Origin of the sequence: Nocardia sp. NPDC050408, from assembly GCF_044458905.1 — a bacterium.
Classification (GTDB): Bacteria; Actinomycetota; Actinomycetes; order Mycobacteriales; family Mycobacteriaceae; genus Nocardia.
Map to the genome: position 1 here is coordinate 53,973 of NZ_JBITIL010000017.1, position 57,509 is coordinate 111,481.

Annotated in this window: 52 protein-coding genes and 1 tRNA gene (1 of these 53 only partly in view); 31 read left to right on the plus strand and 22 right to left on the minus strand. The window is 65.3% G+C overall.

Features of this window, described 5'->3' with window-relative positions; all coding sequences use genetic code 11:
- From ACIBJI_RS33540 to nudC, 3 genes are all read left to right on the plus strand, one after another.
- Nucleotides 1-1,056: PD-(D/E)XK nuclease family protein (locus ACIBJI_RS33540; RefSeq protein WP_397087276.1), on the plus strand; the 1,056-nt coding region annotated here is incomplete at its 5' end.
- A gap of 136 nt (nt 1,057-1,192) precedes the next feature.
- Nucleotides 1,193-2,248, plus strand: coding sequence for a potassium channel family protein (locus tag ACIBJI_RS33545; RefSeq protein ID WP_364356786.1), 1,056 nt, complete (start codon nt 1,193-1,195; stop codon nt 2,246-2,248).
- Nucleotides 2,249-2,271: 23 nt separating this feature from the next.
- Complete coding sequence (gene nudC / locus ACIBJI_RS33550; RefSeq protein ID WP_396958730.1) at nt 2,272-3,174, plus strand: NAD(+) diphosphatase; 903 nt, start codon at nt 2,272-2,274, stop codon at nt 3,172-3,174.
- Nucleotides 3,175-3,235: 61 nt separating this feature from the next.
- On the opposite strand, the gene ACIBJI_RS33555 is transcribed toward nudC, so the two are convergent.
- Complete coding sequence (locus tag ACIBJI_RS33555) at nt 3,236-3,466, minus strand: mycoredoxin (RefSeq protein ID WP_364356912.1); 231 nt, start codon at nt 3,464-3,466, stop codon at nt 3,236-3,238.
- Nucleotides 3,467-3,583: 117 nt separating this feature from the next.
- Between ACIBJI_RS33555 and ACIBJI_RS33560 the strand changes: the two genes are divergently transcribed.
- The 5 genes from ACIBJI_RS33560 (at nt 3,584) to ACIBJI_RS33580 (ending at nt 8,074) form a co-directional block, all read left to right on the plus strand.
- The gene (locus ACIBJI_RS33560) at nt 3,584-4,006 is read left to right on the plus strand and encodes a hypothetical protein (RefSeq protein ID WP_364356780.1); all 423 of its coding nucleotides are present in this window, start codon (nt 3,584-3,586) and stop codon (nt 4,004-4,006) included.
- Nucleotides 4,003-4,449 (plus strand): EVE domain-containing protein, encoded by a 447-nt coding sequence (locus tag ACIBJI_RS33565; RefSeq protein WP_364356777.1) that lies wholly within the window; start codon nt 4,003-4,005, stop codon nt 4,447-4,449. Before ACIBJI_RS33560 ends, ACIBJI_RS33565 begins: the two co-directional genes overlap by 4 nt.
- Nucleotides 4,442-4,900: a MarR family transcriptional regulator gene (locus tag ACIBJI_RS33570; RefSeq protein WP_364356774.1), complete on the plus strand. Its 459-nt coding sequence runs from the start codon at nt 4,442-4,444 to the stop codon at nt 4,898-4,900. The genes ACIBJI_RS33565 and ACIBJI_RS33570 overlap by 8 nt, the downstream gene beginning before the upstream one ends.
- A gap of 83 nt (nt 4,901-4,983) precedes the next feature.
- Nucleotides 4,984-7,158, plus strand: a complete 2,175-nt coding sequence (locus ACIBJI_RS33575; RefSeq protein WP_364356771.1) for an ATP-dependent DNA helicase UvrD2 — start codon at nt 4,984-4,986, stop codon at nt 7,156-7,158.
- A 595-nt stretch (nt 7,159-7,753) separates the two neighbouring features.
- Nucleotides 7,754-8,074, plus strand: coding sequence for a WhiB family transcriptional regulator (locus tag ACIBJI_RS33580; RefSeq protein WP_396958728.1), 321 nt, complete (start codon nt 7,754-7,756; stop codon nt 8,072-8,074).
- Between the two features lie 140 nt (nt 8,075-8,214).
- Here ACIBJI_RS33580 and ACIBJI_RS33585 read toward each other — a convergent pair whose 3' ends face one another.
- The 3 genes from ACIBJI_RS33585 to ACIBJI_RS33595 form a co-directional block, all read right to left on the minus strand.
- Nucleotides 8,215-9,567, minus strand: a complete 1,353-nt coding sequence (locus ACIBJI_RS33585; protein ID WP_396958727.1) for an ABC1 kinase family protein — start codon at nt 9,565-9,567, stop codon at nt 8,215-8,217.
- Nucleotides 9,568-9,642: 75 nt separating this feature from the next.
- On the minus strand, nt 9,643-10,506 hold the full coding sequence (locus ACIBJI_RS33590) for a hypothetical protein (protein WP_396958726.1): 864 nt from the start codon (nt 10,504-10,506) through the stop codon (nt 9,643-9,645).
- Between the two features lie 88 nt (nt 10,507-10,594).
- Nucleotides 10,595-12,004 carry a zinc-dependent metalloprotease gene (locus tag ACIBJI_RS33595; protein WP_397087278.1) on the minus strand — a complete coding sequence of 470 codons (1,410 nt, stop codon included), beginning with the start codon at nt 12,002-12,004 and terminating at the stop codon, nt 10,595-10,597.
- Between the two features lie 127 nt (nt 12,005-12,131).
- Here ACIBJI_RS33595 and ACIBJI_RS33600 point away from each other — a divergent pair, with 127 nt between their 5' ends.
- Nucleotides 12,132-13,157, plus strand: a complete 1,026-nt coding sequence (locus ACIBJI_RS33600) for a PDZ domain-containing protein (RefSeq protein WP_396958724.1) — start codon at nt 12,132-12,134, stop codon at nt 13,155-13,157.
- Here the strand turns inward: ACIBJI_RS33600 and ACIBJI_RS33605 are convergent, their stop codons facing one another.
- Nucleotides 13,158-13,739 (minus strand): PPA1309 family protein, encoded by a 582-nt coding sequence (locus ACIBJI_RS33605; protein ID WP_364356756.1) that lies wholly within the window; start codon nt 13,737-13,739, stop codon nt 13,158-13,160.
- A 201-nt stretch (nt 13,740-13,940) separates the two neighbouring features.
- On the opposite strand from ACIBJI_RS33605, the gene ACIBJI_RS33610 reads away from it, so the two are divergent.
- On the plus strand, nt 13,941-16,943 hold the full coding sequence (locus ACIBJI_RS33610; protein WP_364356753.1) for a UPF0182 family protein: 3,003 nt from the start codon (nt 13,941-13,943) through the stop codon (nt 16,941-16,943).
- Nucleotides 16,944-17,054: 111 nt separating this feature from the next.
- On the opposite strand, the gene ACIBJI_RS33615 is transcribed toward ACIBJI_RS33610, so the two are convergent.
- Complete coding sequence (locus ACIBJI_RS33615; protein ID WP_364356750.1) at nt 17,055-17,606, minus strand: transglycosylase family protein; 552 nt, start codon at nt 17,604-17,606, stop codon at nt 17,055-17,057.
- 568 nt (nt 17,607-18,174) lie between these two features.
- On the opposite strand from ACIBJI_RS33615, the gene ACIBJI_RS33620 reads away from it, so the two are divergent.
- Nucleotides 18,175-18,248 (plus strand) — tRNA-Met (locus ACIBJI_RS33620).
- Here the strand turns inward: ACIBJI_RS33620 and ACIBJI_RS33625 are convergent.
- The 3 genes from ACIBJI_RS33625 to ACIBJI_RS33635 all read right to left on the minus strand — a co-directional run bounded on the left by ACIBJI_RS33625 (nt 18,249) and on the right by ACIBJI_RS33635 (nt 20,868).
- Entirely contained in the window at nt 18,249-19,580 is a 1,332-nt protein-coding gene (locus ACIBJI_RS33625) for an MAB_1171c family putative transporter (RefSeq protein ID WP_397087281.1), read from the minus strand.
- Nucleotide 19,581: 1 nt separating this feature from the next.
- Nucleotides 19,582-20,091, minus strand: coding sequence for a hypothetical protein (locus ACIBJI_RS33630; RefSeq protein ID WP_396958722.1), 510 nt, complete (start codon nt 20,089-20,091; stop codon nt 19,582-19,584).
- A 204-nt stretch (nt 20,092-20,295) separates the two neighbouring features.
- On the minus strand, nt 20,296-20,868 hold the full coding sequence (locus tag ACIBJI_RS33635; protein WP_364359345.1) for a TetR/AcrR family transcriptional regulator: 573 nt from the start codon (nt 20,866-20,868) through the stop codon (nt 20,296-20,298).
- A gap of 199 nt (nt 20,869-21,067) precedes the next feature.
- On the opposite strand from ACIBJI_RS33635, the gene ACIBJI_RS33640 reads away from it, so the two are divergent.
- From ACIBJI_RS33640 to ACIBJI_RS33675, 8 genes are all read left to right on the plus strand, one after another.
- Nucleotides 21,068-22,060, plus strand: a complete 993-nt coding sequence (locus ACIBJI_RS33640) for a Rieske 2Fe-2S domain-containing protein (protein WP_364359270.1) — start codon at nt 21,068-21,070, stop codon at nt 22,058-22,060.
- Nucleotides 22,060-23,151 (plus strand): dihydrodipicolinate reductase, encoded by a 1,092-nt coding sequence (locus tag ACIBJI_RS33645; protein ID WP_364359273.1) that lies wholly within the window; start codon nt 22,060-22,062, stop codon nt 23,149-23,151. Before ACIBJI_RS33640 ends, ACIBJI_RS33645 begins: the two co-directional genes overlap by 1 nt.
- Nucleotides 23,152-23,263: 112 nt before the next feature.
- Nucleotides 23,264-24,844: an FAD-dependent monooxygenase gene (locus ACIBJI_RS33650; RefSeq protein WP_364359276.1), complete on the plus strand. Its 1,581-nt coding sequence runs from the start codon at nt 23,264-23,266 to the stop codon at nt 24,842-24,844.
- Nucleotides 24,845-25,263: 419 nt separating this feature from the next.
- Entirely contained in the window at nt 25,264-27,417 is a 2,154-nt protein-coding gene (locus tag ACIBJI_RS33655; protein WP_397087284.1) for a hypothetical protein, read from the plus strand.
- A gap of 209 nt (nt 27,418-27,626) precedes the next feature.
- On the plus strand, nt 27,627-28,496 hold the full coding sequence (locus ACIBJI_RS33660) for a MurR/RpiR family transcriptional regulator (RefSeq protein WP_364359282.1): 870 nt from the start codon (nt 27,627-27,629) through the stop codon (nt 28,494-28,496).
- Nucleotides 28,497-28,537: 41 nt separating this feature from the next.
- Entirely contained in the window at nt 28,538-29,302 is a 765-nt protein-coding gene (locus ACIBJI_RS33665) for a beta-phosphoglucomutase family hydrolase (protein WP_364359285.1), read from the plus strand.
- Nucleotides 29,299-31,644 (plus strand): glycoside hydrolase family 65 protein, encoded by a 2,346-nt coding sequence (locus ACIBJI_RS33670; protein ID WP_396958716.1) that lies wholly within the window; start codon nt 29,299-29,301, stop codon nt 31,642-31,644. The genes ACIBJI_RS33665 and ACIBJI_RS33670 overlap by 4 nt, the downstream gene beginning before the upstream one ends.
- Before the next feature lie 18 nt (nt 31,645-31,662).
- The gene (locus ACIBJI_RS33675; RefSeq protein WP_364359291.1) at nt 31,663-33,090 is read left to right on the plus strand and encodes a lipase maturation factor family protein; all 1,428 of its coding nucleotides are present in this window, start codon (nt 31,663-31,665) and stop codon (nt 33,088-33,090) included.
- Here the strand turns inward: ACIBJI_RS33675 and ACIBJI_RS33680 are convergent.
- Nucleotides 33,084-33,485 carry a nuclear transport factor 2 family protein gene (locus tag ACIBJI_RS33680; protein ID WP_364359294.1) on the minus strand — a complete coding sequence of 134 codons (402 nt, stop codon included), beginning with the start codon at nt 33,483-33,485 and terminating at the stop codon, nt 33,084-33,086. The two genes, ACIBJI_RS33675 and ACIBJI_RS33680, sit on opposite strands and share 7 nt — an antisense overlap.
- Before the next feature lie 87 nt (nt 33,486-33,572).
- On the opposite strand from ACIBJI_RS33680, the gene ACIBJI_RS33685 reads away from it, so the two are divergent.
- Nucleotides 33,573-34,127, plus strand: coding sequence for a PadR family transcriptional regulator (locus ACIBJI_RS33685; RefSeq protein ID WP_397087287.1), 555 nt, complete (start codon nt 33,573-33,575; stop codon nt 34,125-34,127).
- Here ACIBJI_RS33685 and ACIBJI_RS33690 read toward each other — a convergent pair whose 3' ends face one another.
- Together ACIBJI_RS33690 and ACIBJI_RS33695 are read right to left on the minus strand one after the other, a co-directional pair.
- Nucleotides 34,128-34,781, minus strand: coding sequence for a VC0807 family protein (locus ACIBJI_RS33690; RefSeq protein ID WP_396958713.1), 654 nt, complete (start codon nt 34,779-34,781; stop codon nt 34,128-34,130).
- Nucleotides 34,782-34,904: 123 nt separating this feature from the next.
- Nucleotides 34,905-36,227: a lipase family protein gene (locus ACIBJI_RS33695; RefSeq protein ID WP_397087289.1), complete on the minus strand. Its 1,323-nt coding sequence runs from the start codon at nt 36,225-36,227 to the stop codon at nt 34,905-34,907.
- 324 nt (nt 36,228-36,551) lie between these two features.
- Between ACIBJI_RS33695 and ACIBJI_RS33700 the strand changes: the two genes are divergently transcribed.
- The 3 genes from ACIBJI_RS33700 (at nt 36,552) to ACIBJI_RS33710 (ending at nt 39,401) form a co-directional block, all read left to right on the plus strand.
- Nucleotides 36,552-37,805, plus strand: coding sequence for a helix-turn-helix domain-containing protein (locus ACIBJI_RS33700; protein ID WP_364359306.1), 1,254 nt, complete (start codon nt 36,552-36,554; stop codon nt 37,803-37,805).
- A gap of 82 nt (nt 37,806-37,887) precedes the next feature.
- Nucleotides 37,888-38,349, plus strand: a complete 462-nt coding sequence (locus ACIBJI_RS33705; RefSeq protein ID WP_396958712.1) for a DUF2231 domain-containing protein — start codon at nt 37,888-37,890, stop codon at nt 38,347-38,349.
- Between the two features lie 245 nt (nt 38,350-38,594).
- Nucleotides 38,595-39,401, plus strand: coding sequence for a nuclear transport factor 2 family protein (locus tag ACIBJI_RS33710; RefSeq protein ID WP_364359312.1), 807 nt, complete (start codon nt 38,595-38,597; stop codon nt 39,399-39,401).
- Nucleotides 39,402-39,440: 39 nt separating this feature from the next.
- Here ACIBJI_RS33710 and ACIBJI_RS33715 read toward each other — a convergent pair whose 3' ends face one another.
- Complete coding sequence (locus tag ACIBJI_RS33715) at nt 39,441-40,343, minus strand: sterol desaturase family protein (protein ID WP_396958711.1); 903 nt, start codon at nt 40,341-40,343, stop codon at nt 39,441-39,443.
- Nucleotides 40,344-40,558: 215 nt separating this feature from the next.
- Between ACIBJI_RS33715 and ACIBJI_RS33720 the strand changes: the two genes are divergently transcribed.
- The 3 genes from ACIBJI_RS33720 (at nt 40,559) to ACIBJI_RS33730 (ending at nt 42,931) form a co-directional block, all read left to right on the plus strand.
- Nucleotides 40,559-41,722 (plus strand): histidine kinase, encoded by a 1,164-nt coding sequence (locus ACIBJI_RS33720; RefSeq protein ID WP_364359318.1) that lies wholly within the window; start codon nt 40,559-40,561, stop codon nt 41,720-41,722.
- Nucleotides 41,719-42,381, plus strand: a complete 663-nt coding sequence (locus ACIBJI_RS33725) for a response regulator transcription factor (protein WP_364359321.1) — start codon at nt 41,719-41,721, stop codon at nt 42,379-42,381. Before ACIBJI_RS33720 ends, ACIBJI_RS33725 begins: the two co-directional genes overlap by 4 nt.
- A 166-nt stretch (nt 42,382-42,547) precedes the next feature.
- Nucleotides 42,548-42,931: a hypothetical protein gene (locus ACIBJI_RS33730; RefSeq protein ID WP_364359324.1), complete on the plus strand. Its 384-nt coding sequence runs from the start codon at nt 42,548-42,550 to the stop codon at nt 42,929-42,931.
- Here the strand turns inward: ACIBJI_RS33730 and ACIBJI_RS33735 are convergent.
- Nucleotides 42,921-43,628 carry an endonuclease/exonuclease/phosphatase family protein gene (locus ACIBJI_RS33735; protein ID WP_364359327.1) on the minus strand — a complete coding sequence of 236 codons (708 nt, stop codon included), beginning with the start codon at nt 43,626-43,628 and terminating at the stop codon, nt 42,921-42,923. The genes ACIBJI_RS33730 and ACIBJI_RS33735 overlap by 11 nt on opposite strands.
- Before the next feature lie 66 nt (nt 43,629-43,694).
- Between ACIBJI_RS33735 and ACIBJI_RS33740 the strand changes: the two genes are divergently transcribed.
- Nucleotides 43,695-43,841 carry a hypothetical protein gene (locus tag ACIBJI_RS33740; RefSeq protein ID WP_364359330.1) on the plus strand — a complete coding sequence of 49 codons (147 nt, stop codon included), beginning with the start codon at nt 43,695-43,697 and terminating at the stop codon, nt 43,839-43,841.
- Here the strand turns inward: ACIBJI_RS33740 and ACIBJI_RS33745 are convergent.
- Nucleotides 43,838-44,038: a hypothetical protein gene (locus ACIBJI_RS33745; protein WP_364359333.1), complete on the minus strand. Its 201-nt coding sequence runs from the start codon at nt 44,036-44,038 to the stop codon at nt 43,838-43,840. The genes ACIBJI_RS33740 and ACIBJI_RS33745 overlap by 4 nt on opposite strands.
- 269 nt (nt 44,039-44,307) lie before the next feature.
- On the opposite strand from ACIBJI_RS33745, the gene ACIBJI_RS33750 reads away from it, so the two are divergent.
- Entirely contained in the window at nt 44,308-45,456 is a 1,149-nt protein-coding gene (locus ACIBJI_RS33750) for an alpha-hydroxy-acid oxidizing protein (protein WP_364359336.1), read from the plus strand.
- Between the two features lies 1 nt (nt 45,457).
- Here ACIBJI_RS33750 and ACIBJI_RS33755 read toward each other — a convergent pair whose 3' ends face one another.
- A complete protein-coding gene (locus ACIBJI_RS33755; RefSeq protein ID WP_364359339.1) occupies nt 45,458-46,081 on the minus strand; it encodes a TetR/AcrR family transcriptional regulator in 624 nt (207 codons plus the stop codon).
- A 98-nt stretch (nt 46,082-46,179) separates the two neighbouring features.
- On the opposite strand from ACIBJI_RS33755, the gene ACIBJI_RS33760 reads away from it, so the two are divergent.
- A complete protein-coding gene (locus tag ACIBJI_RS33760; protein ID WP_364359342.1) occupies nt 46,180-47,481 on the plus strand; it encodes a glycosyltransferase 87 family protein in 1,302 nt (433 codons plus the stop codon).
- Here the strand turns inward: ACIBJI_RS33760 and ctaD are convergent, their stop codons facing one another.
- Nucleotides 47,482-49,221 carry a cytochrome c oxidase subunit I gene (gene ctaD / locus ACIBJI_RS33765; RefSeq protein WP_397087291.1) on the minus strand — a complete coding sequence of 580 codons (1,740 nt, stop codon included), beginning with the start codon at nt 49,219-49,221 and terminating at the stop codon, nt 47,482-47,484.
- 389 nt (nt 49,222-49,610) lie between these two features.
- Between ctaD and ACIBJI_RS33770 the strand changes: the two genes are divergently transcribed.
- Nucleotides 49,611-51,548 carry a cytochrome c oxidase assembly protein gene (locus tag ACIBJI_RS33770; RefSeq protein ID WP_397087293.1) on the plus strand — a complete coding sequence of 646 codons (1,938 nt, stop codon included), beginning with the start codon at nt 49,611-49,613 and terminating at the stop codon, nt 51,546-51,548.
- 1 nt (nt 51,549) lies between these two features.
- On the opposite strand, the gene ACIBJI_RS33775 is transcribed toward ACIBJI_RS33770, so the two are convergent.
- Together ACIBJI_RS33775 and ACIBJI_RS33780 are read right to left on the minus strand one after the other, a co-directional pair.
- Entirely contained in the window at nt 51,550-53,856 is a 2,307-nt protein-coding gene (locus ACIBJI_RS33775; RefSeq protein ID WP_396958707.1) for a heavy metal translocating P-type ATPase, read from the minus strand.
- A 14-nt stretch (nt 53,857-53,870) separates the two neighbouring features.
- Complete coding sequence (locus ACIBJI_RS33780) at nt 53,871-54,671, minus strand: zf-HC2 domain-containing protein (RefSeq protein WP_396958706.1); 801 nt, start codon at nt 54,669-54,671, stop codon at nt 53,871-53,873.
- Between ACIBJI_RS33780 and sigC the strand changes: the two genes are divergently transcribed.
- On the plus strand, nt 54,670-55,236 hold the full coding sequence (gene sigC / locus ACIBJI_RS33785; RefSeq protein ID WP_397087295.1) for an RNA polymerase sigma factor SigC: 567 nt from the start codon (nt 54,670-54,672) through the stop codon (nt 55,234-55,236). The genes ACIBJI_RS33780 and sigC overlap by 2 nt on opposite strands.
- 249 nt (nt 55,237-55,485) lie before the next feature.
- On the opposite strand, the gene ACIBJI_RS33790 is transcribed toward sigC, so the two are convergent.
- The 3 genes in view from ACIBJI_RS33790 to ACIBJI_RS33800 are tightly spaced (each overlapping or abutting the next) and all read right to left on the minus strand, a layout consistent with a single transcriptional unit that may run on beyond the window.
- The gene (locus ACIBJI_RS33790) at nt 55,486-56,319 is read right to left on the minus strand and encodes an ABC transporter ATP-binding protein (protein WP_396958705.1); all 834 of its coding nucleotides are present in this window, start codon (nt 56,317-56,319) and stop codon (nt 55,486-55,488) included.
- Nucleotides 56,316-57,365, minus strand: coding sequence for an iron ABC transporter permease (locus tag ACIBJI_RS33795; RefSeq protein ID WP_364345186.1), 1,050 nt, complete (start codon nt 57,363-57,365; stop codon nt 56,316-56,318). The genes ACIBJI_RS33790 and ACIBJI_RS33795 overlap by 4 nt, the downstream gene beginning before the upstream one ends.
- A protein-coding gene (locus ACIBJI_RS33800; RefSeq protein ID WP_397087297.1) for an ABC transporter substrate-binding protein crosses the window boundary here: on the minus strand, nt 57,362-57,509 show its final stretch. It continues 896 nt past the right edge of the window; the window shows 148 of its 1,044 coding nt (coding positions 897-1,044); its start codon lies beyond the right edge, outside the window — the gene reads right to left on this strand; it ends in the stop codon at nt 57,362-57,364. The genes ACIBJI_RS33795 and ACIBJI_RS33800 overlap by 4 nt, the downstream gene beginning before the upstream one ends.

Genomic DNA, 57,509 nt, shown 5'->3' on the forward strand with positions numbered 1-57,509 from the left:
CCGCCGTCAGACGGCTTCGCGCGGACGCTCGACGACTTCGAGCCGCCGTCAGACGGCTTCGCGCGGACGCTCGACGACTTCGAGCCGCCGTCAGACGGCTTCGCGCGGACGCTCGACGACTTCGAGCCGCCGTCAGACAGCTTTGCACCGCCCTTCGACGACTTCGAGCCGCCGTCAGACAGCTTTGCACCGCCCTTCGACGACTTCGAGCCGCCGTCAGACGGCTTCGCGCCGCCGTTCGACAACTTCGAGCCCCCCCCGGACGAGTTCGGCTCGCCGACCTCCGAACCCGCACCGCCGCACGACCATTCCGCCGACCACGCGCCCGATCCCGCCGATCCCGACGGCTGGTCCGCCGACGTCGACGCCCTCCTCGCCGAATTCGAAGCCGACCAAGCCATCGCCCAGGAAGTCGAACTCCCCGGCCAGATCGCCGCAACCGCCCTCGTCGAAATGCGCGCCGACCCAACCCAACTCGCCGCTCGCCTGCGCCGCCCACTGCCCTTCCCGCCGAATCCACTGGCCCGCCGCGGCACCGCATTCCACGCCTGGGTGCAGCGCTGGTTCGCCGCCGACCGGCTGCTCGGCTTCGATGAACTTCCCGGCGCGGCCGACAACACTGCCGCCGACGCGGGCCTGGACACCGAGCTGGTCACCATGCAGGAGTCCTTCCTCAACTCGCCATGGGCCCATCGCAGCCCGCTCGAAGTGGAGATCCCCTTCGAAACCTCGATCGCTGGCACGGTCATCCGGGGCCGGATGGACGCGGTCTTCGCCGAACCCGGCGGCGGCTGGATCGTGGTCGACTGGAAAACCGGTGCCGAACCCGCAACCGCCGACGAGCCGGCGGTCGCCATGCAGCTGGCCGTCTACCGACTGGCCTGGGCCAGGCTTATGGCGGCGCGCGACCACGGCACCGAAGCGGAAATGCTCCAACGGATCGGCGCCGCATTCCATTACGTGCGCACCGGACGCACCATCGCGCCCGCCGAACTTCCCGGCCCGGACGAACTGGCCGAGCTGATCCGGAATGCGGCGCCGACGCCCCCGGAATGATCGGAGAGATTCACCAACCGTTCGCGTCGGGGTCAGGCGTGGCTGCCGGGACCCGGTAGGCTGCCGTGCGTGCCGGAGGGACAAGCAACGCCGGAGACGGCCGAGGCCGTGGCGAGTACAGGGGCGGGTGCCTGCGGTGTTCGGTGATCGCGCACGCAGTGTCGGACTGTCGAGTCGTCCGGATTTCGCGCTGGTCGGGGTGCTGCGTATTCCCGAAATCCAGAACAGCCCATGGGCTTCGCTGGTGCGCCGGGTGCTCTTCGCTATCGGCTTGCTGTTCGCCGCGGCGCTGGTGGTGTATTTCGGTCGCGCTGGGTACCACGACAATTCCGGTGACGAGCTGTCGTTCCTCGACGCCTTCTACTACGCGACGGTATCGCTGTCGACCACTGGTTACGGCGATATCGCGCCGGTGACCGCCGAGGCCAGGCTGGCCAATATCGTCATCATCACGCCGCTACGCGTGCTCTTCCTCATCGTGCTCGTCGGTACCACTATCGGCGTGCTCACCGAGCGCTCCCGGCAGGCATTCAAGATCCAGCGTTGGAGGCGCAGCGTGCGTAATCACACCGTGGTCGTCGGATACGGGACGAAGGGCCGCACCGCGATCGACGCCATGCTCGGCGACGGCGTACAGCCCGCCGATATCGTCGTGGTCGATACCGATGCGGTCGCGCTGGAGGGCGCGGCGAATGCGGGTCTGGTGACGGTGCACGGTTCGGCCACCCAATCCGATGTGCTCCGGTTGGCCGGTGTGCAGCGGGCCGCCTCGGTCGTGGTCGCCGCCAACCGGGACGACACCGCCGTCCTGGTGAGTCTCACGGCGCGCGAACTCAATAGGAGCGCCAAGATCGTGGTCGCCATCCGGGAGGCCGAGAACACCCACTTGCTGCGCCAGTCCGGTGCGGATTCGGTGGTCGTCTCCTCCGAGACCGCGGGCCGGTTGCTCGGCATCGCCACCACCACCCCGACCGTGGTGGAGATGATCGAGGATCTGCTGACCCCCGAACAGGGCTTCGCGGTCGCCGAACGCGATGTGGAACCGTCGGAGGTCGGCGGCTCCCCGCGCCATCTCGGCGATATCGTGCTCGGCGTGGTGCGCGGCGGTGAGTTGATCCGGGTCGGCGAGGCCGAGGTGGACGCGCTGGAAGCGACCGACAAGCTGCTCTACATCCGGCACGCAGGCCGGTAATACCGGCGCGATAGTCTCGGACCGTGGCCTCTGGATTTCAGCTCAATGGTGTTCCACTGCTTTCGCGTTCAGTGCTCGACCGGGCCGAGGAGATCCGGGCCGACGAACAGACGCTGAAGGAGGGCTGGGCCGAGGCCGAGTTGCTCCGTATCAACAAGCGCGGGCAGTTCCGCTTCGACGACGGTGCGCTGGTACTGGAACCGGCGATCGAACTGTCTGCCGAGCCGAATCCGGCCGCGGTGTTCCTCGGCATCCACGGCGGCAAACACGTGTGGGCCGTGCGTGATGCCGAACTGCAGGGCACGCTGACCGATCTGCGTGCCATGGCGGGCGGTCTCGACGATCTCACCGCCGACTTGCTCACCTCTGCCATGGCCCTGCTGAACTGGCATGACAAGGCCGGATTCAATGCCGCCGACGGCACGGCATCCACTGCGACCAAGGGCGGTTGGTCGCGGGTCACCGAGAACGGCCATGAGGAGTTCCCTCGGATCGATCCGGCCGTCATCTGCCTGATCCACGACGGCGGCGAGCGGGTTCTGCTGGCCCGCCAGCACACCTGGCCGAAGACGCTGTTCTCGCTGCTCGCCGGATTCGTGGAGGCAGGGGAGTCGTTGGAGCGATGCGTCGAGCGCGAGATGCGCGAGGAAGTCGGACTCGACGTGCGCGATATCACCTACCTGGGCAGTCAGCCGTGGCCGTTCCCGCGCTCGCTCATGCTTGGCTTCGCCGCCATCGCCGATCCCGATCAGCCGCTGATTTTTTCGGATGGCGAGATCGCCGAGGCCTACTGGTTCACTCGGGCCGAGGTGCGCGAGGCGCTGGCCGTCGGTGACTGGTCCGCCCAGAACCAGGGCGCACGGTTACTGCTGCCGGGCTCGATTTCCATCGCACGCACGATCGTGGAGTCCTGGGCCGCGCTCTGATCGAAGACATACGAAAGCTCCGTGCGGGCTACACGGTCCGCACGGAACGATCGCAGCCTGATCAGGCCAGCGCGGCCAATGCCTGTTTGACCGCGGCCAGCGACGGATTCGTCGCCGTTGACCCATCCGCGAACTTCACCGTCGGCACCACATGGTTGCCGCCGTTCACACTGCCGACGAATTCGGCCGATGCGGGATCGTCTTCGATATCGATCTCGACATAGCTGATGCCGGACTCGTCCAACTGCTTCTTCAGCCGTCGGCAGTAGCCGCACCAGGTGGTCGAGTACATCGTCAGAGCGGGAGTCACGTCAGTCACGGACGGTTCAACATTTGACGGCCTGATCCTGTTCCACCGGACTCAGAAACCGGGCTTGCACAGGGTTTAGTAAGCGCGCATACTAAATTCATGACAACGATCGCCACCGCACAGGCCACGTCGACCGCGGCGCCCGCCGCCTTCTTCGCCAAGTGGGCGGATATGGCCACCTGGCCGGAATGGAACAACGACACCGAATGGGTCCGTCTGGACGGGCCGTTCGCGCAGGGTGCCACCGGCGCTTTGAAGCCGAAGGGCGGTCCCAAGGTGCCGTTCATCGTCGAGCGGCTTTCCGAGAGCGAGTTCGTCGATGTCTCCAAGCTCATCGGCGCCCGCCTGATCTTCGACCACCAGGTCGCCACCGGCCCCGCGCGAACAACGGTGACGGTGACCGTCTCGATCGAGGGACCGCTGAGCTGGTTCTGGACCAAGGTGATGGGCGCGGACATCGCCGAATCGGTGGAGCCCGATCTGCGTGCGCTCGTCGCCGCAGCGGAGGCGGTGCTCGTATGAAGTACTGGCTGGGGGTGGTCTCCCGGGAACATGTGCGCCGCGGTGTCGAACTCGGCATCGCCCAGGTCAACCATGGCAAGCGGACGCCGCTCGAACGCATGCGTCCCGGCGATGGGTTCCTCTATTACTCGCCGCGCGAGGGTATGCGCAGCGGTGCGCAGATCCGATCCTTCACCGCTATCGGCACCATCGACGACCGGCCGGTCTGGCAGGCGGATCCGCAGGATGGTGGCTGCTTCCAGCCGTGGCGGCGCGCGGTGCACTATCGGACCGATGCTCGCGAGGCTCCCATCGACGAACTGCGCGGTGAACTGGATCTCACGAGTGCGCCGAATTGGGGAATGGTGCTGCGCCGTGGACTGGTCGAACTGACCGCGCACGATTTCGCCGTGATCGCACAGGCGATGATCGACGAACCAGTGGTCAAGGAGGCAGATGAGTGAGGACCGAGGCCTGCGCAGCCGATTCGCCGAGGCGGACGAAAGTCCCGGCCTCTTGCTCTGGCAGGTGACCAACCGGTGGCAGGCCGCTCAGCGCGCGGCCCTCGCTTCCTACGACCTCACCCACGTGCAGTTCGTCCTACTGGCCGCGCTGACCTACCTCGCCGCGGGACGCGACGAACCGGTCATGCAACGCGATCTGGCCGCCCACGCCGCCACCGACCCGATGATGACCTCCCAGGTGTTGCGCGCACTCGAGCAGAAGGGGCTGCTCGAGCGACGTGACCATCCGCACGACCGCAGGGCCAAGGCCCTCGTACCCACCGAAGCCGGTGTGGCACTGGCGAATCGGGCGATAATCGCGGTCGAGAACTGTGACCACGAATTCTTCGCCCCGCTCGACGGCGATACGAGCGCGTTCGCCAGTGCACTGCGTCGCCTACGCGATCGCTAGCCGCGCGACCGAGCCCGCGAAACGGCGGAGTCCGATCCGGACCGGATCCCTTGCGCGACCACTTGTCGGCGGGCACTGCCATGATGTGTGTCGTGTCGGCAACCAGTACGAGCGAGCCCACCCGCCCGGAGTTGGACTCGCTGGACCCCGAACAAGCCGCGGCCGTCCGCGCGCCCCGGGGCCCGGTCTGTGTGCTCGCCGGTGCCGGTACCGGCAAAACCAGAACCATCACCCACCGCATCGCGCATCTGGTTTCCGCCGGACACGTCAAGGCCGACCAGGTGCTCGCGGTGACATTCACCGCGCGCGCGGCGGGGGAGATGCGCAACCGTCTGCGTGCGCTCGGTCTCGGCGGCGAGGCCAATCAGGTGCAGGCGCGCACCTTTCACGCGGCCGCGCTACGCCAGCTCAAATACTTCTGGCCGCAGATCGTCGGCGATGTGCCGTGGCAGTTGCTCGATCGCAAATTTCCGGTCGTTGCACAGGCCGCGCATCAGGCCGGATTGTCCTCGCACACCGAAGCCGTGCGCGATCTGCTCACCGAAATCGAATGGGCGAAGGCCACTCTCATCGCACCGGAAGACTATCCGGCGGCCGTGGCCAAACACCGCCGCGAGCCGCCGTATGACCCGATGCGGGTCGCGGCCGCCTACAGCGGCTACGAGAAGTTGAAGGCAACACCGGACGGACTACTGCTCGACTTCGACGATCTGCTGCTGCACACCGCCGCCGCGCTGGAGGACTACGCGTCGGTGGCCGACGAATTCCGCGGGCGCTACCGCAGTTTCGTGGTCGACGAGTATCAGGACGTCACGCCATTGCAGCAGCGGGTGCTCGACGCCTGGCTCGGCGACCGCGACGATTTGACCGTGGTCGGCGACGCGAATCAGACGATCTACTCCTTCACCGGTGCTACCCCGAGTTATCTGCTCGACTTCTCCCGCCGCTTTCCCGAGGCGACGGTGGTCCGGCTGGAACGCGACTATCGCTCGACGCCGCAGGTGGTCTCACTGGCCAACCGGGTGATCGGCGCCGCGCGCGGTCGCATCGCGGGCACCCGGCTGCAACTGGTCGGCCAGCGCGACGACGGCCCGGAACCGGTATTCGCCGAATTCGACGACGGTCCGGCCGAGGCTCATGCGGTCGCGCGGTCTATCAAGAAACTGGTCGCCGCGGGCACGCCCCCTGCCGAGATCGCGGTGCTCTATCGGATCAACGCGCAGTCCGAGGCCTATGAACAGGCGCTGACCGAACTCGGCATTCCCTACCAGGTCCGCGGTGGCGAGGGGTTTTTCGCCCGAAATGAGGTCAGGCAAGCCATATCCGCACTGCGCCAGGTAGCCGCTCGCGAGGATCTACCCGACCAGTCCCGCAGTGGTAAGGCCTTGGTTACCTTGGTGCGCGCCGCACTCGCGCCCGTCGGACTTACCGCAACCGAACCCGCGGGAGCCCAGGCGCGTGAGCGTTGGGAATCGTTGATGGCGCTGGTGCGCCTGACCGAAGAGTTGGTCGACCACGAGGACGCACTCGACCTGATCGGCTTGCTGCGCGAGTTGGCAGCACGCGCCGAGGCCAGGCACCCGCCCACCGTCCAGGGCGTAACCCTCGCATCGTTGCATGCGGCGAAGGGCTTGGAGTGGGATGCGGTATTCCTGGTCGGCGTCGCCGACGGCACGCTGCCGATCGCGCATGTGCTCGGCGACGACGGCTCGGTTGCCGATCAGGCGGCGCTCGAAGAGGAACGGCGACTGCTCTACGTGGGCGTGACCAGGGCACGCGAGTATCTGCAATTGTCCTGGGCGCTCTCGCGCGGCGGGGGCAGTAGGCGCACGCGCCGGCGCTCGCGATTCCTCAACGGCCTGGTGCCCGACGACTCGCCGGCCTCGCGAATCGCCGCACCTGTTGCCGACAGTGCCTCGAATGGTGCGCGCCCGACCTGTCGGGTATGTGCCAAACCGTTGATCGGCACCTACGCCACTATGCTCGGCCGCTGCCGCCGTTGCCCGGCCGAACTGGACGCCGAGCTACTCGCGGCGCTACAGGCGTGGCGCGAGGAGAAAGCGCAGGATCTGCGGGTGCGCGAGTTCGTGATCTTCACCGACACGACACTCACCGCGATCGCCGAGCAACTGCCCGCCGATGACAACGCACTCGCCGCCATACCCGGAATCGGGGCGAAGAAGCTCGAGCAGTACGGGGCCGAGGTGTTGTCGATAGTGGCATCACGGCTGCGGTCAAGCCCACAAAACCGCAGGTAGAAAATAGGTTGTCGCAATGAGCGGCAACACATATGGTGGGATTCACGCACCGGGAGGTCATCTCGGCGCGCAGAGTTACCGACACGAGTACAGGAGGGAGGCAGACCGATGAATGGCAATACGAACTTCAGCGCCACTGGCGTTGCGGTGAATGCTGCGCCCGTCATGTCGGCCTCCCGGGGGATCCTCGCTGCTTTGCAGGGGATCGGTCTGTCCGGTGTCGGCGTATTCGGGGATCAAGGCAAAGCCATGAGCATGCATTCCCCGAGTCGCGTCGTCATTCAGGACAAGCCCAGCGCGGGCTGGCACCCGGCCTCTGCCATTACGGCAGAAGCTGGCGTCTTCGCAGCTGAGGCCGGATATGCACCGGCAGATCTGCGGGCAGCACGCCTCCGCCGCACCGCACACCCAGCGACCGTGATCAGGATTCGACAGAGATGTCGAACTAGGTAGGGAACACCCCCCGACCTCCTGGCCACGGATCGCCCGAAGCGAAACCGTGGCCAGTATTTTTTACCGGCCCTTCAGCCACCACCGGCCTCGGTTTCGCGGAACGAACGAACGTACCGCTGCAAACGAGCTGAAGGAGAACGACGTGTTCACCGCAGAGAGGCCACAAGCCACTACTGACGTGACATGCCGAACCGTGGCACGGCCCACCCGCCCCCGGGAGGTCACAAAGGTCCTGCCTTGTCGAGCCGGAGACCCCGATCTCTGGTTCGCCGAGAGCCCGGTCCAGTTGGAGCAGGCCAAGGCGCTGTGTGCGTCCTGCCCGATCCGAAAGGGCTGCCTGACCGCAGCCATGGATCGGGGCGAGCCGTGGGGTGTCTGGGGCGGTGAGATCTTCGACCAGGGTGTCGTGATCGCCCGCAAGCGCCCGCGTGGACGTCCACGCAAGGTCGCGATCTCGGCATGAGATCTGTGATTCCCCTCCCTCCGGTCGCTGAGGCCTATCCGGTTACGGGCAGGGCCCAGGAACGAGAAAGCAAACAAGCCGCTCACCGTAAGATCCGGTGGGCGGCTCGTTTGCGTTCTCGGCCAATCTCTTTCGAGTTTTCAGCTAGCGGAGCGCTCCTCGCGGAAGCCCGGCATCCAGGCCCGCACCAGTTGCATGAACGGCAGTTCCGCATCGAGCTGGGCCAGGATGCCGACCGAACCGCCGAGCACACGGAAGATCATCACGTACTGCGCGGGCAACTGCAGTGCCCGCGCGGTTTTCATATCCGGACTGCCGATCTCGGAGGCCTTACCTGCCACCCGCTGCATCCACTTGCGGGTGAAGTGGAACGAATCGGTCTGGATCGGGTCGGTGAACGGCCGCAGGTAGTCGGCGATTTCCTTATCGGTAACGGTCCGCCCCGGAATCACCCACCCGCTGTCGTACATGAGCTCGACCAATTCATCGAAGCGTTCGTCCAGTTCGAGGGCCAGCATCCGGCCGAGGACCTCCGGGAACCCGTCCGGCATGGGCGCGCAGGCGCCGAAATCGATGACGGCCAGTTTGCCGTCGGGCAGCATCATGAAGTTGCCGGGATGCGGATCGGCGTGCAGCAGACCGACGGTCTCCGGCGAGGAGAAGTGGAATTTGCCCATCAGTCCGGCGACCCGGTTGCGCAGCGCACGCGTGCCCTCCGGATCTTCGACCCCCTGCTTGATGATCTGTGAGACCGGGATGCCGTTCAGCCATTCGGTCACGATCACCTTCGGCGCGCTGGCCACCACCTTCGGCACCACGATCTCCGGATGTCCGTCGAAGGCCTTGGCGAAGGCGCGCTGATTGGCGGCCTCGTTGCGGTAGTCGAGTTCCTCCTCGGTGCGATCGGTGATCTCGGCCAGCAGCGGCTTCACATCCGCGCCCGGGATCACCGAGGCGATCAGACCGGTCATCCGCGACAGTGTCTTGAGGTCGGCGCGCAGCGCCTCGTCGGCGCCCGGATACTGCACCTTCACCGCGACGGCCCGGCCGTCCGACCACACCGCCTTGTGCACCTGGCCGATGCTCGCCGATGCGGCCGGGGTGTCGTCGAAGGATTTGAATCGCTGCCGCCACTGGGTGCCGAGCTGCTGGTCCAGGACCCGGTGTACGGTCTCGGCGGGCATCGGCGGCGCGGCGGCCTGCAGTTTGGTGAGTGCCTCGCGGTAGTGTTCGCCGAATTCCTCGGGTACCGCGGCCTCCATGACGCTCAGCGCCTGACCGAACTTCATCGCGCCACCCTTGAGCTCACCGAGCACGGTGAACAACTGCTCGGCGGCCTTCTGGTTCAACTGGGCGTTGATCTCCCCCTTATCGCCACCGGCCAGCTTCTTACCGAACCCGACGGCGGCTCGTCCGGCGATACCCAGCGGAATCTTGGCTAACTTGGCATTGCGGGACGAGCGACGGCGCACGATCTCAGACACGTAACCCATCATGGCGGACAGACCCGTGCGATCGCCACGACAATCTTGATGTCTTTGCTTGGCGGCCTGTAAGAATTGACACTCTCATCCGGCGGGAGCAGCGAAAATACGGCGGCATCCGCAGCCGTCGTGCTGCGGCCATTCCCGGCGCGAGATCCGGTGCGTATCGAGTTCGAGTTCGATCGTGGCGTTCATCGTGTCGAGCTGACGCTCGGGAGAACAGAGCATGATCGCCTCGAGTTCGCCGAGCAGCAATGCCGCCGTCGCCAGGATTCCGGCCGGTGAGGCGTGCCCGACCCGGCCGAGCAATTGGCTCGCCAACTGCGGCCACTCCGGGTCGTACTCGCAGCGGGTCAGATCGAGACAGCGCAGGCAGCTCGTCAGACCGGGAAACACCAGCGGCCCGACCACGCCCTTGCCGTCGCGAATGCGCACCTGCAGATGTGGAATCCCGTGCAGCACCAGCTCATTGGCCAGGCGCGGTTCGATGACGAGCGCATCGGCCAGCACCACGAGCTCACCGTGCCAATCCAGCACCGAATCGTCGGGGCGGTAACCGCGCGAGCGGATCGGCCGCAGCCCGAGCCGCCGTAACCCGGCCGCGACCGCATCCGATAGCGGCCCGAGCCCGTGCACCCGCACCGAACGCACCCGCCCCAACCGCGGATCCGGATGCAGCAGCAGGCCCGCGTCATCGATGCGATTCAGCAGCTCCGTTGCGTCCGCGGGTTCGATCCCACATTCCTCGGCCCGCCAGATGACCTGCGGGCGACTGTGCATACCGTCCAGCAGCCGCAGGAATGCCAGCACGGTGTCGGTATCCAATGCGGTCCGATCCAGTAGCAGCGCACGCTCTGGATCCCACCCCAATTGCACGACCCCGGACGACCGAACCAATACGGTCACCCGCGGCGCCAGCATCGGCCCGCCCATCCGCCTCGTCGTCATGGCAGCAGTATGCGGATGGGGCTATCGACGATTCAGCGCGAATCCTGCGGTAGTCCACAGGAATTCGCGTTTATCAACAGGACACCTCTCAGGACGCGTCGGTGTCCTTGCCGAGGTCCGGCCCGGATTCGCCGTCACCCTTGGCGGCCTCGCGTTCGGCCTTTTCGCGTGCCTCGGTTTCGGCCAACTGGGCCAGTGGATCGTCGAAGGCGTCCACGCCGCCGCCGATCACCGAATCGATGAAGCCCGCGGGGGAGTCCAGATCATCGGAGTTCGGCAGCAGATCCGGATGCGCCCAGACGGCGTCCCTGGCGTCGATCCCCGCATCGGCGGTGAGCCGCCGCCACAGCGCCGCCGCCTCGCGCAGCTTGCGGGGCCGCAGCTCGAGTCCGACCAGCGTCGCGAAGGTCTGCTCGGCCGGACCACCGGTGGCGCGGCGGCGGATCAGCGTTTCGGCGAGTGCACCGGCACCCGGTAGGCGGTCACCGATCGCCTCGGTGACCACGACCTGCACCCAGCCCTCGATCAGGGCGAGCAGCGTTTCCAGCCGCTCCAGGGCCTGCTTCTGTTCCGGGGTGGTCTGCGGTTCGAACGTGCCCTGGGACAGGATCTCCTCGAGTTTCGAGGGATCGGTCAGCGACATCGGGTCGATATTCTGGGCCGCCGACTCCAGTGCGGAGAAGTCCATCTTGATGCCGCGCGCATAGTCCTCGACCGCGCCGAGCACCTGCTGACGCAGCCACGGCACATGTCCGAACAGGCGCTGGTGGGCGGCTTCGCGGGCCGCGAGAAAGACCAGGATCTCGCTTTCGGGCTGCTCGAGTCCGGCGCTGAACTCCGAGATTGCCGCTGGCAGCAGCGCGGCGGTGCCGGTCGGGCCGAGCGGCAGCCCGATATCGGTGGAGGTCAGCACCTCCTTGGCGAGTTGGCCGAGCGCCTGCCCGAGCTGCGAGCCGAAGGCGAGCCCGCCCATCTGCCCGAGCATGCCGACCATCGGACCGGCGAATTCGCGTGCCTCCTCCGGCAACTGCGCGGTCCACATGCCGGAGATCTGTTCGGCCACCGGATCGCACAACCGCTTCCAGGTCGGCAGCGTTTCCTCGATCCAGTCGTTGGCGGTCCAGGCCGCGGTTCTGCTGGCGCCCGCGGGCAGCGTGGTAGCGCCGTCGAGCCACAGTTCGGCCAGATGCGCGGCATCGGCAACGGCCTTGACCGTGCTATCGGAGACCGGCGTCATACTCGCCCCGAGCTGCTGACGGGCCAACCGCTTGGCGACGTCGTAGTTGACCGGGCCGGATTGCGCCGAACTGGGCTGGCCCATCCCGCTGAGCATCTGGCCGAGTGACGTGAGCATCTGGCCGAGCTGGGCCGGATCGAAACCGCCCGCGCCCGCCCCGCCGAGGCCGAACGGATCGTTCGCCCCGGCACCGCTCGGCTCGTCGCCGCGCCTGCGGTCGTCGTCATCGCGGTTCGAGAATCCGAAGGGGAGGTCACTCATACTGCAAACCTTACGCGCGCGGTGTAGGGGGTCGATGTTCGCGCGGCGCGAAATCTCCGGCACGCGTACGCCGGTAAATACGCGCCTCGCACGACCGGGCGCGGCGGCGATCATTACTGTGGTCCAGGTGAATCGTCGGATCCTGACCCTGGTGGCCGCCCTGATCCCGGTGCTCGTCCTCGGCGTGGTGGGCAGCCTGCTCACTGTGCCCTTCGTCGCACTCGGGCCGGGACCCACGTTCAATACCCTCGGCTCGGTCGATGGCAAGCAGGTTGTCGACGTCCGCGGCGCCGAAGTAGACCCGGTGACCGGTCATCTGAATATGACAACGGTCTCGGTCCGCGACGGACTCAATATCTTCGAGGCGTTCGGATTCTGGGTCAGTGGTGAGCACGGACTGGTCCCGCGCGCCGAGGTATATCCGCCCGGTGTGCCGCGCGAGGAGATCGATAAGTCCAACCAGGAGGACTTCAAGGATTCCGAGGGCAATGCCGAGGTGGCGGCGCTGCACTTGCTGAACCTGCCGACGGTGGTGCTGGTGCGAAAGGTCTCCGACGACGGCCCGGCCAAAGAGACGCTTAAGGCGGGCGACGAACTGGTCAGCGTCAACGGCGCACCGATCGCCACGCCCAAGGATGTCGTCACCGCGGTGTCCTCGCAGGCGCCGGGCAGTCAGATCACCGTGACCTACCGTCGGGAGAACACCGAACAAACCGCGACCATCACCCTGGCCGCCCGCCCCGACGACGCGAACAAGGGCTACCTCGGCCTGACCCCGACCGAGGGCGCGCGCCCGCCCATGCGGGTCTCGTTCAACCTCGCCGATATCGGTGGACCGTCGGCCGGTCTCATGTTCAGCCTCGCGCTGATCGACAAGCTCACGCCCGGTGAACTCGACGGTGGCAAGTTCGTCGCCGGTACCGGAACCATTGATCAGGACGGCAAGGTCGGTCCGATCGGCGGCATCCAGTACAAGATGATGGCCGCGCGCGATGCGGGTGCGCAGACCTTCCTGGTCCCGGCGGCCAACTGCAATGAGGCAAAACAGCGTACGCCCGACGGACTGCGCCTGGTGAAGGTCGAAAACCTCAGCGGCGCAGTGCAATCACTCAACGACATCAACGCTGGTCGGGAGACCGTCTCCTGCGGCTGATCACTCCATCGTGTGGTGCAGTGCCTCGACCAGGTTGGGCGCCAGATTCGGATAGGTGCGCAGGTCGAGATCGCCGAAGTCGTCGGCATCGTCCTCGGGCTTGACCTGCAGCAGGCACAGCTCCGCGCCGGTGCGCAGTACCGCGGCGAACAGCCGGGCCGTGCGTCGCCCCGGATGGGTCTCGGCCGCGGCGCGCGCGGCGGCGTCGGCGGCCTCGTGATCGGCGAGTAGCGGGGTGAGCGCATCGTCGAGAGTGCTCTCGGCATCCGGCGGCAGCACGACGATCTCCTGGACGAGCACACAGCCGCTCACGCCATCGGGCCAGCTGGTGGTGGCGAGGAATTCGTCGAGCGCCATCGATCCGCCGGTGATGTCCGCCGGGAACGACTCCTGCGCAATGGGAGTGAGCTCGCTGCCCTGATCCAGCTGATCGAGCAATCCGGGCTCGGCCGCGACCAGATCGACGGTCGGCACCAGCGCGAACATCTGCGGCGGTCTGCCCCAGCCCTCGGCATCGACGAATTCCGCCACTTCACGGACGGAACGGGCGAGGACGAGTTCGGCGTGCAGGTCTGCGGTCACATCGATATCCAATCAAACACTCGGAATCGATAGCTCGGTGCGTGCGTAATCGCAGACCAATTGCAACCCACCGGTCTGTACCCTCTCAGATTCCGTAGAGTGGGCCGAAACGGTCCGCTTTGGACCACCTGCAACATCGGACTGCGGTGTCACGGCCGAGAACATCGGTGCGCGCGCCGCCGGACCTTGGAGAGTGGCATCGTGGGCATGCGGCCCCCCACCGGCTTACCTTCGTTGTCCCGACGCAGCCGAGTGCTGCTGGTGGCGGCCATCATTCTGGCGGCGCTGCTGCTGCTGGGACCGCGGCTGACCGACACCTATACGAACTGGTTGTGGTTCGGCGAGGTCGGTTTCCGCAACGTCTATCTCACCGTGCTGCGCACGCGGATCCTGTTGTTCATCGTCGTCGCGTTGTTCGTCGGTCTTGTCGTGTGGTTGGCGCTGCTGCTGGCGTACCGGACCAGGCCGGTATTCATACCGGTGGCGGGTCCGAACGATCCGATCGCGCGCTACCGCACCACCGTGATGAGCCGGCTCAAGTTGTTCGGGATCGGCATTCCGCTGGTGCTCGGCGTGCTCTCCGGTTTGGTGGCGCAGTCGAATTGGGTCACCGTGCAGTTGTTCCTCAATGGCGATTCGTTCGGCCAGAAGGATCCGCAGTTCGGCCTGGATGTCGGGTTCTACGCCTTCGACCTGCCGTTCTACCGGATGGTGCTGAACTGGTTGTTCGTCGCGGTGGTGATCGCATTCTTCGCCAGCCTGGTGACGCACTACGTCTTCGGCGGCCTGCGTCTGACCGGGCGCGAGGGCACGCTGACCAGGCCCGCGCGCATCCAGCTCGCGGTGATCGCCGGAATCTTCGTGCTGCTCAAGGCGATTGCCTACTGGTTCGACCGCTACGAGCTGCTGTCGAGCAGTCGTAAGGAGCCGACCTTCACCGGTGGCTCCTACACCGATATCAACGCGGTACTGCCCGCGAAGCTGATCCTGCTGTCCATCGCGGTGATCTGCGCGATCGCCTTCTTCGCCGGTATCGTGCTGCGCGATCTGCGGGTGCCCGCGATGGCGGCCGCGCTGCTCGTGCTCTCCTCGGTCCTGGTGGGCGCGGTGTGGCCGCTGGTGGTCGAGCAGTTCTCGGTGCGCCCGAACGCCGCCGACAAAGAGAGTGAATACATCGAACGCAATATCGCCGCGACCAGGCAGGCGTTCGGCATCACCTCGGACAAGATCGAGTACAAGGACTACAAGGGCGACAGTTCGAAGAGTCCGCTGGAAGTTCCGGTGGATGCGGCGACGATCGGCAATGCCCGCCTGCTCGACCCGAATATCCTGTCGCCCACGTTCACTCAGCTCAAGCAGCTGAAGAACTTCTATGGCTTCCCGGAGTCGCTGGACATCGACCGCTACAACCTCAACGGCGATATCCAGGACTACATTGTGGCCGCCCGTGAACTGCACCCGTCGGCGCTGAGCGGTAACCAGACCGACTGGATCAACAAGCACACCGTCTACACCCACGGCAACGGCTTCGTCGCGGCGCCCGCCAACCGGGTCAACCGGCCGCAGTACGAGGACCCCAATGCCAACACCGGCGGCAGTAGCGACAGCGGATATCCCATCTTCCTGGTCAGCGACCTGTTCAACTCGACCGACCAGCAGCAGATCAAGGTCGACCAGCCGCGCATCTACTACGGCGAGCTGATCTCGCAGTCCAATCCGGACTACGCGATCGTAGGCGCCTCCAACGGTCAGCACCCGCGCGAATACGATTCCGACACAGCGCAATTCACCTACAGCGGCAAGGGTGGCGTCTCGATCGGGAACTGGTTCAACCGGTTGGCCTTCGCGGCCAAGTACACCGAGCGCAATCTGCTGTTCTCCTCGGCCATCGGCGACGACTCCAAGATCATCTTCAACCGCAGCCCGCGCGAGCGGGTGCAGAAGGTGGCGCCCTGGCTGACCACCGACGGCAATGCCTATCCGGCGGTCGTCAACGGCCGGATCCAGTGGATCGTCGACGCGTACACCACGCTGGACAACTACCCGTACGCGCAGACCACCTCGCTGGAGGGGGCTGTCGAGGACAGCATCGATAAGAAGACCGGAAGGCTCTTGCCGCGCAAGGAGGTCAGCTACATCCGCAACTCGGTGAAGGCCACCGTCGACGCCTACGACGGCACGGTGACCCTCTACGAGGTGGACCCGACCGACCCGGTGCTCAAGGCCTGGCGCGGTGTGTTCCCTGGCGCGGTCAAGCCGGAGAGCGAGATCTCACCGGAACTGCGCGCGCACTTCCGCTATCCCGAGGATCTGTTCAAGGTGCAGCGCGAAATGCTGACCAAGTACCACGTGGACAATCCGCGAGAGTTCTTCACCAACAACGCTTTCTGGTCGGTGCCGAGCGATCCGACCACCGAGGGTGGCACCTTCAATCAGCCGCCGTACTACGTGCTGCTGGGTGATGCGTCGGCGAACAATAAGCCGGTATTCAATCTGACCAGCGCCATGGTCGGCTACAACCGGCAGTTCCTGTCCGCCTATATTTCGGTGCGCTCGGATCCGGACGGCTACGGCAAATTCACGATCTTGCAATTGCCGACCGATACGCAAACACAGGGTCCGCAACAAACGCAGAACAGTATGACGACGGCACCGGAAGTCTCCAGTCAGAAAACACTGCTGTCGAACTCGAACAAGATCAGATATGGCAATCTGCTGACATTGCCGATCGCGGACGGCGGAATCCTTTATGTGGAGCCGTTTTACAACGAGCGAAATACCGGCGCGGGCAGCTCCACCTTCCCGCAGCTGCTGCGGGTGCTGGTGAGTTATCGCGATGTGGCGGGCAGTGTCAAGGTCGGCTTCGCCTCCACCCTGGCCGATGCGCTGAACCAGGTGCTGCCGGGGACAGGTTCGCTGGCCACGCCGTTCGGCGGTGATCCCGCGAGCAGGCCGAAACCGGGTACCGCGCCACCGACGGATCACGGCGCCACGCCGCCGACGCAGGGCGCGACACCGCCGTCACAGGGCACCACGCCGCCGCCCGCGACTGGTTCCGGCGCCAAGGATGCCGCGGCCGCGGAGCTGAGTAAGAAGATCGAGAATGTGCGAAATGCCATGAAGTCCGGGAGCTTCCAGGACTTCGGCAAGGCACTGGAGGAACTGGACGCCGCGGTGAAGGCGTATCAGGACGCCGGTCGCTGATCCGACGAGAACGGCCCCGTCACCCGGAAATCCGGGTGACGGGGCCGTTCTCATTGACGTCGAACCGACGTCCACCTCGGCGCCGTTGCCGAGTGACGTCGGATTCCTACGTCAGCGACCGAACGAGTCGATCAGTGCACCGTTCTGGTCCAGCAGCTGCTGGTACTGGCCTTCGAGGCCGTTCTGCTTGGCCAGCTGGTAGCCCGCGGACCGGGCCTGCTCGATGGCGGACTTGACGCTGGAGACGGGGGCAGGGGCAGCCTCGGGAGCGGCGGGCTCCGGCTCGACGACAGCCGGTGCCGGGCTCGGCGCTGATTCTCCGGTGCGCAGGTACTGACCGCAGACCGGCCAGGCGCCCGCACCCTGGGTGGCGAGCACATTCTCGGCCACCCGGATCTGCTCGTCCTTGCTGGCGCTATTGGCGGAACCGTGGCCACCGTTGGCCGCCCAGGTGCTCTGCGAGAACTGCAGACCGCCGTAGTAGCCATTTCCGGTGTTGATACCCCAGTTGCCACCGCTTTCACACTGCGCGACGCCATCCCAATTGTGGGTCGGGGCGGCCGCTGCGGTGCCGGTGGAAAGACCGAACGGGACGGCAACGATTGCGCCGGTGACAGCGGCATAGCCGAGGGCGCGGGTGCTGAGCTTTCGGTGCTTCGACATGTTGTATTCCCTCCCTGCGCCCACCGCCCCCGGTAATGCAAAATGCCGAGTCCCTGCCCCCAGGTGTGTCGGGGATCCTCGGACCGCGGGACAGGGTCGCCGGTGTTCGGCGGTTCGAGTTCGAGCCCATCACGTTTGATCCGGGCCGTGGCTCGACGGTAACGAAGAAATCTCATCAGATCACATCTTGATAACTTCCCCATTGTATGAAGCGAATAACGTGTATATCGATGTTTGCGCAGGTCGCAAATGCCATAAGAATGGATTCCGGTCGGTCGGTTATAGCACCGTTATGTGTTCGGTATCACTGCGAAATAGTGACTCAGGTCACGTTTGAAGCCCTTGGGTGAGTGGCCTGTTGCATTTGAAACGGCTTTCGCCGCTGCGCTCGCTCGGGTTCGGTGGATGGATTCGGTAGCTGCCCGCCGCCGCCCGTCGGAGCCGTCTGCGCAACCTCGCCCGACCTGCCCCGCCACGGGCTATCCGGCCCGGCTGACCAGGGTAAACCCCCTGGAAGATAAGCGATTTGCCTTCCGTGCGTAGACGTGTGTAATGTTGTGTTTACCGACGCGGGGTGGAGCAGCTCGGTAGCTCGCTGGGCTCATAACCCAGAGGTCGCAGGTTCAAATCCTGTCCCCGCTACTAGGGAAACGGCCCGGAACTCAAATGTTCCGGGCCGTTTTTCATTTGGTGCTCGAGCGCGCGTTGGGAATCGTTGCAAGGCTCCTTATCCAGGGCCGATGACCGAGCCGAGGTCGGGGAGGATGCCGCACCGCGTCCGTGCGCTGGCGGATACACATATGTACGCGATGGCGACTTTGTCATGCCGCGGACGTGCCGCCATGCCTTGGCGAGTGCGAGTAGTTGGCGCAGTTCCGTGGTGAGGTCGCGTGCCCCCGGCTGGATTTGGTGCCGGCGCGTGAGCCGGCTAGCTCTCGGGGGGCGCCCGGCAGCTTTGGTGGCGATGGCATCGGCGATGCGGCGGGCATGGGTATGTGGGTCGTCGCCGGTGGCGGCGAGATCGTCGGGGCTGTCGCTGTAGCGCTCGAGATGTAGCAGGCTGTCGAGGATCTCGACCATCATGCGGTGCAGACGGATGGCTGGGTCTGTTCGGCCGTTGTGGTCGCGTCGCGTCTGCAGGACGATTTCGGGTACGGCTGCGGTGAGATCGGCCCACATCGGCCGCAGGCGGCGGCAGTATCGGCCGGTGCGGTCGCATCCGATGTGGGTGAGCAGGGTGCTGATCAGCGGCACGGTGATCGTGGTGGGAGCGGCGACGGCCGAGAGAAGGAAGCCGCCCCATGCTTCCCAGTGCATCTCGGGATCGAATGACGGTCGGCCTGTCATGAGACTGGTGATGGTCCCGAGCGGGTATCCGACCGCTATCGCCCCGAGGCCCGCTATGGTGCCCAGGACCGCTGTGTACAGTGCACGTTCCTGCCAGGTGGTGTCGCCTGCGGTGCGCATCTCGCGCACACTCACCCGGGCTAGGAGCAGGGCTGTAGCGCCGAGCGGCGGGGAGAACGCGAGACAGACCACGACAGCGGGCCAGCCGAGGGTTTGGTCGATCAACTGGTTGGCGTGGCGGGCGGGTGTGCCTGCGATCAGGATGACGGTGGTGGCGGTGATCGTGACGAGGTAGTAGCGCCGCTGCCTGCGCCATGTGTGGGCGGGGTCGGCGCCTGCCCACAACTTGGCGAGGCCGTAGATATTCGACATGGTCAACAGGGTTGCTCCGAGTGAGAGCTGTCGGGCGATGTTCACCACTTCGGTGTCGTCGCCGGGCAGTAGCCAGGCCAGTGACTGTTCGAACCAAGCGTCCCGTAACAGGTTTTCGGCGAGAGCGGCGGCGAGTCCGCGGTTGATGAGTCGGTCGACGGTGCTGTCGCGCAGCAGCCACCACCGACCGGCGAGCACCATCGTGAGGCCTGTCAGGACGGGCCAGGTGATCAGACCCGGGATCGGGGAGGTCATCTCATCGGTGCCGGTTTCGGAAGAACGTGGAGCGGAACCGGCTCGCTGACCGCTTCGGCAGCATCGCTTCGACCAGTAGCAGGTCGGCGAAGGTTTCGGCGGTGCGCTCGCGCTCACTGCCGTAGTCTTGGCGCCGAAGTACGCTGCGGATGGTTTCCAGCGACAGCGAGGGCATCAATTCGCGCAACGACAGATCAGCCACGGCGGCCCCGGGACCGCTCGCGGTCCCGTGGCCGAGCAGCATGTGACCGATCTCGTGGGCGATGATGTGATCGGCATGCCATTCGGAGTCGGCTCCGTACATGATCACGTCGTCGCTTTCCCGGGCAATCCACAGGCCACTTCCGGTGCCGCATCCGTTGCCCGAGAGTGCGCCGATGTCGATCGGGCACAACGTGATCGGCCGTCCCCGGTACTCTGCCACCCGCGCGATGTATTCCGTTATGTCCCATGGGTGGGGGATCGGTACCAGGCGACCCAATTCCTCGAATCGCGCGGCGAGATCCTCCATTACGCCTTCCCTCGTTGATCACGTCACCCATGCCGATATTGCGGTGAGCGTAGTCGCTCATGCAGCATTGCCGCGAACGTGGCCCGGCGCTTCCGTCAGCACCACCAAAACTGTTGGTGTACGCGCAAAGCCGGGCCGCACACCAGCTCCCGCACCAGTGAATCTCTGGCGGGTTCAGCGCTGCTGATCCGGGTCGGGTGATCGTCAAACCGCCGTGCGTCCCGAATCCTCGAGGTAGGCGACGATGGCGTTGGTGAGTCCACGCCGAGCCTTGTCGAGGTCGGAGTAGGTGCCGAGTTGGCGTTCGGAGTTGATGCCGCGCATGGCGCCTGGAATCAGCGCTGCGATCTCCTCGACGCGGTCGGGGTCCACGCCGAGGTCTGCGAAGGCGTTTTGGCAGGTTTCGAGCCAGCCGTGGCCCCAGGATGCGAGCTCGGCGGCGGTGCGCGGGTAGAGCTGTTCGAGTTCGGTGTGATCGCGCGGCAACGCGGCACGCAGATTTTCGATCGCACGGGAGTCAGGGGAGGTGAGTCCCGCGTAGAGGGTGTCGATGATGCCGGCGACTCGCTGACGAAGCGGTGCCGCGGTGTCGGTGAAGGTGAGCATTTCGGCTCGCCGCTCGGCGGTGTAGTGCAGCACGGCGGCCCAGAGCCCGTCGTTATCGCCGAACTGATATTTGACCGCACCCCAGGTGGCGCCGATCTCGCGGGCGATCTTGCTGGCCGACACTGCGCCGGGGTCTCCGGTGGCCAGCGAGCGCACCGCCGCTTTCAGCATGTTCTCCCGGGTGGCATCGCCACGGCGATTCGTGCGTCGCTCATAGCCATCCCGGTCGGTCACTTTCCAGATGTTAGCGGGCGGAGCGGATCCGGCCGCATTCGAATCCCTGCCCGCTGAGCCGCTTTTCATATTTTCACAGTACCCACTGTGATAATTTCACAGCGGTCACTGTGATCTGCCGAGAGAGGACAGCGAGATGGCGAAGCCGCCGCTATCGATGAAGCCGACGGGATGGTTCCAAGTCGCATGGTCGGCCGAGGTCGGCGTCGGTGCGGTCCACCGGATGACGTATTTCGGCCAGGAGTTGGTGGCGTGGCGGGCACAGTCGGGTCTGCTGACGGTGATGGATGCGTACTGCGAGCATCTCGGCGCTCATCTCGGATTCGGTGGTCACGTCGAGGGCGAGGTCATCGAGTGCCCCTTTCATGGCTGGCAATGGAACCATGAGGGCCGCAACGTCTGCATTCCGTACGAGAAACATCCCAACCGGGGCAGGCGCATCCGCACCTATCCGGTCGTCGAGCGCAACGAATCTGTGTACATCTGGCACGACATCGACGGTCGCTCGCCCTACTTCGATGTGCCCGACGTGTTCGCCGGATTCGGCGACGACAGTGGCCCGGCCGACTACTATCCATCGGCCACCCTGTTCCGGGAACGACTGGAACTGCATCCGCAATACGTGCTCGAAAACGGTGTCGACTTCGCACATTTCAAGTTCGTGCACCAGACGCCGATCGTGCCGGTATTCACCCGGCACGACTTCGACGAACCGGTGTCCTACGTCGACTTCACGATCACCTTCGAAGGTGATGACGGACAGTCCATCGAGGATGTCAACAGTGGCGTCGAGGCGATCAATGGCGGACTCGGCGTCGCGGTGACCAAGAGTTGGGGAATGGTCGACAACCGGACCATCACGGCGGTCACCCCGGTCGACGACAGCACCTGCGATGTTCGCTTCAGCGTGTACATCGGCCGTCGGCCCAGCTCCGATCCGGCGCAGGCCGAGCGAAGAGCACAGGCGTTCGCCCAGGAGGTCATTCGCCAGTTCACCCAGGACGTGAATATCTGGCAGCACCAGCGCTACTCGGATCCACCGGCACTGTCCGGAAGTGAGTACGAGGGTTTCCACGCCATCCGCATCTGGGCCGAGCAGTTCTATCCAACGCACGAAAGCAGGCATTGATGAACGCCTCAACCAAGGCGCCGATCCGAGTGTTCCAGGTCGCCACCGGCAATGTCGGAACCGAGATGATCAAACGAATCGGCAACCATCCCGATCTCGAACTCATCGGATTGCATTGCTACACACCGGAGAAGATCGGCCGGGACGCCGGCGAGATCGCCGGTCTGGCACCGAACGGCGTCATCGCGACCGGCTCGGTCGAGGAGATCATCGCCGCCGCGCCCGACGTGCTCACCTTCCACGGCGTATTCCCCGACGAGGACCTCTACGTCCAGGTGCTCGAAGCGGGCATCGACATCGTTACCACCGCGGACTGGATTACGGGTTGGCATCGCGACACCAACCACCCGCACCCGTCGGGCAAGCCGGTGACACAGCTGCTGAGCGAGGCATGCGCCAAGGGCGGCTCGACCTTCTACGGCACCGGCATGAATCCGGGCCTGAACCAGATCCTCGGTGTGGTGTGCTCCGCCGACGTCGCCGAGATCGAGAGCATCATCACCCTCGAATCCGTCGACGTGTCGTGTCACCACTCGAAGGAGACCTGGATCGAGGTCGGCTACGGGTTACCGGTCGAGGATCCGAGCATCTCGGGCAAGCTGGAGAAATACACCAGTGTCTTCGCCGACAGCGTCTTGATGATGGCCGACTGCTTCGGTCTGGATCTAGACGGGGTCGAGTTCACATGTGAACTCGGCGCTTGCACCAAGGATATCGATCTGGGCTGGTACCGGCTGCCGAAGGGCTCGCTCGGCGGTAGTCACATCAAGTACCAGGGCATGGTCGACGGTGTTGCGAGGATCGAGACGCATCTGGAGTGGCAGATGACCCCGCACACCGACCCGAGCTGGAATATCAAGGGCTGCTACATAACTCAGATCAAGGGCGATCCGTGCATCTACAACAAGCACATGATTCTCCCGAAGCCCGGCGTCGACCTCTCCAATCCGGACAACTTCGCCTCGATCGGCATGACCGTCACCGGACTGCCCGCGCTCAATGCGATCGCGTCCGTGGTGGCTGCTCCGCCGGGACTGCTGACCAGTGCGGATCTCCCGCTGCGCGGATTCGCTGGTCGTTTCAAGAACTAGGAAACGGGGCGCGCCCACTCATTTCCCTTCTCAACTTATAACGCACCCGGGGGCTTGTGGCAAGACCCGGGTCGTGCTGCAGAATCGCTGGCCGAGGCCAGAACCTGCGGAGATGGGAAATAACCGAATGCATGTGACCGACACCGATGTGATCATCGTGGGTGCGGGCCCGACGGGGCTGATGCTGGCCGCCGAGTTGCGACTGGCCGGGGTGCGGCCGCTGGTATTGGAGCGGGCGCCGCACCCCCGAGACATCCCGAAAGCCGGTGGTATCGGCGGACAGATCCTGGAACTGCTGCGCTACCGCGGGCTGCTGGAACGCTGCGAAGCGGCCAACACCGATCCGATCCCGCCTCCCCGGTTCCCGTTCGGCGGTGTGCACGTGGACTTGACGCACCTGCCGGATCCGCCGCTGCACGCGCTGCCGCTCCCGCAGCATCGACTCGAGCGCGTGCTCGGTGAACGGGTCGGTGAACTCGGTGCGGCGATCCGCCGCGGACATGAAGTGGTCGCGGTGAGCCAGGACGACGCCACGGTGACCGCGCAGGTGCGCGGACCGGACGGGACGTACCAGGTGACCGCCCGATACCTGGTGGGCTGTGACGGCGGGCGCAGCCGGATCCGCGATATGGCGGGCATCGCATTTCCCGGTACCACGTATCCGGAGGTAAACCGGCTTGTTCAGGTCGCCGTGCACGATTCGGTGACCGTGCTCGACAATGGCGACCTCGACGTCCCGGGGTTCGGCAAGGTCCGCGCGGGTTTCACGCAAACAGAGCGCGGTATGTTCGCGAACGGGTCGACCACTCCCGGACTGCTCGGTCTATTCACCGCCGAAGACGAGTCCACCGAATACGACGACGACGAACCGATGACCCTGACCGAGTTCCAGGACAGCGTCCGCCGGGTACTCGGCGCGGATCTACCACTGGGAGAGCCGATTCGGCTGTCGCGCTTCACCTTCAAGGATCGGTTGGCCGAACGGTACCGTGCCGGGCGGATCCTGCTGGCCGGTGATGCGGCCCACCTGTTCCCGGCAACGGGTGTGGCGATCAATGCGGGCATGCTCGACACGGTCAACCTTGCCTGGAAACTGGCCGCCGACATCGACGGCTGGGCGCCGGAGGGACTGCTCGACACCTATCACGACGAACGTCACCTCGCCGGCGCGCGGACACTGCTGCACACCCGGGCCCAGGTGGCGCTGCGGCGCGGACAGGACGCGGCCGCCGAAGCGCTTCGGCAGGTCTTCCAGGAACTGCTCCTCGACGAGAAGCCATTGCGTCGCGTTGGAGCCCTCATCGCGGGCACCGACATCCGCTACCCGCTACCCAACGCCAACGAGCACGCCTTGACCGGCACCTTCGCGCCCGACCTTCCGCTCTACACCGACCAGGGCGCAACCAGCGTCGCGGAGCTCATGCACACCGCGCGGCCCATGCTGCTCGTCCTCGCCGATCGACCGGAACTCCTCGAGATCGCCCGAGACTGGCAACCCCGCATCGAAATCCACACCGCCCGAACCGATCACCGCCCAGCCGACGCCCTGCTGATTCGCCCCGACGCCCATATCGCCTGGGCGGCAACGGTCGAGGAACCCATCGATACCGCCGCGCCCGCGCTGCGAGAAGCGCTCGCCGGCTGGTTCGGCGCACCTGTCGAAACACCAGTGCCCGCCGGTCAGTCCCGCTGATCGGTCGTTGTTCCCGCCACTTCTCCCGCAGGTCCCTGCGGGAGAAGTGGCTGCGCGCCCAGAGGGTTCAGGCGTGTCCCTCACACAGTGCGCTGAGCGCGGTCAAGGACGCCAGGCGGTGCAGGAGGGCGGTTTTCGTGTGCTCGGCGTCGATCGTGGAGGTTTCAGCGAGACTCCTCGGGACCCGCACCGAAGTGCCGTCACGATGGCCCGCGGGAAGCGTACGAAGTGGACGTTAGGTGAACAACTAGTATCGCAAAAGTGTTGCCACGCAACAATAGTTGCGTCATGCTGAGGGTATGGCCAGACGGTCGAAGAGGCGGCCGGTCGGGCCGAGGTGGGGATCCGAGGATCCAAAGGGGTGCTGTCCGCGCCCCGTCGTATCCCATGCAATTCGTTGGCGACGGCGTGTCGGCTGGGTGCTGGCCGTCATCTTCGTGCTGTTCGTCTTTCCCGGACTTGTCGGCGGGCTCGCCAGTGCGCAGTACCAGGCCGCCGCGACCGGCAGCAGTGTCTCCGAAATCGACGGCCTCAGCTGGATGCACATCCGCGATTCATTCGGGGTTCCGCTGGCGAACTACGCCTTTGCGACCGATCACGGCGGCGTGCTGGATCCGGGGTCGACGATCCTCTGGGCCATTCTGGGCTTCGAATTCATCGGCTATATCGCCATCGTGACGACCGCCATCTGGTTGATCGGCAATGCGCTGAGCTTCCAGTGGCTCAATATGTTCGGCTCGGCATTGACCGGCGTCGCGGACCGGCTGACCGGCCAGATCGCGACGCCGATGCTGCTGATCACCGCGGCGACGATCGGTGCTTTCTGCGTCGCCTGGTTCTGGATGCGTGGCTATCACGCCAAGGCAATGCTGCAGATCGTCACGATGCTCGGTGTCGCGGTGCTCGGGCCGGTATTCCTGGCCGAGCCGCTGGGCGATGTGCTGTCCTCGGACGGATTGCTCGCCAAGGGTAGGGATTTGGGAATTTCGGTGGCGGCCGGGCTCAACGGCAACAACAACCCGAATCCGAACCAACTGGTGACGACCATGCAGCGCGATCTGGCGGACAACTTCGCCCGCCGCCCGGTGCAGGTGTGGAATTTCGGCCATGTGGTCGACGAGCAACCGGCCTGCCGGTCGGCCTGGTCCACGGGGATGATCGCGGGCGACGACGAACGGGTCCGCAAGGGCATGCAGGGCTGCGGTGATTCCGCCGCCTACGCCAAGGCCCAGAATCCGAGCATGGGGCAGGTCGGCACCGGTCTGATGTTGTTGATCTGTGGCGGCATCCTGTTGGTCTTCGCGGTGGTGCTCGGCATCCGGGTCATCAAGGCCGCGCTGGACGCGATCTATCACGGGTTCATGTCGATATTCGGTTTCGCCGCAGGCGGATTCGTCTACGGACCGACGCAGACCTTTCTGGTTCGCAATATCGTCGACGGCTTTGTCGCGGCGGGCCGGATGACGGCCTACACCATCTTCCTCGGCATCTATGTGCTGTTCATGGGCAATCTTTTCGCGCAGGCGAAGGGGCAGACCATGGCGGTGATCGTCATCGCGGGCACCGTCGAGATCGTCGCCATCTCCCAGCTCAAACGCCTGAGCCGCAGCCTCAGCCGGGGCAACGACTGGATCGCCAACCGGTTCGCGCTCGCCGTGCAGGGGTCTGGAGCGCGCCCTGGCGGTGGAGGCGGCGGGGGATCGGCACTCGGCATGGGTGATGCTCGGGCCGGCGGTTCGCTGCACGGCGGGCTGATGTCCGGGATGGGCATGCTGAACACGATCAATGCGTCACCCGCGACCGCGTGGCTCCTCGGGGCCACGGTGGGCCCGTTGAACCCGCTGGCGCGCAGGAAAAAGGGGATGGATCTCAACAACATTGCCGTCTCGCCGATGGTGCGGCAACTGCACGAGTACAACCACGCTGGCCGCGGAAACTGGCGGGTCAAGGCCGCCGGGCGGTTGACCGGAATAGACCGCGGAACCGGGTCCGCCCTGGGTGTCCAAAATATTCTGGACGGCCTGGGCGACAGTAAGGTCCCGGACGCGATGATCGCTCCGATTCTGCTGGCGATGGGTGCGACCGATCAGCAGGTGATCGATGCCCAGCGTGCGCTGGCCGTCCAGAAGGCCAGCATGAAAGACTACAACCCGAACGGCTTCGCGCCCCTACAGAAGGCGGTCGCTGCGGGGTATGCGGTGGAGAACCACCAAGGCATCGCCGCGCTGCCGGCATTCGCGGGGCAGGCCGTGGTCGCTGCGGACAACTTCGTGCGGCACTCCACTGCACCGATGAACCCGAACGCCGTAGATCACCAGTTCGTGCGGCGGGTCATGAATAGCGACGAACATCAGCTCAGAACCATCACCCCGGACGAATGGCGCAACGTCGGGCGCGATACTCGCCAACACATCGGACGGGAACTGGCGCTACAGCACCAGGAAGCGGCCACGAACTACTACCACAACCAGAACGACGCGAATCTTCTTCAGGCGTTGCAGCTGTCGAACCGCCAACTGGCCAACTTCAACAGCCTCGATCCGAATGGCGGACCCAACCCATGGTCTTCGTAGGCGGGCGTGTGGGCAGGCTGACAATATTCGTTAGGTGAAAGATCCGTGGTCCGGGCTCAGGATGCGGAACCTGATCTCACAGCAAGGGGAACCTATTCGCATAGCCCCGAAAACTGGTAGAAACCTGTGGGTTGAACGTGATTGCCCGGGGGCACTAGAACCAGACGGGCAGTCAGTTATGGTGACGGCCTATCGTTCGAGTACCCCGAATGATCGCGAGGCTCACCGTGCGGGACAGCGCTCCCACTACCTATCAGGAACTACGCGCCGTCCTGCAGCAGCGCTTACCGGAACTGGCCGAGGGCCAACAGCGCATAGCGCGGCTGGTATTGGACGATCCGGAAGGAACCGCATTCCGCAGCATCGGCCAGAGCGCCGAACTGGCGGGGGTGCACCGTTCCTCGCTGGTGCGCTTCGCGACGATGCTCGGCCTGCCCGGCTATCCGGGCCTGGTCGAACTCTGCCGCAGACAACTCGCCGCCGAGGCGTATCTGGTGCGTAGACCCGCCGACGCGCCGCCGCCGAGCTCGAACGACGAGTTCTTCACCGCGATAACCGAATACGACACGAACAATATGTCCCGTACCTTCGCGCGCATTGATCGCGGCGATTGGGACCGGGCGGTAGAGACGCTGGCGCATGCCTCGACCGTGCACGTCATCGGGCTGCGGCGCTGCCTGGCGATCGCATATGCCGCTACCTACCAGCTGCAGTTGGTGCGTCATCGGGTCCGCCAGCTCGGGGCGACTGCCCGGCTGCTGACCGACGAACTTCGCGATATCGAACCCGGCGACGCACTCATCGCGGTATCGATCCGGCGCTACAGCAGTGACACCGTGCGCGCGGTCGAGGCGGCGCGCCGCCGTGGCGCCACCACCATCGCCCTCACCGATGACGCGTCCTCCCCGCTGGCTCGCATCGCCGATGTGACCTTCTATGTCGGAACCGGTTCCCTCACCGTGCTGCGCTCGCTGACCGCCTTCAGCGGACTGGTGCACGCCCTGGTCACCGCCGTCGCACTGCGCCTGGAATCCGTCGGCACCGATAGCGACATCCTCGACGAGCAATTGCTCGAGTAGCCGCGCCGTTTGCCGGTGCCGTCCTCGGGTACCGCTTGGATATGACGCCCAGCCATGATCTCCGGGAGCTCGGATTGCCCGAAACGATCTCGGTGGCGCTGTTCGACCTCGACGGTGTATTGACCGATACCGCGGCGGTGCATCGGCGGGCGTGGAAGGCCGTCTTCGACGAGTTTCTGGCCGGACGGAGCCCCGGCCCATTCCAGCCGTTCACCGAATCGGACTATCTGGGCTATGTGGACGGCCGTTCGCGGGCGGACGGTATCCGTGAGTTCCTTAACTCGCGGGGGATCACGCTGCCGGAGGGCGAACCCGATGCGGCGGAGGGCGAGCCGACCGTACATGGCCTCGGCAATCGGAAGAATCGGCTGCTCCTGTCGTTCCTCGAACGCGACGGTGTACACGTCTTTCCGGGATCGCTGGCCTATTTGAAGGCGACGCGAGCGGCCGGATTGCGGACGGGTGTGGTGACCGCATCGGCGAATGCCCACGAGGTGTTGGCGGTCGCGGAGCTGACCCGGTTCGTCGATGTGTGCATCGACGGAGTCGAAATCGCCAGCCGCGGTCTGCGCGGCAAACCCGCGCCGGACGCATTTCTCGCGGCTGCGCAGGCGCTGGACGTCAAGCCGGAACAGGCGGCGGCGTTCGAGGATGCCATCGCCGGGGTGACGGCCGGTCGGGCCGGTGACTTCGGGTATGTGGTCGGCGTCGATCGAGTGCGCGATGGTACGCAGGCCGAGGCACTGCGTCGGGCCGGGGCGGATGTGGTCGTCACCGATCTGGCCGAGCTCGGGCCACCGCAATGACCGCCGACTGCCGTGGCTTCGAGATCGCGCCATGGCACTTGCGTTGGTGCGGACTGGATCTCGAGGCATTGCACCGAACCGAGTCGATCTTCGCGCTCTCCAACGGACACCTCGGGCTGCGCGGCACTTTTGAGGAGGGCGAGCCGGTCGGCAAGCCGGGCACCTACCTCAACGGATTCTACGAGAAGCGCCAATTGCCTTATGCCGAAGCGGGATACGGCTATCCCGAGGAGGGGCAGACCGTCGTCAATGTGACCGACGGGAAGATCATTCGGCTGCTCGTCGAGGACGAGCCGATGGATATGCGTTACGGCGAGGCCGTCGAGCACGAACGGGTACTGGATTTTCGGTCGGGTACGTTGCGGCGCACCACGGTCTGGACCTCGCCGACGGGTCGGTGCGTGCGAATCCGCTCGGAGCGACTGGTGTCGTTCACCGAACGCGCCCTGGCCGCGATCCGGTACGAGGTCGAACCGCTCGATGACGATCTCGAGCTGGTCATCCAATCGGATCTGCTCGCCAATGAACCGGTTCCGACCTCGCACGGTGATCCCCGGCTCGCGGCCGCACTGGATCACCCCTTGGTCGCGGACTTCTGCACCGCACGGGATTTCTCCGCGGTACTCGTCCACCACACCCGAAGATCCGGGTTGCGCATGGCTGCGGCCATGGACCACGAACTCGAGGTCGACGCGACGCCGCGGTGCACTGTGCACGCCGAGGAGGATATGGCCCGCTTGACGATCGCGGTCGATGTCGCCAAGGGGGAGCGCGTGCGATTGACGAAGTATCTCGGCTACGGATGGTCGAGTCGGCGCTCGGTACCGGCGCTGCGGGCCCAGGTCGAGGCGGCATTGGCCGCCGGCCTCGAGACCGGCTGGGATACGTTGCTGGCCCGGCAGCGCGCGTATCTGGACAACTTCTGGTCCACCGCCGATATCGAGATCGACGGGGATCCGGAACTGCAGCAGGCCGTCCGATTCGCGCTGTTCCATGTTTTACAGGCGGGCGCACGCGGTGAGACCCGCGCGATACCGTCCAAGGGGCTGACCGGGCCCGGCTATGACGGCCATTCATTTTGGGACACAGAGACTTTCGTATTGCCCGTATTGACCTATACGGTGCCGGTGGCCGCCGGCGACGCACTGCGGTGGCGGCACGCCACCCTTGACCGGGCCCGTCAGCGAGCACACGAACTCGGCCACACCGGAGCGATGTTCCCGTGGCGCTCCATCAATGGCGACGAGGGTTCCGGCTACTGGCCGACCGGCACCGCCGCGGTGCACGTCAATGCCGATATCGCCGATGCGGTGGTCCGATATCTCGCCGCGACCGGCGATAAGCATTTCGAAAGAGGATGCGGTGTCGAGTTATTGGTGGAGACCGCGCGCTCATGGGTGAGCCAGGGGCACTACGACACAGCTGGGAACTTCCGGATCGACGGCGTGACGGGTCCCGACGAATACTCCGCACTCGCCGATAACAACATCTATACGAATCTGATGGCACAGCGGAACCTCGATGAAGCCGCCGAAGCCTGTGTGCGCCAGCCGGATATAGCCGAGCAGTTGGATGTCGATGCGGAGGAGATCCGCGGCTGGCGCGACCGTGCCAAACGTATGTTCCTGCCCTATAACGAGAAACTCGGGGTGCACGAGCAATCCGAGGGTTTCACCGACCATGCCCGCTGGGACTTCGCCGCGACGCCGCCGGAGAAGTATCCGCTGATGCTGTATTACCCGTACTTCGATCTGTATCGCAAGCAGGTCGTCAAACAGGCCGACCTGACCTTGGCAATGTACTTGTGTCCCGACGCTTTCACCCCCGGGCAGAAGGCGCGCAACTTCGATTATTACGAGGCACTGACCGTCCGCGACTCATCGCTGTCGGCCGCTGGCCAGTCCGTTATGGCCGCCGAGGTCGGCCATCTCTCGCTCGCCTTCGACTATTTCGCCGAAGCCGCACTGACCGACCTGCACGATCTGCATCACAATGTCGCCAACGGCCTGCATATGGCCTCACTCGCCGGAGCATGGCTATGCTGTGTCTTCGGTTTCGGCGGCATGCGCGACCACCGTGGTGAATTAAGTTTCGCACCACGACTTCCCGCGAATATCGGGCGCTTGGCCTTCCGAATCATCTGGCGCGGCAGTGGCATAGCCGTCGAGATCACCCCCCATTCCGCGACTTATCGACTGCTGTCCGGAGATTCGGTCGTCCTGCGCCACCACGGTCGCGATACGACACTCAGCAAGGTCGCGGTGACGCTGCCGATCCCGCGGCAATCCGATCGACCCGAGCCATTGCTACCCAAGGGCCGGGCGCCATATCGGCGGGGGTAGCGGTACGAAGGAGCGGGCATGCCATCGTTCACCGAGTCCGAGTATTGGTTGGGCAGACTGGTTTTCCAGCACGGCCTGGCCGTCATCTATCTGATCGCCTTCGTGGCGGCGGCGCGGCAATTCCGAGCGCTCATCGGTGCGAAGGGGATGTTGCCGGTGCCCCGATTCGTCCGGCGGGTCGAATTTCGCCGGGCTCCCAGCATCTTCCATTTCCACTATTCGGATCGGTTCTTCGCTTCGATCGCCTGGTCCGGTGCGGCGCTGTCGGCCGCGGTGGTGGCCGGTGTGTTGCATCTGGTGCCGCTGTGGGTGGCGATGCTGCTGTGGGCGGTGTTGTGGGCGCTGTACCTGTCGATCGTGAATGTGGGGCAGGCGTGGTATGCGTTCGGGTGGGAGTCGTTGCTGCTGGAGGCCGGATTCCTGGCGATCTTCCTCGGCAATGATCGGGTCGCGCCGCCGGTGCTGGTGCTGTGGTTGGCGCGGTGGCTGCTGTTCCGGGTAGAGTTCGGCGCCGGTCTGATCAAGGTGCGTGGCGATACCTGCTGGCGCGATCTGACCTGCCTGTACTACCACCATGAGACCCAGCCGATGCCCGGCCCGCTGAGTTGGTTCTTCCATCGCCTGCCCAAACCGCTGCATCGAGTGGAGGTGGCGGCCAATCATTTCGCCCAACTCGTTGTGCCCTGGGGACTTTTCGCACCGCAACCGGTGGCGAGCGTGGCCGCCGCGTTCATCATCGTCACCCAACTGTGGCTGGTGCTGTCCGGCAATTTCGCCTGGTTGAACTGGGTGACGATTCTGTTGGCCACCACTGTGATCGATGTGCCTTCGGCGAAAGCGGTTCTGCCCGTGCCCGATCCGCCGTCGATGCCCGCGGCGGCGCCGTGGTTCGCGGGTCTGGTGATCGCGTGCACTGTTCTGGTGGTGTTGCTGAGCTACTGGCCCGCCCGCAATCTGATTTCGCGCCAGCAGCGCATGAATGCGTCCTTCAACCCACTACACCTGGTCAATACCTACGGTGCGTTCGGCAGTATCGGCCGAACCCGCGAGGAGGTGGTGTTCGAGGGCACCGACGAGGCGCAGATCACCGACCGGACACTGTGGCGGGAGTACGAGTTCAAGGGTAAGCCGGGGGATCCGCGGCGATGGCCACGGCAATGGGCTCCGTACCACCTGAGGCTGGACTGGCTGATGTGGTTCGCCGCGATCTCCCCCTCCTACGCCCGCAGCTGGCTGCTCGCCTTCGTCGAGCGACTGCTGCGCAACGACCCTGCGACCCTGCGGCTACTGCGCCGCTGTCCCTTCCATGATGCGCCGCCGACGTATGTGCGAGCGCGAATCTACCTGTACCGCTTCGCGACTCGGGACGAACTCCAGCACGAGCACACATTGTGGCGCCGCACCCTGGTCGGTGAGTATCTCCCGCCGATGGCGCTGAATCAGTAGTAGCCGCGGCCGGCCGCGCCGCCGGAGGCCGACCAGACCTCGGTGATCAGGCCGGAGGTGAAGCGCAGGATATCGGTGCCGCTCACGTCGACCTGCTCGCCATTCGGTCCGGTGAACGCCGAACCGTACGGCCTTGCCACGAATCCCGTTCGGGTGTCGTCTATTTCGACGACCGGCTCGCCCTGGGGTGTGAACCGGACCCCGGGACGCTGTTCGTGGAATTCGGCGATCCTGGCGGCGAAGGTCTGCGGGTCGTGGATATCGTCGTATTGGCTGGCGCCCGGCTGGGCGTAGCGCAGGGTGAATTCGGGGGCCATGATCTTGTCCGCGAGCGCCAAGTCGCCGTTCCACATCGCGGTCCATTCGTCGAACAGGGTGATGCCGAAGTCGCGCATCGTTACTCCTCGATAGTCTCATTGATACGGTCTCGATGGTATTAACTTATAGTCTCAGTGAGACGGTGTCAATGAGATGGAGAAGGCATGCCGGATCTCGGGCCGCAGGACCACATCGTGCTCGGGCTTATCGCCCGGCATGGACCGCTCACCCCCTATGAGTTGAAGGCCAAGGTCGAGGAGAGCATCGACTACTTCTGGCCGGTGCCGCATGCCCAGCTCTATCGAATTCCCGTGCGCCTGGCCGAGCAGGGGTTGCTCGATGAGGAGGCCGAGCAAGGCGGCCGGCGGCGTCGACTCTTCCATCTCACCGATGCGGGTCGGGCCGAACTGAAGCGCTGGCTCGCCGATCCACAGAGCCCGCCCGCCGAGACCCGCGATCCGGCACAGCTCAAGCTCTTCTTCGCCGATCTGGGCGCTGCGGGTGATGTGGTCGCCCTGGCGAACAGTGAGGCCGCCCAGCATCGTCGCCTCCTCGAGCAGTATCGATCGCTATACACCGATATCGACCCGAACGACAAGGTGCGCGCGGTGTCCCGTGCGCGCATCCTGCGCCTGGGCATCCTGCACGAACAGGCCTATGCCGAGTTCTGGGAAGGCCTCGCCGCCGACCCCGAATATCGGGACCAGCGGCGGAAGTAGTCAGCTGCGGCGGGCGCGCTTGACGAAGCGGACGCTGAGGGCGATCAGCGGGGTGAAGAAGATGATCGACAGGACCGGCGAGAGCCAGGCCATGGTGTGGATGGGCAGTTGATAGGCCAGCAGGATGCGGACGGTGGCTTCCGCGACGAGGCCGACGCCCCAGGCAATGGCCAGGGTATTGAAGCCGCGGCGCTTGGCCGGGTTCGCCCGGTAGGACGCCTCGAATTCGGCGAGCTCGGCCGGTCCGGCGGCCGCGACTGCCTTGCGCGCGGACAGGTAGGTCAGCGGTTTGCCGACCACGGTGCTGATCAGGAAGGCGATACCGACGATCGCGGTGACCGCGGAATCCTTGACGATCATCATCCGGGGGTCGCCGCTGATCAGCGAACCGATCAGACCGAAGGCGAAGACGCCGAGCATGATCGCGGCGAACGGTTCGAGGCGCCGCGTTCGGATCGTCTCGATGAGCAGCACCGCGCCCGAGAACAGGGTGCCGGCGAGCAGACCGGTGAAGTCGCTGTAGCCGAGGCCGGTCAGCAGGAAGTACGCGCCGATCGGCACCGCGACATCGCGGGCGATCGAGGCCAGTGCGCGAATCGGGTTGAAGCGTGGCGCGGCGGTCGGCTCCGCCGCGGACGGTGCGGTGGTCGTCATTACGGGTGCTCCTGGCTGGTGAATTCGGCTGTGCACTACGCGAAATGACGTTACGGATCGACGGTGGGCGACAAATCTGCCAACCATCACGGGTCCGGCATGACAACTGTCATGCCGGACCGCCTACCGACGGAACTGTCGGATCGGCCTGCCTGCGAGCATACGCACGAAAAGCGCGGCAAAACGCAAGTGGCCCAGTGCCTCTCGTCTCGTGAAGGCGACCGACCACACCGTTCTCGTGCCCGCCGCGGGCAGTGGACGATTGTCGAATCGATCCGCCACCCAGTTCATGGTGGCCGGTGCGCCGATGAACAGCAGCGGCATATGCAGGCTGAGGCGGTCGCGCAGATAGCGCACATGCGCGCCGCGGACCGTGTAGCGGGCAACGTGCTGGTCGATATCGTCGACGGCGATGAGCTCGTCATTGACGCCCTGGATGACGAGCATCGGCATGGCGGGCGCATGCACGCCGGGACGGATATCGGCCATGATCTGCTGCAGGCCCGGTTCGGCGAGTAGATCGGCGAAGGTGCGGTGGCTGTAGTCGTCGACGTTCTTGCCCATCAACCGGAACAGCAGATGGAGTGTGGTGCGCGTTTCGGCATCGGTGAGCAGATCGAGGAATTCGGTCTTCACATGGGCGCGCAGGATGCGATCCAGATCCGCGTAGGCTCGGCGCAGTCCGGCCACGCACACCGTCGCGAAACCAGCGAAGAAGGTGCCGTTCAACCGCGCGAAGGCCGAACCGGGATCGCCGACCGGTGAGCCGGCGACCGCGCCGACGATATCGAGTTCGGGTGCGTATTCGGCCGCCAGTTCCGCCGTCCAGGCGGTGGCGAGGCCGCCGCCCGAATAACCCCACAGCGCAACGGGAGTCGCATCGGTCAGGCCGAGCGGGGCGAAGCGCAGGCTCGCGCGGATGGCGTCGAGGGATCGGTAGCCGGGTTCGCGTGGCACGCCGAAATGTCCGGTCAGCCCGCCGTGGTCGGGCACCGAGATCGCCCAGCCGCGGGCCAGTGCGTAGGTGATGACGGGCAGTTCGATCTGCGGAATCGAGCCGAGCGCCCGCGCGCCCCGCCGCAACGCGTATGACGGCAGACATTTCGAGCTGACGCCGTCGATGGCGCACTGGAAAGAGACCAGCGGCCGCGGCTCGCGCAGGTCGGCACCCCATGGCAGCAGCACCGTGGTAACCGCCGCCTCCGCGGTGCCGTGCAAGTTGCTGGTGCGGTACAGCAGCTGCCAGGCCGAAAACTTCAGTGGCACACGGCCGAACAGTGCGAGCTCGACCGCACGCGTCCGCAGGATGGTGCCGGGGGCGAAGCGTGCGAAACCGGCCGGCGGCCGATAGAACCGATCCAGCTCCGGTTGTAGTGGCCGACCCGAACGAAACATTTCGGCAACCGGGTGTGCCGGTTCCCTTCCGGCGTCGGCCTGCACGCTCATTCCTGTACATCCTTTCGAAGGCGCACCGGCACGGTGTCTTATTTGAAATGACGCCGGAATACCGATACTCAACGTAGCAATGCGGGGAGGGAAAAATAATTGTCCCGAAACACAATTGAGGCGGGTGTTTTTCTCCTAACCGCTGTGTCGACGGTGACTGTCGTCACTCGGAGCGCAGTGGAACGCGCAGGTGAGCAGGGTCATGCTGAGATGAGTTGTCACTACACACGGACGAGAAGAATCCACGGAAATCTTGTCTTCAGAGACAAACCGAGCGATTACGAGATTCATCAGTAAATGGCTGGGTTGGGTAACGTGCAAGTCATGCCCGTGGTCCTGCCCCCGCTGTCCAAAGACGCCCCGATAATCGCCCGACTGGTTCGTCGGTTACCCGAAATCGCCGAACGCATGCTCGCGGCGGGCCTGGGCTCGACACCGCCGGCCGCGGATCTGCCGGACGGGCATTTCACCGACGAGGTGCTGCCCGCGATCGCCGGATGCGGCCAGGCCTTCCTGCGTGCGGTCCAGGAGCAGCGGGTGTTCACCGGGGCCGAGGTGATCGAATTCGTCGGTCCGGTGGCCGAGCGGCATGCCGAGGACCGAATTCCATTGGGGCTGTTGATGCATGCGGTACACGGCTCCGGTCAGGTGATCCTGCAGGAGGCGGCGACAGTGGCCACGCCGGAGGACATGCACGATCTGATCGCCTTCGGCGCTCGGCTGCTCGATCTGCTGCGGGATATCAATGTCGCCGTGGTGGAGGCGTATACCGATGTGGAGCAGTCGATCTACCATGCCGAACGCGAGGCGCGTCGGGCGCTGTGTTCGGCGCTGTTGCGTGGCCAGGCCGCGGAGGAACTGGCGGCACGCGCGGATGTCGTTCTCGCGGAACGTTATACCGTGCTCGCCATTCACATCCGGCCGGACGATCACCCGATCGTGGTCGCCGATCTGCTCACCCGTCGTCGAATCCGGGTGTTGCAACGGGCATTGGACGGGATCGCCGGAACCAAGGCGTTGAGCACATTCGACGGCACGACCGGAATCGCGCTGCTGCCCAGCGGATCCGATTCCAAGGAGTACGAGCGGCTGGCCGCCGAACTCACCGAACAGTTCGGTGTCGATGTCTTCCTCGCCGAACGTCGCGCGGTCGAGCGGGAGCTGCTGCCGCATGCGGTACAGGAGGCGACCGATCTGGCCGAACTGGCCCGCCTGCTCAACCGGCCGAGCGGACTGTACGACCTGGATGATCTACTACTCGAGTATCAGCTGACCCGTCCGGGTCCGGCCCGGGACCGGCTTGCCGACCGCATTGCCCCGCTGCTGTTGCGCTCGCATCTGTTCGAGGCGCTGGAGGCGCATCTGCGGCACGGATCCGATCGCAAGGCGGCTGCGGCCGAGGTGCACGTGCACCCCAATACCTTCAGCTATCGGCTCAAGCGCATCGCCGAACTCACCGGTATCGATCCGAGTGAGCCCAACGGTTCGCGGTTACTGGCGGCGGCGCTCATGGTGCATCGGTTCTATCCGGTCGGTGAGGCGGCGGAGGTCGTCGAGGGGGACCGATTGCCGGGATGAACCGAGTACCGCGCTGATCCGTGAGGTGAGGGAGATACTTGGGCCGCACCGCTGCTGCGGTCACGAACGCTGGGAGCGCCTCATGTCGACGATCAACGGGTTACCCGCGCACGTGCTGCTGGTGCACCTCATCGTGGTCTTCGTACCGCTGACCGCGGGGCTGCTCATCTTGTCGGCAGTATGGCCTCCGGCTCGCCGGCGGCTGATCTGGCTGGTTACCGCGTTGGCCGCGATCACTGTCGCCCTGACACCGGTGACGACCGAGGCGGGGGAGTGGCTTCAGCACAAGCTCGGCGGATCTCCCGCCATCGATGAGCACGCGGATCTCGGCAACACGATGATCTACTTCGTGGTGCCGCTATTGCTCGTAGCGGCCTTGCTCATCGTCGTCCACCTGCGCGATGAGCATGGTCGTCCGGTGGGGCGCGTGGTCACTGTGCTGGCGGCGGTATTGGCGATCGCCGCCGGCGGTGCGGCGACCACACAGGTGTATCGCATCGGAGATTCGGGCTCGCATGCCGTGTGGGGTGCCCAAGCGCCGTAACGCCATGTTCTCGATCGCTTCGGGCCGCGTTCGGTGCCGCCGCGCGGACCACAACCATGCCGCGGTTCGGACACGACACGGCAATCGTCTCGATCAACGCCCCATTGAAGGGCCCCGGAATCGTCACGTTCCCGCGCAGATTGCGCACGATCGATTTCGAGTGGACCAGGCACTTCTCATCGACCCGCCGGCGCCGAAATTAGAACATGTTCTACCATGTGACGCAGTAGCTAGGAGGAACTGCCATGCCGCTGGATTCGAAAGCCAAGGACCTGATCGCGGCCGTCCAGGCGTCACCGCGTGCGGTGGCGGCACATGACAAGGCGGCCTGGGTCGAGTTGTTCACCGCCGAGGCGACGGTCAACGATCCGGTCGGTTCCCGCCCACATATCGGCCGCGCGGCGATCGAACGGTTCTACGACACCTTCATCGGCCCCAATACCATCGCCTTCCAGGTCGACCACGACTTCGTCGGCCCGTCGACCGTAGTCCGCGACCTGCTGATCCGCACCACCATGTCGACCGGCGCCACCGTCGCGGTGCCCATGCACCTGCGCTACGACCTCGTCGAGGAGGACGGCGTCTGGAAGATCACCCGGCTGGCCGCCCATTGGGAGTTGGCCGCGATGATCGTGCAGCTGCTGCGCACCGGACTGCCCGGACTCGGCGCCGCACTGAAATTGGGCCCGCAGCTGATCGCCAATCAGGGCTTCGACGGCATGCTCGCCATGATGCAGGCACTGCGCGGTATCGGCCGATCGGGCAAACGCGTTGCGGCCCAGATATTCTCGGCCGCTGCGGCGACGGATATCTCGCGGGTTCGTCGGCTGCTCGGCGAGCGCACGACCATCGAACTCCCGGCCGGAACCAGAATCTCGCTGGAGGAATTCACGAATCGGGCGCGAAATATGCAGTGGGACAAGCTGATCGCGGCCGGACGCACGGTGAGTGCGAGTGTCCGGCTCGACGCGGCCCAAGGTGTCGCATTCGTCGACTTCGCCCCTGACAGTCGACGAATCACCGGCATTCGCATATTCATTCACTCGATCTAGCGGCAGTCCGCGGCGGCCGTAAGCCGCCGCGGAAGGAAACTATGCGGCGACCGAGCCCTCGCGCGCTGAGGCTGGGATGACCTGCGGATCGACCTGCGCCGCTTCGGTCCAACCGGGCGGGCCGAAGATGTATCCGAGGCGCCCGCGCCACGTATTCGCATGGCGCACATCGCTGATCAGCGCCCCGAGTTCGTGGTAGTTGACTTTCAGCGGGTTGTCGGTGCCGATGTTCTTGGTGAGGCCGTAGCGGATGGGTTCGCTCTCCGCGGCGAAACTGCCGTAGAGCCGATCCCAGATGATGAAGACGCCGCCGTAGTTCTTATCGATATAGGGCTGATTCGAACCGTGGTGGATGCGGTGATGCGCCGGGGTGTTGAACAGGAACTCGATCGGGCGTGGCAGGGTCCGGATGCGCTGGGTGTGGATCGGGAACTGGTAGAGCAGCCCGATGGTCTGCAGCAGGAAGATCATCCACGCCGGCATGCCGATCAAAGCCGCTGGCACCCAGGCGAATCCGCGCACAATGGTGGCGGCCGGATGCACCCAGGGCAGGCGGATGGCAGTGGACAGATTGAAGTACTGACTGGAGTGGTGGACGCTGTGCGAGGTCCACAGCAGCCGGACCCGATGGTCGGCTCGATGGGCCCAGTAGTAGCAGAAGTCGGTGACCACCAGCCCGAGCACCCACACCCACCATGTGGTCGGCGACAGGTGCAGCGGGGTGATCGCGGCCGCGACCACCACCGCCGAGAACGGAATCAGATACTGCAGCACCGGCTTCAGGAATCGGCCGAGCAGATAGGTGGTGATATTGGAGGCCATATCCCGCCCGGAGTGACCGTTGGCCGGGCGATCCGGATCGCGGCGATAGTCGATCCATTCCACGAACATGAGTACGGCGAACGCCGGTATGGCGTAGATGAATAACTGCGCACCGATCACGATGGCTCCTCCACTCTGCTGCTTCACCGCCACGTTACGGGCGCTGGCCTGGGAAAACATCGCGCTGACGAGGGATTTGCGGTCCCCCGGACGGGGGATGTGCCGCGGCTGGCGCCCAGGCAGAGTTCGGTCCGAGGAATACGGGCGAACGCTGGGTAGGATCGCCCGCGGACGGCTCGACCCGGACTGTGCGAAGGTGGTGCGAACTGTTGGATGTGAGCAGATCGCTGGCCCGCCAATCGCTGGTGGTCGCGGCCGCGGCCGCGGCGGTCGATGCCGCGATGTTGACGTTGAATGGGATCTTCGCGGTGGCCCCGTGGCAGGCCACCGCAGTGCTGATCGCCATCGTCGCGGCCGATCTCGCATTGGCCGCGCCGCCGCGCACCGCCGGTGCGGTGGCCTTGATCCAGGTGGCGCTGCGACTGGCCGAGGCCCTGATGCTGCACCGACACGGCTTTGCCGCACGCTTCGCCGACGTCGGCTTCTTGGTGGCGGGATATCGAGCCGGCGCCTGGATGGTCGGTCCGAAATCGGTGCTGACCGTCTTTACGATGAGTGCGGGCTTCGCGAGCGCGCATCTGCTGATCAGCAGCAATACCTCACACGATTGGCGGCTGCTGCTGGCGTCGACGGTGTCGGTCGGTGTGGTGCCATGGCTGGTCGGTCGGTATACGGCGGCGCGGGGCGCGTATATCGCCGATCTGGAGCAGCAGGCCAAGTTACGTGAACAGGAGCAGCGGACCGCACTCGCCCGCGCCGTCGCCGAGGAACGCGCCGCCATTGCCAGAGATCTGCACGATGTGATCTCCCATCACGTCAGCGCCATCGGTATCCATGCCGGTGCGGCGCGAATCGCCATGGCCGACACCGGGAATGCCGCGGCCACCCGATCGCTGACCGCGGTGGAATCGAGTAGCCGTGCGGCCATGGTCGACCTGCGTCGCCAACTCGATCTGCTACACGGGCGCGAGGAGGACGGGCAGCGCCAGCCCGGGCTCGCCGATATCGAGGATCTGCTGGAACGGGTGCGCGCGGCAGGTCTGGCCGCCGATTTCATCGTGCGCGGTGCGGCCGTCGAGCTGCCGGATTCGCTGAATCTGACGCTGTATCGCATCGTGCAGGAGATGCTGACCAATGCGCTGCGCCATGGCGACGGCGCGCACGCGCAGTTGGTCGTGGACTATCAGCCGAACCGGGTGGTGTTGGAGTCGATCAATCCACTCGCCGACACCGCCGATATGGGCGATACGGCGGAGCACCGTGGACTCAGCGGGATTCGTCAGCGCGCCGAATTATTCGGCGGCGAACTGCGATTCGGTCCGGACGATGCGCAAACCCATTGGCACACCAGGGTTGCCATGCCGATCGGAGGTTCGTGAACGCACCGGTCCGCGTATTGATCGCCGATGACCACAGCATGTTCCGCTCCGGACTGCGCGCGGTCGTCGACAGTCAGGACGATCTCGAATGCGTCGCCGAGGTGGGCGACGGTCGCAGTGCCATCACCGAAACCGCCCGGCTGCGCCCGGATGTCGCGATTCTGGATGTGCGCATGCCGAAGCTGGACGGACTCGCGGCCACTTCGGCAATTGTCGCGGCGGGCGGCACCCGCGTCCTCGTACTCACCACCTATGACAGTGATGCCAACCTCTACCGCGCACTGCAGGCCGGGGCCAGCGGGTTCCTACTGAAAAGCCTGCCGCCGGAGGAACTGGTGGCCGCCATCCGAATCGCGGCCCGTGGTGATGCCCTGATCGATCCGTCGATGACGCGACGGTTGATACTGCGGTTCGCGGGCACGCTGGCTCCGCCGGACACCCCACCAGAGGTGCAGCAGTTGACCGCCCGGGAGCGAGAAGTATTGCTGCTTCTGGCCGATGCGCGCAGCAATGCCGAGATCGCCGCGGCACTCGGCGTCGGCGAAGAGACGGTCAAAACACACGTATCCCGAGTACTCGCGAAACTCGGTGTGCGCGACCGCCTTCACGCTGTCGTGTACGCACACAAGCACGGCCTCGTCTCCCCACACGGCGGCTAGTGCCGCGTATTTCGCTGTTGACGTCCCGGACCGCCGGAACACGCTATTGCGCGCGGTTAACTCAGGCACCGGTTCGCGCGATAATCTCCAGTGAAGCCCCGGACCATCCCCTTCGGCCCGGGGCTTCGCCCCGCATCGGGACGCATTGCATGGCACGCTGGCGTCCGTGTCTGAATCGCCGAATCTCACAGATCAGGGCCGGATCGCGGCAGTACTGCGTTTTACGACCGAGCTCATCGCCTGGGTCGCGACGCCATGGGCGCTGGCTGGGCATTCGGTTGTGCTGGCCGTGTTTTCGGTGATTGCGCTGATCGGGCTGCCCACCGTGTTCGCCACGCCCGGTGACAAGAAGCAGGTGCTTGTCGCCGTACCGGGGTGGGGCACCATCGCGCTGGTAGTTCTGCAACTGGTCGCGGCGGTCGTCGCGGCCTGGATGGTCTGGCCGGTGTGGCTCGCCGTCCCGGTAAGTGTGTTGGCGGTGCTCACCGCGATCGTGGAGCTGCCGCGCTGGCGCTGGCTGTGGCGTGCCGGCGGTCTCGTTATCCGGTGATGGTCGCGCGGACGAAATTGTGGTCGGAGAGGCCGTCGACCGCCACGACGGAGGCGTCCTGGACGGTCGTGCCACGCACGATGACATGGTCGATGAACTGCGATTTGGTGCCTGATGTGCGCGGACGGGTCGGCGCGGAGGCCGGTGGCAGCTCGGCGATGGTGAAGTCGGGGCCGAGTGCGGATGCCACTTCAGCGCGGTCGATATTGAAGTCGCCGAGTAGCACCGTGGCACGGTCCGGTGGCGCGAGTTCGGCCAATCGGGTCAGCTGGCGGGTACGGCGCAGATCACCGGTCACATGGGTTGCCACAATGATCACGCCCGCCGTTTCGACGGCGAGTGCGCCGTTGCCGGGATCGTTTTCGAACGATTCGGCCGCGATTTCTCGGCCCGGTTCGTCGAGGACCAGGACGAGATGTTCGGTGGGATCTCGCAGTGCGGTGGTTCCATTGCGCGGTCGCGGGACGCGCGGATAGCGCAAGGCGTGAATGTCCTTGTCGGACAACGATGATCGCAGGTTCGCCAGTTGGTCGCCGCTGACCTCCTGTAGCGCGATGACCTGTTCGGGCCGTTCGGCGATCCAGGCAGTTACCGCGGCAATGCGCGCCACTTCATCGGGCCAGCGGGTCGCGATATCGGAGCTCCAATTCTCCGCGTGCACACGGTGCAGGACATTCCAACTGGCCACTGTGATCACAGTTCACGATGCTAATGCCGTATTCGATGTCATCGGCGAGCCGGATGGCCTTGTCCGCCTGGGCGAATGCGTCGTCCCACCGCGCACGCGCTCGACCTCGAGGTCATGCTGTCCATCGGCGGCCGGGAACGCACCGCGGCCGAATACGGCGGCGGCTTTTCAGCTGCGCCGGGTGGTCGCCACGGCAGGGTCGCATTCGATTGTCGAGGCTAGAACTCGCCACTGGTCGCCGGATCGGCCAGCGCGCCCTCCGCGGTCCGTAATCGGTCGGTGAGTGCCGTGAGTAGGTCCATGGACTCGGTGGATAGGCCGAGCGCCAGCTGCACCAGGCGGCGTAGCGGACGACTCTTGATCTGATCGGCCACCAGAAGGTCGTGGTCACCAGGTCTATCGAGGTAGTCGAGATTCACGGCGCGGTTCTCACAATCTGTCAGCTGCTCGGTGGATTACCCGTCGCTCCAGCGGTTAGTCGCGCTACAGCAGGTACGGCCGTCGGACCTCGATGCGCAGGTCATCCGGTGCGAACACCACGAAACTGTGACGCACATCGCACAGAGTCCTTCGCTGTGCCGTGGTCGAATGTTTCGCGGTTCGTCCGGCGTTGATCATGGACATTAGCGTCTAATATTCCGGCAAGCGGAGGCTACCCCTCCGATCGACCCTACCGAAGGGCAGAACAGTGGCGTTCGCGGACTATCAGAACGAGATCTACTTCGCCGCCCTCGGCGGACACGCCCCGGAGTTCCCCATGGACTTCGCGACGCTCGAGGCGAAGGCATCGGCCGCACTGCCCCCTACGCTGCACTCCTATATCGCGGGCGGAGCCGGTGACGAGTTGACCCAGCGGCGCAATGTCGAGGCATTCGAGGACTGGGGTGTGCTGCCGCGGATGCTCGTCGGTGCGACCGAGCGCGACCTGTCGGTGCACGCCTGGGGACTCACCTTTCCCAGCCCGATCTTCATGTCCCCGGTCGGCGTGATCGGTTTGGTCGGCGATAAGCACGGCGACATCGCGGTCGCCGAGGCGGCGGCGAAAACCGGTGTGCCCGCGGTCTTCTCGACGCTCATGGAGGATCCACTGGAGGAGGTCGTCGGTCACGCGGGTGCGACGCCGAGCTTCTTCCAGCTGTACACACCGAAGAATCGCGACCTGGCGGCGAGTCTGGTGAGCAGGGCCGAGGCGGCCGGATATCGCGGCATCACGGTCACCTTGGACACCTGGGTTCCGGGCTGGCGGCCGCGTGATCTGTCGATCGGGAACTTCCCGCAGTTGCGCGGGCACGTGCTGAAGAACTACACCTCCGATCCCGTTTTCCAGAAGATGGTCGGCTCGGACGATCCGCAGTCCATCGTGCTGCACTGGGTGCAGACCTTCGGAAATTCGCTCACCTGGGACGATCTCGAGTGGCTTCGGTCGCTGACCGAGTTGCCGATCGTCCTGAAGGGCATCTGCCATCCCGATGACGCGCGCCGCGCGATCGATGCTGGCGTCGACGGCATCTTCTGCTCGAATCACGGTGGGCGCCAAGCCAATGGCGGTCTGAGCGCACTGGAGACGCTGCCCGGGGTGGTCGAAGCCGTTGCCGACCGGGTGCCGGTGCTTTTCGATTCCGGTGTGCGGTCGGGCACCGATGTGATCAAGGCGCTCGGCCTGGGTGCGACGATGGTCGGCATCGGCCGTCCGTATGTGTACGGCCTTGCGCTGGGCGGGGTTTCGGGTCTGGTGCACGTGCTGCGGATGATTCTGGCGGAGGCGGATCTGCTCATGGCGGTGAACGGCTATCCGGATATCGCCGCGGTGCGCGAGAATATCCGGCCGAGGCGCTGAATTACGGTGTCATCAGGCTGATCAGGAATCGGGTTAGCACCTCGGTGATCCCGGCGAGGTCGGTCTGCTCGTCACCGGTGCTCCACTGGTGTACCAGTGCGAGCAGTGCGCCGAAGTATCCGGTTACGGCCGTGTGGAAGCCACCCGGCGGCTCGAAATCGGGTCCGAGCGCCCGCCGCATTTGGTCCTCGAAGAAGTCCATCCACAGCGCCCGCTGCTCCATCCTGCGCTGCTCGACCCGCTCACCGACCCCGACGACCTCCACATGCGCGATCCGGGCCACGCGCGGGTCACGTCCGATCGCTTCCGCGTAAGCCCGCACCGCCGCCTGTGCCAGGCCGACCGCGTCACCCGATGCCGCCGTCCCGGCGGTGACCGCCTGCCTGGCCTCGGTCTGGATCCGGTCGTACACCGCGATCAACAGATCCTCGCGGTTGTCGAAATGCTCATAGAACTGGCTGCGCGCCAATCCGGCCGCCCGGCACAGCGCGGTAATCGAACTGTTCTGGTAGCCGCTCTCCCCGAATACCACGACCCCGGCGGCCAGAAATTGCTCTCGCCGCTGCGCACGGCGGTCGGCGACAGGCCGTCCGTCGTACATCCGCGATGAGGAGCCAGCAGGCATCCGAGGACCATACCGGTCCTACCCAGCGGTGTGCGCCGCACGCGCAGTGCCACTACCGTAGGTCGGCGAGTCCGGACCCCGATCGCTGGGAGATGAGCGTGCCTGTATCGACGATCGAGAACACGGCGGCGCCGACCGCGGCGCCGACCGAGCCCGAAAGCCGCACCATTCCCGCCTCGGCGTTCTGGGTGATCTCGATCCTCGGGACGGTCGCCGGTGTGTACTACATCCACCAGGTGCGCGAAACGATGCAGGTCATGATGCATCTGATGGATCTGGGCGTGTATCAGATCGCCGGGCACCGGGTGGTCGACGGTGCCTCCATCTACGACACGCCGCTGCTTGGGCACACCCGCGGCGTCTGGGAGTTCGTCTACACGCCGTTCGCCGCGCTGCTGTTCGTCCCGCTGGTCAATCTGCACGGTGAGGTCTTCACCTATGTCGGTGCCTTCGGCAACTTCGCCATGCTCACAGCGTCGGTGTGGGCGGCACTGTCGATGCTCGGCTACCGACGCGACCTGCGGTTGGTGCTGATCGGCGTGCCGATCGCCGGCCTGCTGATGTGGTGCGAGCCGGTGCGCGAGACCATGGCCTTCGGTCAGATCAATATCTTGTTGCTGTTGCTGGTGCTCGCCGATATGGCGCTGCCCGATACCTCGCGCTGGAAGGGCGTGCTGACCGGGATCGCGGCGGGCATCAAACTCACCCCCGCCTTCTTCGTGGTCTATCTGCTGGTCACCCGCAAGTATCGGGCGGCCGTGACGGCCATTGCCGCATTCGCGGCGACCGTGCTCGTTGGTCTCGCGGCCATGCCCAAGGACTCGCTGACCTTCTGGAGCGGTGCATTCGCCGACCCCAAGCGCGTCGGTGTGCCGGATAATCCGCGCAACGAATCACTGCGCGGCCTGCTCGCGCGCACCGTCGGTGTCGAGGGTGTGCACCAATTGCTTTGGCTGGCAGGTGCTTCCGCTATTGCCGTGGCCTGCCTGTATCTGGCACGTCGGCTGTCGCTGACCGGATGCGAACTGCCCGCGGTGGTGCTTGTCGGACTCACCACCACCGCGGTGTCCCCGTACAGCTGGGTCCACCACTGGGTCTGGCTCGCACCTCTGCTGGTCTATCTGGCAGACCTCGCCTTGCGCAGACGCGGTGCGGTCGCGTCGATCGGGCTGCTCATCGCAGTGATGGTCGCATCCGGAGGTGTGATCGCCTTCTTCGACCCGACCATGAGCAGCATCTACGACTATCCCGCGGGAAGCCACCTCGCGACATTCGTCCACAACGGATACATCTGGCTGACGCTCGCATTGTTCGGCGCAGCCGCCGTTGCGCTGCGACATTCGGCACGTGACCCGCTGCGACATTCGGCACGCGACGCGCTACCCGCCGCGGCGCGGTAATCAGGACTCCGAACCGGAAGCCTCCGCCTTCCCCTGTTCCGCGACCGCGGCGGCGTGTTTGCCCGAGCCCCAGCCGACGTGCAATTCGGAGCGCATGCGATCGGCCATGTGCGGGTAGTGCAGCTCGAATGCGGGACGCTCGGAACGGATTCGGGGCAGTTCGTAGAAGTTGTGCCGCGGCGGCGGGCAGGTGGTAGCCCACTCCAGCGAGTTGCCGTAACCCCACGGATCATCCACGGTGACCACTTCGCCGTAGCGGTAGCTCTTGAACACGTTCCAGATGAACGGCAACATCGACGCGCCCAGGATGAAGGCGCCGATGGTGGAAATCGTGTTCAGCGTGGTGAAACCGTCACCGGGCAGGTAGTCGGCGTAGCGGCGCGGCATGCCCTCGGCGCCCAGCCAGTGCTGGACCAGGAAGGTGGTGTGGAAGCCGACGAGCGTGGTCCAGAAGTGCCACTTGCCCAGGCGCTCGTCCAGCATGCGGCCGGTCATCTTCGGGAACCAGAAATAGATACCCGCGAATGTCGCGAAGACGATGGTGCCGAACAGCACGTAGTGGAAGTGCGCGACGACGAAGTATGAGTCGGTGACGTGGAAGTCCAGCGGCGGCGAGGCCAGGATGACGCCGGACAGACCGCCGAAGAGGAAGGTGACCAGGAAGCCGAGGGAGAACAGCATCGGTGTCTCGAAGGTCAGCTGGCCGCGCCACATGGTGCCGATCCAGTTGAAGAACTTCACACCGGTCGGGACGGCGATCAAGAAGGTCATGAACGAGAAGTACGGCAGCAGCACCGCGCCGGTGGCGTACATGTGGTGCGCCCACACCGCGACCGACAGCGCGCCGATGGCCAGCGTCGCGTAAACCAATGTGGTGTAACCGAATAGCGGCTTGCGACTGAACACCGGGAAGATCTCGGTGACAATGCCGAAGAACGGCAGCGCGACGATATACACCTCGGGATGTCCGAAGAACCAGAACAGGTGCTGCCACAGCACGATGCCGCCGGTGCCGGAATCGTAGATATGCCCGCCGAGGTGGCGGTCGTAGGCCAGCGCCATCAGAGCCGCAGTCAGAATCGGGAAGGCAAGCAGGATCAGGATGCTGGTGACCAGGATATTCCATGTGAAGATCGGCATCCGGAACATGGTCATACCGGGGGCGCGCAGGCAGACCACCGTGGTGATCATATTGACGCCGCCGAGAATGGTGCCGACACCGGAGACCGCCAGCCCCAGGATCCACAGATCCGCGCCCGCTCCCGGCGCGTGCTCGATGGTGCTCAGCGGGGTGTAGCCGGTCCACCCGAAGTCGGCGGCGCCGCCGGGCGTGACGAATCCCGCCGTGGCGATGGTCGCGCCGAACAGGTACAGCCAGTAACTGAGGGCATTGAGTCGGGGGAACGCCACATCCGGCGCACCGATCTGCAGCGGCAGCACGCAGTTGGCGAAGCCGAACAGGATCGGCGTCGCGTAGAACAGCAGCATGATCGTGCCGTGCATGGTGAACAGCTGGTTGAACTGCTCGGTCGACAGGAACTGCATACCGGGGCGGGCCAGCTCACCGCGCATCAGCAGCGCGATGAGACCACCGATGAAGAAGTAGGTCATCGCGCTGGTCAGATACATGACCCCGAGCACCTTCGGATCGGTGGTCGTGAGCATTTTCCAGAAATAGGAGCCCTTCGGCCCGACCCGCTGCGGATAGGGCCGAACAACTTCGAGTTCAGTCGTAACCACGGCCGTCGCCACCTTCCGATCGCCGATCAGCCTTGTCCGGATTATGCGCCTCTTCTATTTCCGACATGCGCGCTTTGCACCATTGCCGCCGACATGTCTGCTTCCACGGTATGACTCCGGCTGCGACCACGGTGGGATGTGCTCCGGGTACGCGCGCCGCCCCGGAGGCTGCGGTTGCCGCGACCGATGCGCGCGCTGATGCGGGCCAGCGATCTGAAACCGGCCAGTCCAGCCGGACCGCCGCCGTCCGGCTGTGACGCCTGCGATGTGAGGTGCGTCGCACCCGTGGCGGGCCCGGGAACTAGCATCGGGCCGCGGCCGACCGGTGTGCGAGGGCCGGCACGTCCATTGCCCGTCACAGCTCTTGGCATCGAGGATTGGTGGAAAACGTGCAGGTGAAGCGCTCGGACCAGCTCGTGTGGCTGATCGCGGCGCTCGCCGCCGGCGCGCTCGTGCTGCTCTCTGTGCTCGCGGCCGGTGATATGCCGTACCAGTCGGCGGGCATTGCGTATCCCGGGTTCCTGGATGTCCTGCTCTATGTCGTGCTGCGGGTAGTCGCCGCGCTGGCGGGCGCGTTCACACTTGGCGCGTTGATCTACGCGCTGTGCTGCACCGTTGTCACCGCGCGTGGTCGGGTCGACGTGGACGGCTACGCCGGGGTCCGGGTGGCGGAGCGGGCGAGTCTGGTTTGGCTCGGCTCGGCGCTGGTCCTGATTCCGGTGAGCGCGGCGAATGTAGGCGGGTTGTCGATGAGTGCCGCGCTGGAGCGGGGTGCGGTCGGCGCGCTGTTCGATGCGAGCGAGAAGCCGAAGGCGTGGATCGTGGTCGCGGTGCTGGCCGGTGTCGTCGCGCTGGTTACGCGGCTGACGTTGGCGTGGACCGGATTGGTCGTGCCGACCGTGCTGGCGCTGATCGCGGTGCTGCCGCCGGCAATGGTCGGCAATGCGGGGGAGGGGCCGAATCACGACTTCGCCACCGGCGCGATGATCATCTTCCAACCGGCGGTCTCAGTGCTGCCGGGTCTGGCGTGGTGTGTGGCGGCACAGGTCCGGCGCAACCGTTCCCAGGCTGCGGTCCGGCGGTACGCGCTCATCGGGCAGTTGTGTCTTGCCGCGGCCACGCTCAGCGGGTTGGTGCTCGGTGCCATCCTGTTGCCGTGGTCGGCGCTGTTCAGCACCAGCTACGGTCGGCTCGCTCTAGTGGTCGTCGTGTCGGCCGTCGCGATCGGGACCATGCTGAGAAGGTTTGCCGCCGAGAATGTTTCGAGCGTCCTGATCTCCGGAACCGGCGCGCTTTCCGTAGTCGCGACGGCCGCCCTGGTGTCGATGGCCGTCCAACCGGCTCCGGCGTTCGCCGACCGCTCATTCACCGCGCAGGAGGTGTTCCTCGGCTTCGATCTGCCGGGGCAGGCCGATGTGTGGCGACTGATGACCATGTGGCGCTTCGATATCGTCCTCGGTACCGCCGGTATCGCCGGTATCGCGCTGTACGCCGCCGGGGTGCTGCGGCTGCGGCGGCGCGGAGATACCTGGTCGCCATGGCGCACGCTGTCATGGACGAGCGGCTGTGTGGCCCTGCTGATTTCGACGTCATCGGGCATCGGCACATACGGCTATGCCATGTTCAGCCTGCACATGATCACGCATATGGCGCTCAATATGTTCGTACCGGTGCTGCTGGTACTCGGCGCACCGGTGACCCTGCTGCTGCGTACCGTCCCCGCCGCACCCAAGGACGCGGTTCCCGGTGTGCGTGAATGGGTTCTGTGGATTCTGCATTCGCGCCCGACCGCGATACTGGCCCACCCCGGCACCGCGATCACGGCCTTCGTGCTCTCGCTCTACGGCCTGTACTTCACACCGCTGTTCCAGAACCTGATCCGTTATCACTGGGGGCACGTCTTGATGAACGTGCACTTCCTGATCATCGGCTATCTGTTCTACTGGGCCATTATCGGCATCGACCCGGGCCCGCGTCGCCTGCCACATCTGGGTCGGCTCGGTATGTTGTTCGCCATCATGCCTTTTCACGCCTTCTTCGGCGTCGCGGTGATGTCGATGAACACCATCATCGGCGAGCGTTTCTACGAACAACTCCAGTTGACCTGGCATATGGACCTGATGGCTGATCAGCGAGTCGGCGGCGGCATTGCCTGGGTCTCCGGCGAAATCCCGATCCTGCTGGTGGTCGGTGCGCTGCTGACGCAGTGGGTGGCCCAGGATCGCCGCACCGCGGTGCGCACCGACCGCAAGGACGACGAGTACGCAGACTCCGACCTCGTCGCCTACAACGCCATGCTGGAGCAGTTGGCGCAGTCACGCCGCTGATTCAGCGCGGGAACCGCACCCGCCGCAGCCGCAGACTGTTGGAGACCACGAAGAACGACGAGAATGCCATGGTCGCACCGGCGATCAATGGATTCAGCAGGCCGAGCACCGCCACCGGGATGGCGACCACGTTATAACCGAAGGCCCACACCAGATTTCCCCTGATGGTGCGCAAGGTGGCATGTGCGAGTTCGATGGCATCGGCAACGGCGGCGAGATCGTCGCGGACCAGGATGATATCGGCGGCCGCGATCGCGACATCGGTACCCGCCCCGATGGCCATGCCGAGGTCGGCGGTGGCCAGCGCGGCGCCGTCATTGATGCCGTCGCCGACCATGACGATGCGGCGGCCCTGTTCCTGCATGCGGGCGATCAGTTCGACCTTGCCCTCCGGAAGCAGTTCGGCGACCACCTCAGCGATGCCGATCTCATCCGCGACCGACTGTGCGGCATATGCGTTGTCACCGGTGAACATCATGACGCGCAGGCCGAGCGCATGCAGCCGGGCGATGGCATCGGCGGCGGTGTCCTTCACGGTATCGGCGACCGCGATCACCGCGCTGGCCGCACCGTCGACTACCACGAGCACCACGGTGCGTCCCGCGCGTTCCTGTTGGCGCACAGCACGACTCAGCGTCTGCGGGACATCGATACCGCGATCCTTCAGCAGGCGCAGGCGACCGACCATGATTTCACGACCCGCCACTACACCTCGTGCACCCAAACCCGGTAGTGCCGTGAAGGATTCGACCTCCGGTAGTTCGTCGAGTACCGTCCTGGCGTGCCGGGTGATGGCTGCGGCCACGGCGTGTTCAGAGGCTGCCTCCACCGCGCCCGCCAGTCGTAACACCTCGTCATCGGTCGCCGAATCCGTCACGGTCACCGCGACGACGCTCATCACACCGTTGGTGACTGTGCCGGTCTTGTCCAACACCACCGTGTCCACATCGTGGGTGGCCTCGAGCGCACGATGCCCCTTGATGAAAATGCCCAGCTGGGCTCCGCGCCCGGAGGCCACCATCAGCGCCGTCGGAATCGCCAGCCCCAACGCGCACGGACACGCGACCACCAGCACCGCGAGGGCGGCCGAGGCGGCCCGGTCCACACCGGAACCGAGCAGCCACCAGAGCGCGAAAGTACCTGCCGCCACGGCGAAGACGAAGGGCACGAAGACAGCGGAGACCCGGTCGGCCACGCGCTGCATGCGCGCCTTCCCGGTCTGCGCCTGCTCGACCAACCGGATCATGCCCGACAGCTTCGTATCCGCGCCCACCGCGGCCGCCTCCACGATCAGCCGACCGGTGAGCGCGGTGGTGCCGCCGATGACCGACATACCCTCGGTAACCTCGACCGGTATTGATTCGCCGGTCATGGCGCTGGCATCCACACTCGACTCGCCGGAAACCACCAGGCCGTCGGTGGCGATGGTCTCACCGGGGCGCACCACGAACCGCTGTCCCTCGACGAGTTCGCCGATGGGGACCCGCATTTCGCGATTGTCGCGGGTCAGCACCGTGACCTCGCGCGCGCCGAGCGCGGCCAGCGCACGCAGCGCGCTGCCCGCCGAACGCTTGGCCTTCGCCTCGAAATACCGTCCGGCGAGCACGAATGTGGTGATACCCGCCGCGGCTTCGAGGTAGATCGAATCACCGGACCAGAACGCGTCCCATACGCCGTTCGGGATTTCGGTCCGATTCGCGTGCAGGAACATGGTATCCAGCGACCACAGCGTCGCGGTCGTCACACCGACGGACACCAGCGTGTCCATGCTCGCCGTGAAATTCTTCGCACCCGCCAGTGCCTTTCGATGCAATGGCGCGGCCGCCCACAGCACGACGGGCAGCGCCAGCACGGTCAGGATGATCTGCCAGCCGGTGATCCGGGTGGCGGGGACCATCGCGAACATCACCGACAAATCAGCGAGGGGGAAGAACAGCAGTAGCGCGACGACCAAGCGGTGGAACAGATCCCGGACCGCCGCCTCCTCGGGGGCGCAGGAGATGGGTCCGGTGCTATCGCTCGGCTCCGCACCGTAACCGGCCGCCACTACTTCAGCGCAGAGCTGGTCGGCCGAAATGCCCTCGGCCGCATCGACAGTGGCGATGCCGGTCGCATAGTTCACCGAAGCGAGTACGCCGTCGACCTTATTGAGCTTGCGTTCCACTCGGTTCGCGCAAGCGGCACAGGTCATTCCGGATACCGCGAGCGAAATGCGGGTGGTTTCGCGTTCTGCAACGGTGGCGAGATCGAGCCCACCCGTCGTCCGACCGCTACCTCGCATGGAATCGCCGCGCAATGCTGTATTCATTCAATTCCGTTCGGTCAGGCGGCAGGATCGTGGGTCGAGCGCAGATGGCCGGTGCGGCGGCCGAATCGTGCACCGGGCGGCAGCACGGGTTCAGCGAGGGCGGGATTGCTCGTGCGGGTCGGCGGTGAGGTTTCCGTTCGGCGGGTGCGATGTACCACCACGACCAACACCAGCGCGGCGACCAGAATGCCGTGCGAGAGCACCCGAGAGATCGGCACGACCCCCGAATACAGATCACAGATGACGAAGGCCGTGAGCGTTGTCACCAGCACGCCGAGCACCGGCAGCACACCGGAGGTGGCGTACGGTCGCAGCGCGCAGTAGATGAATCCGATGCCGATTGCCAGGCTCCATGCCGTGGACTCGTTCATCAGGTGCTCGGCCATTTCAGCGCCGTGGTGATGGGTCATACCGAAGTCGAATCCGGCGAACTGGCCGATCGCCAGCGCGCACTGCACGACCCCGAGTAGTCCGAGCAGTAGCCTGGTCCACTTCACCTCGGAAAGTGATGTCCGCCACCTCGATCCGCGCGGCCGCTCCAGATCGGCGGCAGCGAATATGGCATCGGTGAGGTCGGGTGCGTACGCCGAGCCGCCGCGCAGCAGGCGCGAGGTTTCCACGGCGGCCGCGTACCAGGAACAGCACTGCGCGCACTGTTCGAGGTGTTCGTCGACGCGCGCCGCGGGCACGGTTTCGCGTTCGCCATCGATCCGGGCCGACAGCGCGGTCCGGCATACCTTGCACTCCACGTCCAGATTGTCGTCCGCCAGCACCACAAAGTTCCCGCGGCGCGCACAGGTTATTGTCGAGCTCATGCCGACGCCCGCCGAGGATGACGAGACGACTCAGCTGGCACTTGCTGCGGCGCATGGGGATCGACGAGCTCTGGAAGCTTTTATCCGGGCCACCCAGAAGGATGTCTGGCGGTTGCTGGCCCACCTCACCGAGCTGTCGCGTGCCGATGATCTGACCCAGGAGACCTATCTGCGCGCGTTGGGCAGCATCAAGCGCTTCGAGGGTCGTTCCAGCGCCCGGACCTGGTTGCTGTCGATCGCGCGCCGCGTCGTCGTCGACCAGGTGCGGATGGCCGTGGCCCGACCGCGCATCGCCCCGGGCGTCGACTGGGTGGCCGCGGCGGACCGTCAGGTGGCGCGGCGGGATGGGCTCGCCGACACCGTGGAGCTGAAGCTGTTACTCGAGGATCTGTCCGCGGTGCGCCGGGAGGCGCTGGTACTGACGCAGGTGCTCGGTTTGTCGTATGCCGAGGCAGCAGCGGTGTGCGGGTGTCCGGTGGGCACGGTGCGGTCCCGAGTCGCACGTGCCCGCGAAGACCTCATCGCCGCAACGCGTTTCGGAGGTAGGCGTCGCGCCAACGGTTGACTTCGGTCAACTCGTTGTTGATCCGTCCCGCGACTGCCAGAGCCGTCCAGCCGCGCCGCCGCCTCGTTGTGCCGCCGCAATTCCGGCGGGATGCATGAGCGCGGTGCAGCCGTCGCGGCTCCCCGAGTAACGAATCCCGAGCGTCGAGCCGCGCCGCCGCCTCGGTGTGGCGCCACTATTTCGGTGCGTGAGCGCGGTGCAGCCGTCGCGGCCGCATCGAGTAACGAGCCCCAGCGTCGACGCCACTGTTTATCGAGCGGCCAAAGGCTTTGCTGCGTAGTGCAATCGGACAACGCCGTCATCGTGTTGCTCGGCAGTGGCATTGACACCGAAGACTTTCCGTAGCAGCTCGGGCGTCATGACCTCGAGCACCGCACCCGCCGCGACGACCTTGCCGTGATCGAGCACGACCAGCTGGTCACAGCAGCGCACCGCCAGATCCAATTCGTGCAGTACCGCCAGCGTGGTGATACCGGTAGAGCGGACCAGGTCGAGCAGTTCGAATCGGGCGCGCACGTCGAGATGGTTGGTCAGTTCGTCGAGGACCAGCAGGCGCGGCTGCTGTGCGAGCGCTCTGGCCAACAGCACCCGCTGACGCTCACCACCCGATAGCGAGCCGATCGGGCGTTCGGCGTAGTCGGTGACACCGGTGCGTGCCATGGCGTCCGCCACTGCCGCATGATCGGCGGCGGAGTCCCGGCTGAACAGTGCGTGATGCGGATTGCGGCCCAGGCCGATCAGCTCCGCGACTGTCAATTCCGGCGCGCCCGAACTATTTTGCAGCACCGCCGCCGTGGTGCGTGCCGCCGCACGCACCGACATCGCACTGATATCGGCGCCATCGATCAGCACCATGCCTCGCTCCGGTCGCAGCGAGCGATAGATGGCGCGCAACAGCGTCGTCTTACCGCTTCCATTCGGTCCCACCACCCCGACGAACGACCCCGGCGGAGCATGCAACGTCACCGCATCCAGCACCTGTGCGCTTGCGAGAGCGATAGTGACCTCAACCACCGACAACTCGGCGATCCGGCCGCCCTGTGCCGCAACCGGGCACCCAGTGTGGGCGGGTTGCCCGGTCATGCGGGACCTCCCTCGCGGCGGAGTAGCCAAAGGAAGAACGGCGCGCCGAAGGCGGCGGTGAAGATGCCGAGCGGGAGTTCGTGCGGGGCGTCGATGGTTCGCGACAGCAGGTCGACCAGGACCAGGTATGCCGCGCCGAGCAGTGCCGCCAGCGGTAGCACCCTACGGTGGTCCACACCGAAGGCCAGACGTGTCAGATGCGGAATCATCAAGCCCACGAAGCCGATTCCGCCCGCCACAGCGATGAGCACGCCGGTCAGCAGGGAGGCAAGCACCAGCAGGATGATCCGGGTGGTGCGGACGTCGACGCCGAGCGCGGTGGCCTGTTCGTCGCCGGTGCCGAGCACATTGAGGCGACGGCCGAAGGCCAGCACGACGGTCACGACCACGAGGACTACCAGCGTGACCGGTCCGAGTCGGGTCCAACTCGCCCCGGAGACGCTGCCCATGGTCCAGAACATCACCGCGCGAAGCTCATTCGGGGTGGCACGCAATTGGAGATAGTTCGTCGCCGCCAGCAGCAGATAGCCGACGGCGACACCGGCCAGCACCAGACGGGTCGGTGCCAGCGTGCCGCGTCGCTGTCCGACTGCGAAAACCACTGCGGCGGTGCCGATTGCGCCGACAAAGGCGGCGCCTGAGACGCCGATACCGCCGAGTGCCGCACCCGCGGTGACGATCACGGTCACCGCGCCGAGCGAGGCACCCGATGACAATCCGAGCACATACGGGTCGGCGAGCGGATTGTGCACCAGCGCTTGCAGAATCACGCCCGAGATCGCCAAGCCGCAGCCGCAGAGCGCGGCGAGGATTACCCGGGGGAGGCGATAGTTCCAGACGATCTGGTCGACCGTGAACCCGACATCCGGTGTGTTACCGGATAAGTGGGCGAGAATGACGCGGAACGTATCGGCAATCGAGACCGTCACCGATCCCACACCGATGGATACCAGCATGACCACGAACAGGATTGCCACCGAAACGGCAATCGCGATGGGCAGCGGTGTCGTCGCTGATAACCGCTGTCTTCGAAGCGTGTTGGTCATGAGAATTGTTCGGGGTGTACGAGTCTGGCGATCTTGTCTACCGCGATGTCATTGCTCGGCCCGAGGTAGATCGAATCCGAGAGCACCGTGTAGTTGGTGTTCTTACTCGCATTCCACTGCGGGAACTGCTCGAGGATCCGCTTG

Bases quoted from the DNA above. Each gene is read 5' to 3' on its own strand.
- ACIBJI_RS33670 (WP_396958716.1), top strand. From the start codon at position 29,299: ATGACCGCCGACTGCCGTGGCTTCGAGATCGCGCCATGGCACTTGCGT.
- ACIBJI_RS33780 (WP_396958706.1), bottom strand. From the start codon at position 54,671: ATGAGCTCGACAATAACCTGTGCGCGCCGCGGGAACTTTGTGGTGCTG.
- ACIBJI_RS33555 (WP_364356912.1), bottom strand. From the start codon at position 3,466: ATGTACTCGACCACCTGGTGCGGCTACTGCCGACGGCTGAAGAAGCAG.
- ACIBJI_RS33710 (WP_364359312.1), top strand. From the start codon at position 38,595: ATGCCGCTGGATTCGAAAGCCAAGGACCTGATCGCGGCCGTCCAGGCG.
- ACIBJI_RS33650 (WP_364359276.1), top strand. From the start codon at position 23,264: ATGGGAAATAACCGAATGCATGTGACCGACACCGATGTGATCATCGTG.
- ACIBJI_RS33645 (WP_364359273.1), top strand. From the start codon at position 22,060: ATGAACGCCTCAACCAAGGCGCCGATCCGAGTGTTCCAGGTCGCCACC.
- ACIBJI_RS33640 (WP_364359270.1), top strand. From the start codon at position 21,068: ATGGCGAAGCCGCCGCTATCGATGAAGCCGACGGGATGGTTCCAAGTC.
- ACIBJI_RS33565 (WP_364356777.1), top strand. From the start codon at position 4,003: ATGAAGTACTGGCTGGGGGTGGTCTCCCGGGAACATGTGCGCCGCGGT.
- ACIBJI_RS33685 (WP_397087287.1), top strand. From the start codon at position 33,573: ATGCCGGATCTCGGGCCGCAGGACCACATCGTGCTCGGGCTTATCGCC.
- ACIBJI_RS33660 (WP_364359282.1), top strand. From the start codon at position 27,627: ATGATCGCGAGGCTCACCGTGCGGGACAGCGCTCCCACTACCTATCAG.
- ACIBJI_RS33700 (WP_364359306.1), top strand. From the start codon at position 36,552: ATGCCCGTGGTCCTGCCCCCGCTGTCCAAAGACGCCCCGATAATCGCC.
- ACIBJI_RS33690 (WP_396958713.1), bottom strand. From the start codon at position 34,781: ATGACGACCACCGCACCGTCCGCGGCGGAGCCGACCGCCGCGCCACGC.
- ACIBJI_RS33595 (WP_397087278.1), bottom strand. From the start codon at position 12,004: ATGAGTGACCTCCCCTTCGGATTCTCGAACCGCGATGACGACGACCGC.
- ACIBJI_RS33675 (WP_364359291.1), top strand. From the start codon at position 31,663: ATGCCATCGTTCACCGAGTCCGAGTATTGGTTGGGCAGACTGGTTTTC.
- ACIBJI_RS33575 (WP_364356771.1), top strand. From the start codon at position 4,984: ATGTGTGTCGTGTCGGCAACCAGTACGAGCGAGCCCACCCGCCCGGAG.
- ACIBJI_RS33630 (WP_396958722.1), bottom strand. From the start codon at position 20,091: ATGGAGGATCTCGCCGCGCGATTCGAGGAATTGGGTCGCCTGGTACCG.
- ACIBJI_RS33775 (WP_396958707.1), bottom strand. From the start codon at position 53,856: ATGAATACAGCATTGCGCGGCGATTCCATGCGAGGTAGCGGTCGGACG.
- ACIBJI_RS33625 (WP_397087281.1), bottom strand. From the start codon at position 19,580: ATGACCTCCCCGATCCCGGGTCTGATCACCTGGCCCGTCCTGACAGGC.
- sigC (WP_397087295.1), top strand. From the start codon at position 54,670: ATGCCGACGCCCGCCGAGGATGACGAGACGACTCAGCTGGCACTTGCT.
- ACIBJI_RS33695 (WP_397087289.1), bottom strand. From the start codon at position 36,227: ATGAGCGTGCAGGCCGACGCCGGAAGGGAACCGGCACACCCGGTTGCC.
- ACIBJI_RS33560 (WP_364356780.1), top strand. From the start codon at position 3,584: ATGACAACGATCGCCACCGCACAGGCCACGTCGACCGCGGCGCCCGCC.
- ACIBJI_RS33665 (WP_364359285.1), top strand. From the start codon at position 28,538: ATGACGCCCAGCCATGATCTCCGGGAGCTCGGATTGCCCGAAACGATC.
- ACIBJI_RS33590 (WP_396958726.1), bottom strand. From the start codon at position 10,506: ATGACGACGAGGCGGATGGGCGGGCCGATGCTGGCGCCGCGGGTGACC.
- ACIBJI_RS33795 (WP_364345186.1), bottom strand. From the start codon at position 57,365: ATGACCAACACGCTTCGAAGACAGCGGTTATCAGCGACGACACCGCTG.
- ACIBJI_RS33790 (WP_396958705.1), bottom strand. From the start codon at position 56,319: ATGACCGGGCAACCCGCCCACACTGGGTGCCCGGTTGCGGCACAGGGC.
- ACIBJI_RS33585 (WP_396958727.1), bottom strand. From the start codon at position 9,567: ATGGGTTACGTGTCTGAGATCGTGCGCCGTCGCTCGTCCCGCAATGCC.
- ACIBJI_RS33635 (WP_364359345.1), bottom strand. From the start codon at position 20,868: ATGCTGAAAGCGGCGGTGCGCTCGCTGGCCACCGGAGACCCCGGCGCA.
- ACIBJI_RS33705 (WP_396958712.1), top strand. From the start codon at position 37,888: ATGTCGACGATCAACGGGTTACCCGCGCACGTGCTGCTGGTGCACCTC.
- ACIBJI_RS33570 (WP_364356774.1), top strand. From the start codon at position 4,442: ATGAGTGAGGACCGAGGCCTGCGCAGCCGATTCGCCGAGGCGGACGAA.
- ACIBJI_RS33615 (WP_364356750.1), bottom strand. From the start codon at position 17,606: ATGTCGAAGCACCGAAAGCTCAGCACCCGCGCCCTCGGCTATGCCGCT.
- ACIBJI_RS33740 (WP_364359330.1), top strand. From the start codon at position 43,695: ATGCGTCGTCCCACCGCGCACGCGCTCGACCTCGAGGTCATGCTGTCC.
- ACIBJI_RS33755 (WP_364359339.1), bottom strand. From the start codon at position 46,081: ATGCCTGCTGGCTCCTCATCGCGGATGTACGACGGACGGCCTGTCGCC.
- ACIBJI_RS33680 (WP_364359294.1), bottom strand. From the start codon at position 33,485: ATGCGCGACTTCGGCATCACCCTGTTCGACGAATGGACCGCGATGTGG.